The sequence below is a fragment of the Mesorhizobium sp. M1342 genome, assembly GCF_040317955.1.
In the GTDB taxonomy this organism is placed as follows: domain Bacteria; phylum Pseudomonadota; class Alphaproteobacteria; order Rhizobiales; family Rhizobiaceae; genus Mesorhizobium.
In genome coordinates this window covers 56,119-98,092 of sequence record NZ_JAMYLI010000027.1, presented here as the reverse complement: position 1 = coordinate 98,092, position 41,974 = coordinate 56,119, and the positions used below count along the sequence as shown (strand labels likewise).

At 62.8% G+C, this 41,974-nt stretch carries 36 protein-coding genes and 1 tRNA gene (1 of these 37 cut by a window edge); 15 read left to right on the top strand and 22 right to left on the bottom strand.

The annotated features are described in order from the left end of the window. The first annotated feature begins 347 nt into the window (after positions 1-347). The 6 genes from NKH06_RS25245 to NKH06_RS25220 all read left to right on the top strand — a co-directional run bounded on the left by NKH06_RS25245 (position 348) and on the right by NKH06_RS25220 (position 8,034). Positions 348-1,235 (top strand): D-alanyl-D-alanine carboxypeptidase family protein, encoded by an 888-nt coding sequence (locus NKH06_RS25245; RefSeq protein ID WP_352864461.1) that lies wholly within the window; start codon positions 348-350, stop codon positions 1,233-1,235. Between the two features lie 635 nt (positions 1,236-1,870). Then, positions 1,871-2,797, top strand: a complete 927-nt coding sequence (locus tag NKH06_RS25240) for a DUF1003 domain-containing protein (RefSeq protein ID WP_352894461.1) — start codon at positions 1,871-1,873, stop codon at positions 2,795-2,797. A gap of 131 nt (positions 2,798-2,928) precedes the next feature. Further along, positions 2,929-3,005: transfer RNA gene (locus tag NKH06_RS25235), tRNA-Arg, on the top strand. Positions 3,006-3,676: 671 nt separating this feature from the next. Then, entirely contained in the window at positions 3,677-5,497 is a 1,821-nt protein-coding gene (locus NKH06_RS25230) for a site-specific DNA-methyltransferase (RefSeq protein WP_352894459.1), read from the top strand. Then, a complete protein-coding gene (locus NKH06_RS25225; RefSeq protein WP_352894456.1) occupies positions 5,494-6,738 on the top strand; it encodes a DEAD/DEAH box helicase in 1,245 nt (414 codons plus the stop codon). Before NKH06_RS25230 ends, NKH06_RS25225 begins: the two co-directional genes overlap by 4 nt. Before the next feature lie 21 nt (positions 6,739-6,759). Continuing rightward, on the top strand, positions 6,760-8,034 hold the full coding sequence (locus tag NKH06_RS25220) for a hypothetical protein (RefSeq protein WP_352894453.1): 1,275 nt from the start codon (positions 6,760-6,762) through the stop codon (positions 8,032-8,034). Between the two features lie 74 nt (positions 8,035-8,108). Here NKH06_RS25220 and NKH06_RS25215 read toward each other — a convergent pair whose 3' ends face one another. Further along, the gene (locus NKH06_RS25215; RefSeq protein ID WP_352864433.1) at positions 8,109-9,233 is read right to left on the bottom strand and encodes a LacI family DNA-binding transcriptional regulator; all 1,125 of its coding nucleotides are present in this window, start codon (positions 9,231-9,233) and stop codon (positions 8,109-8,111) included. A 557-nt stretch (positions 9,234-9,790) separates the two neighbouring features. On the opposite strand from NKH06_RS25215, the gene NKH06_RS25210 reads away from it, so the two are divergent. From NKH06_RS25210 to NKH06_RS25195, 4 genes are all read left to right on the top strand, one after another. Continuing rightward, complete coding sequence (locus tag NKH06_RS25210) at positions 9,791-10,753, top strand: sugar-binding protein (protein ID WP_352864430.1); 963 nt, start codon at positions 9,791-9,793, stop codon at positions 10,751-10,753. A gap of 115 nt (positions 10,754-10,868) precedes the next feature. Further along, positions 10,869-12,407: a sugar ABC transporter ATP-binding protein gene (locus NKH06_RS25205; RefSeq protein ID WP_352864566.1), complete on the top strand. Its 1,539-nt coding sequence runs from the start codon at positions 10,869-10,871 to the stop codon at positions 12,405-12,407. Between the two features lie 59 nt (positions 12,408-12,466). Beyond that, a complete protein-coding gene (locus tag NKH06_RS25200) occupies positions 12,467-13,462 on the top strand; it encodes an ABC transporter permease (RefSeq protein ID WP_352894449.1) in 996 nt (331 codons plus the stop codon). A 136-nt stretch (positions 13,463-13,598) separates the two neighbouring features. Beyond that, entirely contained in the window at positions 13,599-14,498 is a 900-nt protein-coding gene (locus NKH06_RS25195) for an aldose 1-epimerase (RefSeq protein WP_352894446.1), read from the top strand. Between the two features lies 1 nt (position 14,499). Here NKH06_RS25195 and phnN read toward each other — a convergent pair whose 3' ends face one another. The 9 genes from phnN to NKH06_RS25150 all read right to left on the bottom strand — a co-directional run bounded on the left by phnN (position 14,500) and on the right by NKH06_RS25150 (position 24,425). Then, positions 14,500-15,129 (bottom strand): phosphonate metabolism protein/1,5-bisphosphokinase (PRPP-forming) PhnN, encoded by a 630-nt coding sequence (phnN, locus tag NKH06_RS25190; RefSeq protein ID WP_023810671.1) that lies wholly within the window; start codon positions 15,127-15,129, stop codon positions 14,500-14,502. Then, positions 15,126-16,265, bottom strand: a complete 1,140-nt coding sequence (locus NKH06_RS25185) for an alpha-D-ribose 1-methylphosphonate 5-triphosphate diphosphatase (RefSeq protein ID WP_352894444.1) — start codon at positions 16,263-16,265, stop codon at positions 15,126-15,128. The genes phnN and NKH06_RS25185 overlap by 4 nt, the downstream gene beginning before the upstream one ends. 13 nt (positions 16,266-16,278) lie before the next feature. Then, the gene (locus NKH06_RS25180; protein ID WP_352440537.1) at positions 16,279-16,986 is read right to left on the bottom strand and encodes a DUF1045 domain-containing protein; all 708 of its coding nucleotides are present in this window, start codon (positions 16,984-16,986) and stop codon (positions 16,279-16,281) included. Positions 16,987-17,139: 153 nt separating this feature from the next. Then, on the bottom strand, positions 17,140-17,952 hold the full coding sequence (iolB, locus tag NKH06_RS25175; RefSeq protein WP_352672896.1) for a 5-deoxy-glucuronate isomerase: 813 nt from the start codon (positions 17,950-17,952) through the stop codon (positions 17,140-17,142). Between the two features lie 334 nt (positions 17,953-18,286). Beyond that, entirely contained in the window at positions 18,287-18,499 is a 213-nt protein-coding gene (locus NKH06_RS25170) for a DUF3329 domain-containing protein (RefSeq protein WP_023810667.1), read from the bottom strand. Between the two features lie 58 nt (positions 18,500-18,557). Further along, positions 18,558-19,475 (bottom strand): myo-inosose-2 dehydratase, encoded by a 918-nt coding sequence (gene iolE / locus NKH06_RS25165; RefSeq protein WP_023810666.1) that lies wholly within the window; start codon positions 19,473-19,475, stop codon positions 18,558-18,560. A 143-nt stretch (positions 19,476-19,618) separates the two neighbouring features. Further along, the gene (gene iolD / locus NKH06_RS25160) at positions 19,619-21,469 is read right to left on the bottom strand and encodes a 3D-(3,5/4)-trihydroxycyclohexane-1,2-dione acylhydrolase (decyclizing) (protein ID WP_352894441.1); all 1,851 of its coding nucleotides are present in this window, start codon (positions 21,467-21,469) and stop codon (positions 19,619-19,621) included. 33 nt (positions 21,470-21,502) lie between these two features. Then, positions 21,503-23,437: a bifunctional 5-dehydro-2-deoxygluconokinase/5-dehydro-2-deoxyphosphogluconate aldolase gene (locus NKH06_RS25155; RefSeq protein ID WP_352894438.1), complete on the bottom strand. Its 1,935-nt coding sequence runs from the start codon at positions 23,435-23,437 to the stop codon at positions 21,503-21,505. A gap of 142 nt (positions 23,438-23,579) precedes the next feature. After that, complete coding sequence (locus NKH06_RS25150; protein WP_164748924.1) at positions 23,580-24,425, bottom strand: MurR/RpiR family transcriptional regulator; 846 nt, start codon at positions 24,423-24,425, stop codon at positions 23,580-23,582. Positions 24,426-24,581: 156 nt separating this feature from the next. Here NKH06_RS25150 and NKH06_RS25145 point away from each other — a divergent pair, with 156 nt between their 5' ends. After that, a complete protein-coding gene (locus tag NKH06_RS25145; RefSeq protein ID WP_352894436.1) occupies positions 24,582-25,691 on the top strand; it encodes a Gfo/Idh/MocA family protein in 1,110 nt (369 codons plus the stop codon). Between the two features lie 377 nt (positions 25,692-26,068). Here NKH06_RS25145 and NKH06_RS25140 read toward each other — a convergent pair whose 3' ends face one another. Then, a complete protein-coding gene (locus NKH06_RS25140; protein ID WP_352894433.1) occupies positions 26,069-26,764 on the bottom strand; it encodes a helix-turn-helix transcriptional regulator in 696 nt (231 codons plus the stop codon). 129 nt (positions 26,765-26,893) lie between these two features. On the opposite strand from NKH06_RS25140, the gene NKH06_RS25135 reads away from it, so the two are divergent. Beyond that, the gene (locus tag NKH06_RS25135) at positions 26,894-27,529 is read left to right on the top strand and encodes a LysE family translocator (RefSeq protein WP_023810660.1); all 636 of its coding nucleotides are present in this window, start codon (positions 26,894-26,896) and stop codon (positions 27,527-27,529) included. A gap of 267 nt (positions 27,530-27,796) precedes the next feature. Here NKH06_RS25135 and NKH06_RS25130 read toward each other — a convergent pair whose 3' ends face one another. The 7 genes from NKH06_RS25130 to NKH06_RS25100 all read right to left on the bottom strand — a co-directional run bounded on the left by NKH06_RS25130 (position 27,797) and on the right by NKH06_RS25100 (position 35,583). Then, the gene (locus NKH06_RS25130) at positions 27,797-28,888 is read right to left on the bottom strand and encodes a 3-deoxy-7-phosphoheptulonate synthase (protein ID WP_352440531.1); all 1,092 of its coding nucleotides are present in this window, start codon (positions 28,886-28,888) and stop codon (positions 27,797-27,799) included. A gap of 519 nt (positions 28,889-29,407) precedes the next feature. Next, positions 29,408-30,202, bottom strand: a complete 795-nt coding sequence (locus tag NKH06_RS25125) for an SDR family oxidoreductase (RefSeq protein ID WP_352440530.1) — start codon at positions 30,200-30,202, stop codon at positions 29,408-29,410. A 33-nt stretch (positions 30,203-30,235) separates the two neighbouring features. Further along, a complete protein-coding gene (gene iolG, locus NKH06_RS25120; protein WP_352440529.1) occupies positions 30,236-31,231 on the bottom strand; it encodes an inositol 2-dehydrogenase in 996 nt (331 codons plus the stop codon). A gap of 92 nt (positions 31,232-31,323) precedes the next feature. Continuing rightward, positions 31,324-32,115: an ATP-binding cassette domain-containing protein gene (locus NKH06_RS25115; RefSeq protein WP_352894429.1), complete on the bottom strand. Its 792-nt coding sequence runs from the start codon at positions 32,113-32,115 to the stop codon at positions 31,324-31,326. A 2-nt stretch (positions 32,116-32,117) separates the two neighbouring features. Then, positions 32,118-33,194, bottom strand: a complete 1,077-nt coding sequence (locus tag NKH06_RS25110) for an ABC transporter permease (protein ID WP_352773851.1) — start codon at positions 33,192-33,194, stop codon at positions 32,118-32,120. A gap of 113 nt (positions 33,195-33,307) precedes the next feature. Beyond that, positions 33,308-34,249 carry a sugar ABC transporter substrate-binding protein gene (locus NKH06_RS25105; RefSeq protein ID WP_024502009.1) on the bottom strand — a complete coding sequence of 314 codons (942 nt, stop codon included), beginning with the start codon at positions 34,247-34,249 and terminating at the stop codon, positions 33,308-33,310. 302 nt (positions 34,250-34,551) lie between these two features. Beyond that, the gene (locus NKH06_RS25100; RefSeq protein ID WP_023810652.1) at positions 34,552-35,583 is read right to left on the bottom strand and encodes a LacI family DNA-binding transcriptional regulator; all 1,032 of its coding nucleotides are present in this window, start codon (positions 35,581-35,583) and stop codon (positions 34,552-34,554) included. A 169-nt stretch (positions 35,584-35,752) separates the two neighbouring features. Between NKH06_RS25100 and NKH06_RS25095 the strand changes: the two genes are divergently transcribed. The 3 genes from NKH06_RS25095 (at position 35,753) to NKH06_RS25085 (ending at position 38,490) form a co-directional block, all read left to right on the top strand. Then, complete coding sequence (locus NKH06_RS25095; protein WP_352632011.1) at positions 35,753-36,844, top strand: fatty acid desaturase family protein; 1,092 nt, start codon at positions 35,753-35,755, stop codon at positions 36,842-36,844. A gap of 96 nt (positions 36,845-36,940) precedes the next feature. Further along, positions 36,941-37,255 carry a Rieske (2Fe-2S) protein gene (locus tag NKH06_RS25090; protein ID WP_027161041.1) on the top strand — a complete coding sequence of 105 codons (315 nt, stop codon included), beginning with the start codon at positions 36,941-36,943 and terminating at the stop codon, positions 37,253-37,255. After that, entirely contained in the window at positions 37,252-38,490 is a 1,239-nt protein-coding gene (locus NKH06_RS25085; protein ID WP_352632009.1) for an NAD(P)/FAD-dependent oxidoreductase, read from the top strand. The genes NKH06_RS25090 and NKH06_RS25085 overlap by 4 nt, the downstream gene beginning before the upstream one ends. Positions 38,491-38,775: 285 nt before the next feature. Here NKH06_RS25085 and NKH06_RS25080 read toward each other — a convergent pair whose 3' ends face one another. The 4 genes from NKH06_RS25080 to NKH06_RS25065 form a co-directional block, all read right to left on the bottom strand. Beyond that, positions 38,776-39,735 (bottom strand): DUF1402 family protein, encoded by a 960-nt coding sequence (locus NKH06_RS25080; protein WP_352894423.1) that lies wholly within the window; start codon positions 39,733-39,735, stop codon positions 38,776-38,778. Between the two features lie 232 nt (positions 39,736-39,967). After that, complete coding sequence (gene hslU / locus NKH06_RS25075; protein WP_023810648.1) at positions 39,968-41,281, bottom strand: ATP-dependent protease ATPase subunit HslU; 1,314 nt, start codon at positions 41,279-41,281, stop codon at positions 39,968-39,970. Between the two features lie 4 nt (positions 41,282-41,285). Then, positions 41,286-41,885 carry a DUF2585 domain-containing protein gene (locus NKH06_RS25070; RefSeq protein ID WP_352440524.1) on the bottom strand — a complete coding sequence of 200 codons (600 nt, stop codon included), beginning with the start codon at positions 41,883-41,885 and terminating at the stop codon, positions 41,286-41,288. Positions 41,886-41,937: 52 nt separating this feature from the next. Then, positions 41,938-41,974, bottom strand: the 3' portion of a protein-coding gene (locus tag NKH06_RS25065) for a hypothetical protein (protein WP_352440523.1). Its footprint extends 1,124 nt past the window's final position; 37 of the gene's 1,161 nt are visible here — the last part of the coding sequence; its start codon lies off the right edge, out of view — the gene reads right to left on this strand; it ends in the stop codon at positions 41,938-41,940.

Sequence of the window (41,974 nt, the reverse complement as noted above, 5' to 3'; positions counted from 1 at the left end):
CCAAGCCAAGGTCCGGGCGGCCGCCCGGACCTTGGCTCAATCGCTCTAATCCCACGAAATCTCTCTCGTGTAGATACAAGGTGGCTCGGCGGAGCCGAGACGGAGCGGGGGAACGGCGCCGGCCGTGCCAGGTAAGGTTCCGATACATTTCGTTTGGAGATGGCGCCCGACGAAATCCCCTCTCCGTCCGCTGCGCGGCCACCTCTCCCCACTTCGTGGGACGAGGAACCAGATCGATGCCCTCGACAATCCTGGGACTGTCGGCCATTAACCAAATGGACGCATCACTTGCGTTACGTTAGCTTCGTCTCATCTCAGCAACAGCCGACCCCAGAACAGTCCTGCCCTTGTCCAACCTGCGTCCCCTTCCGCTCATCCAGAGAGTTTTTGCGGCACTCGCCCTGCTGGTGCTGCTTGCCGGCTGCGCCACGACGCCGCCCGACAGCGTGCTGGCCGTACCCGCGCCGGCGCAGAAATATGCGGCCATCGTCGTCGACGCCAGGACCGGCAAGCAGCTGTTCGAGGTCAGCTCGACGGCGCAGCGCTACCCGGCTTCGCTGACCAAGATGATGACGCTCTATCTGCTGTTCGAGGCGCTGGAGTCCGGCCGCGTCAGCAAGCAGACGCAGATCCCGGTGTCGGACCACGCCGCCTCGCAGCCGCCGACCAAGCTGCGCTTCCGGCGCGGCGAAAGCATCGACGTCGATTCGGCGATCCGCGCCATCGTCGTCAAATCGGCTAACGACGTGGCGGTGGCGGTCGGCGAATATCTCGGCGGCTCGGAAGATCAGTTCGCCGCCATGATGACATCCAAAGCCCGCCAGCTCGGCATGACCAGCACCATTTTCCGCAACGCGTCGGGCCTGCCCGACGATGGCCAGATGACGACCGCGCGCGACATGGCGGTGCTCGGCATGGCGCTGCGTCAGCGCTTTCCCCAGCAGTTCCACTATTTCTCCGAAAGCGACTTCATGTTCCGCGGCCGGCTGGTGCGCGGCCACAACGACATGCTCGGCCGCGTGCGCGGCGTCGACGGCATCAAGACCGGCTACATCAGGGCGTCGGGCTTCAACATCGTCACCTCCTACAATGCCGACGGCCGCAATCTGATCGTCGTGGTGATGGGCGCCGACTCAGCCCGCCAGCGCAACGACCATGTCGAAGCGCTGATCCAGCGGAGCCTGTCGCCGACCATGGACGGCGCCAAGACCAGGCTGATGTTCGCCGAGCAGTAGTAGGCCGCGGCGCGATTCGCGTCTGGGCGCACGGTGACGGATAGGAATTTTTTCTTGACTCGGTGAGGGCAGCTAAGCTACTGTTTTGGGTATGGTGCTGAGTCGCGCCAATTGACCACTGGAAACGTGACCCGCCCGCAAGGCGGGTTTTTTGTTGCCCGCCGCCGTGCAGAACCTTGCGCACGTTGGCGGGACGGCACCCCCCTCTGTCCTGCCGGATGTTCGTCGCTCGGAAAGCCAAGCAATTGGCTTTCCGCCCGCTGCGCGGACCGCTCCTCAACCCCCGCAAGGGGGAGATCAGCGGCTTCGGCGCTACGCTCACTCATGTGACGGTGGAAATTGGCGAAAGCCGGGATGACAGCCAATCTCCCTCCTTGCGGGGGAAATGTCCGGCAGGACAGAGGGGGGTGATTGGCGCAAACATCGGGCAAGTTCTTCCCGCTCCGCCTGTGGACGACGAAGTTGGTGAGGCTTCGGCCAATTTCGAACGTCTCCACCCGCCCTGGGGGGCGAGCCGCCGCCAGCCACATCGCCTTCTCCGATCAAAACCACTTGTCCGGCCTGCGAAATCCGTGCCCGGCGCTGGCTATGCGCCGCCACCTCTGTCTATCGTCGCCCAGCATCAGGAGCCCACCATGAGCACCGTCCCCAAAACGCCCGAGCAACCGGCCGACAATCAGAACGACAGTGGCGGCGAGTATTTCGAAGCGCCGATCATCGGCGAGCTGGAGGCCGATCCGGTGTCGGACGAGCACTTCGAGACGCCCGAAGTGCCGGACTCCGAACCATCAGCTCCAGGCCCCCAACGCGGCAAGCCGAAGAAGAAACCGTCGGCGATATCGGGTCGGAAATTCCGCAAGCGCGATCTGGTGCGCATCGACACGCTGCGCCCGAGCCTCGCCGACCGCATCCGCTCGGACCATCCCGACCTGCCGGCCGGCGCCCGCATCAGCCGCGCCGAGCTCGGCCGCTACCGCATGCGTTACATGGAGGAGCTGCTGCAGCAGGAGCACGGCGAATTCTCCGAGCTCGACCGCCAGGTGGTCGAATCGATCGCCAGGCAAGACACGATTTCCGAGAACTCGGAGGAGGAGTTCGAGGAGCACCGGACCTTTGCCGACCGCGTCTCCGACAATATGGCTTCCTTCGGCGGCAGCTGGTGGTTCCTGATCTCGTTCGGCAGCGTGCTGCTGGTGTGGATCGGCATCAACCTGATCGCCGGCATGAGCGCCGCCTTCGATCCCTACCCCTTTATCCTGCTCAACCTGCTGCTCTCCTGCATCGCCGCCATCCAGGCGCCGATCATCATGATGAGCCAGAGGCGCCAGGAATCCAAGGACCGCCTGCGCTCCTTCAACGACTACCGCGTCAACCTCAAGGCCGAGCTCGAAGTGCGCCATCTGCACGAAAAGCTCGACTACCTCATCTCGCGCCAATGGACGCGCCTGGCCGAAATGCAGCAGATGCAGCTGGATGCGATGCACGAACTGACCGGTGCGAAGAAGCCGAAGCGCGCGGTGCGCGGAAGGCGGGCGGTGAAGGTTGGGGCGGGAACCTCATAGGACGTAGCCTGGACGCACCGAGCCAAGTCGCTGCGCCAATCTCCAATTGCCCGTTGAAGCCCGCGCCTGCTTCCGCTAAGAAGCCGTGACTTGCCGGTTCACCGGCTGGTTCGTTTTCCGGATTCCGGAAAGCACCCGTAGCTCAGCTGGATAGAGCGCTGCCCTCCGAAGGCAGAGGTCACAGGTTCGAATCCTGTCGGGTGCGCCACAGACGAGGAGAATCTGCAGCTTGCCTCGATGCAGGATCGCAGCATCTCATGGCTCGCAGCATAAACCCACGTCCCTCTACGTTAACCGTCTGATGGATCTTTGATAAGCGCCAATCGATAGACCGCGAGCGCTGCCGCAATCATTAGAAGAAACGAGTAAATCAGAAGCAGGCAGTGTGCGGGTGCAGTCTTATATTCAAGGCAGATGCTGAAATCTTATGTTTGCGTGGCATTTCGTCCCCCCATTTTAGTTTCTGGCGCAGCGTAGTAGTGGCCGAGCCAAATCAAATACAAAGCTCAGCGCAATGCTTATGTGACGGCCTATTCGCTGCGATAGGAAATCTATCGACACACTTCCACCTAGCCGTACATAGCAGCCGATATGACCACTCCGCCAGAGGCCTTCAGGTCATCGCAAATGCAATATTTCCGCGCCGAAGACCGAGGCCCCCCCCACGGCCGCAGATCCGCGCGCTCCTCAGCGCGAATTTGCTTATTGCGCATTGCAAAAGCGACCACACCGGTTAATTTCCCCCCAAGGATGAGATGCATAGTCAATGTTCGCCTAGACTGGCTACTGCAAGCGGTAACGGTCGGAGTGAGAATTGTCTTATTGTGACGCAGAGGATGATCGGGCAAGGCCCGAGCAGAGAGCAACAAGACGATTCGAATGGCTGGAAAATATGACGACCTGACTCGCGAGCAGCTGGTTCGGATTCTGCAAAAACGTGATCGCGAGCGCCGGTACGGTCTAGTGTGGGAACGCGACGACATCGAAGCCGATCTGGCCGTCGATGAGAACTTCGTCGTCGCGACCTTGGACAAAGAACTGAGCGAACGCCCAGCTCCGTGGGAAAATCTGGTTATCGAGGGTGACAACTACGACGCCTTGCGCTGGCTTCGCATGGCCTATGCCGGCCGCGTGAAGTGCATCTACATCGACCCGCCCTACAATACCGGCAACAAGGACTGGGTCTATAACGACCACTATGTGGATGCCAATGATCGCTACCGGCACTCAACTTGGCTCGAATTCCTATATCGCCGGCTTACGCTAGCGCGCGACCTGCTCACCGAAGATGGTGTGCTGCTCGTGTCGATCAACGACGACAACCGCGCCAAGCTTGAAATGCTGATGGACGAGGCGTTGCCCGGGATGCGGGTGGGGAGTTTTACTTGGCGGACTCGAATTGGTGGGAACGAGGGCGGCGAGCATTTCTTCACTTCTAACCATGAACCCATTTTGGTTTATGCCAACTCGGCTTTCAAATTTGGAGGGACCGAAAAAACCTATGCAATGTACAAGTATTTTGACGAGAAGAAGGATGATTTCTATCGTCTGAGTGATCTTACCGTTGCTGTTTCGTATGATAACCCTAGGGCTGGCTTAGCTTACTATCCGATCAGGGACCCAAACACCGATATATGGTATCCCTGCAATCCAAATCGCGTATGGGCCTTTACCTCTCGTGAGCGAGCAACAACAAAATCAAAAGTAAAAACAAAATATATGGAGGAGTGGATTGCTCTAGGACAAATCTACTTCCCAGATGATCAGCGCGTCGAGCAGTGGAATTCGATAGAGGAACTTAGAAGGGCTATGGAGATTGGCGATGTGCCGATGAGCGGTCGATCCCCTCTGCTACGTCCCGGGCTGCCTGATCTTGAGTTCTGGGTCGGGCGAAAGGTTGGGTTCGGTGTTCCCTCATTTAAGCGCTACAAAAAGGAACTGAAACGAGCATCCCAGCCAATTTCCTCTTGGATTGTGCCTCAAAAGGAAAAGGCGACAGTGACTGAAGAGCTGACCAATCTTATTGTGGGTACTAATAGCGAGGGTGCGAAGGCTGTTAAGGACATATTTGGCCAGAAGATATTTGATTATACTAAGCCCGTATCGCTGATCCGCGAACTGATCCGCCAGTCCACCGGTCCCGCCGATTTGGTGCTAGATTTTTTTGCAGGTTCGGCCACGACCGGCCAGGCGGTGATGGAACTGAACGCCGAGGATGGCGGCGACCGACGTTTCATCCTGGTTTCCTCCACCGAAAAGACTGAGGAAGAGCCCGACAAGAACCTCGCCCGCGACGTAACCTCCGAGCGTATCCGTCGCTTGAACCGACTGGAGGAGGGTAAACATACCGAGCTTTCCGCCGGCTTTGCCTATCTGCGCATGCGCGAGGTTGAATTCGAAGACCTCGACTATGACGTCGAACCGCAGGAAATGTGGTCGGCGGTCGAGGCCATGCACGGCCTGCCGCTGACCGTGTTTGACGCGGACGCACCGTTCAATGCGCATGAAAGCGACGAATCGACGTTGGTTTTTGCCGACAAGCCGGATCAGGCTTTGCGCGTCTTCCTTGAGCTGCAGCCTGCGGGGCGGCCCGTATTTGTTTACGCGTGGACACCTGGCGCCATCCGCGAATGGGATCTTCCTGATACGATCGAGTTGCGCGCGGTGCGCGAAGTTCTAAAACAAAGATTCCAGCAATGAGCGCCGAGCCTGCAAGAAGGGCTGGCGACACGCTGCATACCCTCGCAGGCTACCAGTCGAAGGCGCGCGACGCGCTTCGCGACACGGTCAGGCGCATTGCCGGGTTGCAGGTCGAAAATCCAGTGCAGCGCGAGATAATCGCACGTGAGCTTGGCGTGGTCTTGTTGCAGGCGCCTACCGCCGCCGGCAAGACTTTGATCCTTGGCCGGACCCTGGAAAGCCTGCGCGGCGCGGTGCTTGGCAAATTCGCCTGGTTTTGGTTCACCCCGTTTGTCGGCTTGGTCGAGCAGACCAAGGACGCGTTGTCAGCGCAATGCCCGTCGCTGCGCCTGCGTGAGGTTGCCAAGGATAGGACAGCGGAAAGCACTCGCGACGGCGATGTTTTTGTGCAGACCTGGGCGACCGTCGCTGCCAACAATGCCGACGCGCGAAAGGTGCGCCGACGGGCCGAGGATTCCGGCTCGATTGACGATTTGATCAGCGAACTGCGCGACAAGGGCTTTTCTATCGGCGTGGTTATTGACGAGGCGCATGTGAATTTCGGCACCTCAGCCCACGCCGCAGCCGAATTCTATCTGAATGTGCTGAAACCTGACGCGACAATTCTCGCCACCGCGACGCCGAATGACGAAAAGCTGGAGTCCTTTGAGAAAGAGGCGGGCATACGTGTTGAAAGCCGGGTGGTCGTCGACCGTCAGGCGGTGGTCGACGCGGGACTGAACAAGATCGGCCTTGTGTTGGGCATTGTGACGTTTGGTGAGGAAGACAGCAAGCTGGTCGATCCTGAACAGGCCGCGTTCGCCGCCGGCTGGGCGCGCCACAAGAAGATTAGGAACGAACTGTCCGATCGTGGTATCGCCGTTACGCCCCTGATGCTGGTTCAGGTCGAAGACCAGAAGACGGGCCAGGCTGACCCTGTCGGACGCGTGCGCGAAAAGCTTGTACAGCTTGGCGTGCCTGCCGCCGCGATCAAGTCGCACACGTCAGGCAAGCCGGACCCTGACTTCCATGCCTTCGCCCATGATCCCGATGTAGAGGTGTTGATTTTCAAGGTGGCTGTCGCGACCGGTTTTGACGCGCCGCGCGCCTGGACGCTGGTTTCCGTGCGACCAAACCGCGGCGTTCAATTCGGCTTACAGATAGTAGGGCGCATTATGCGTGTGCATCCTGCAGTGCGGCATTTGCACAAGACGGTTCCCCTGCTTGACAACGGCTTTGTGGTGCTGACCGACCCGGAATAGCAGGGCGGCCTTGATGCGGCGGTGGCTGAATTGAAGGCCGTGCGAGAGTCCATCGACACGATCACCGACCACTTGAACGTCGTGCAGTTCGGCAGCGGCGCGCCGGTATTGCAGGACATCCAGGCGATACGTGGGGAAGGACTGTACTCAAGCGAGGAGCGAACTCAGCGCATCGACCAACTGGTGGAACAGGGTGTGCTGTTTCCCTCGGCGCGCAACGAACCCCCCGAATTTCAGGAGCGGCTGCTCAAAGCTGTCGACGCGGGCGTGGCGGGCGACTTGTTCGGCGATCTGCCGATCCAGCAGCAGCAAGTAAAAAGTGGAGGTAGCCCGGCGCGGAGTCGCGCGACGCTCTATCGACTGCGCATCGACCTGGGTCTGCCCGAAACGATGAAACGAGAAGAATTGCCGGCTATCCAGGCAGCCGGCGCCGACTTCGCTGAGATAGTTGGCCGTGAATTCGTAAAACGTATTCCCATCGCCGACTACCTGCTGGAACGCGGAAAAGCCGGCGAACTGCGACTGCGCGAGTTGTTCCAGAACCGCAGCGAGCTGTCGGAGCGGCTGAATGTGCCGATCTCTGCTGCTCGCGTTGATGATTTGGCTCAGGCAGCCTTCCAGTTTAACGATCAAATCGATCCGCGCGACCTGAAGCGCTCGATCTTGCGGGCGCTGGAGCGCGCTGCGGATGAAAGAGCCGTGCCGACCGACGAGCGCATGCTCAGGCGCGGCGTGGCGCTCGCTGCGCTGGAGCAACAGCAAGCGATGCGTGACGCCGTGCGTGCGGCGCAACGTCTGCGCATGACGGTTGAAGACGGAGATCGGATCCCCTTGAACTTAGTTGACGTTGAGGGATTGCAGCGTGCCGAAAAAGCCGCACATGGCATCTTTCCCTCTGGCATGAATCGCCCGGAAAGCGCATTTGCCCGGCTGCTCGACAAGGACAGCAGCGGCACAATTTTATGGTGGCTGCGCTGCACAGAAAACACCAAATGGGCGCCAAAACTGGTGCTGCCCGACGGCAGCAACTTTTTCCCCGATTTTGCTGTGGGCGTGGCGCGCCGCTCGAAACCCGATGGTATCGCGCTGATCGAAGTCAAGGATGACGGTGAAACGGGACGCTTGCAGTCTGATCGCAACACGATCAAGGCGCGAGTCGACCATTCGACCTATGGCAAGGTGTTCTGGGGAACGGTTCATGGCGAGGATTTGCCGGTACGTCTTTTGTTTGACGACAGGGTGAACCGGTTTGTGTCGACTGGCGCGTTTGATCTGGCCAGCCTAGTTTACGATTAAGCGAGAATGTCAGCGCGCGTTTCGATGGGACTGATGCCAACACGCACAGTTTGGCCGCTTCGGACCAAGGGCGCCTATCCCACTCCCCTCACCCCCCTTACACTCTCCCTTTCCACCAGCGGGCATTCCAGCTTGGTGATCGGATAGCGCCCCCGTCCAGGGGGCGCCGGGGCCTCCAGCTGCTCGATCGCCCATTGGCCCATCGCCATGTGCGGCAGGATCGAGGTGGTCAGCGGCGGGAAGAGGTGGCGGGCGATTTCCTCGTCGTCGTAGCCGACCACGGAAATATCCCCGGGAATGTGCAGGCCGGCTTCCTTCAGCGCTTCGTAGCAGCCGATCGCGGTGCGGTCGTTCTGGCAGAAGATGGCGGTCGGGCGCTCTTTTAGCGCCAAGAGCTTGACGGTCGCGGCGTAGCCGGCGCTGGCCGACCAGTCGCCCTCGACCACCAGCTCCGGGTCGAACGGAATGTCGGCGGTGGCGAGCGCGCGGCGGTAGCCCTTCAGCCGGTCTTGTGCCGCCTGCATCCACGGCTCGCCGGTGATGGTGGCGATGCGGCGGTGGCCGTGGCTGATCAAATGGCGGGTCGAGCTCTGGCCGCCGGCGATCTCGCTCGGCACCACGGCAGGGAAGGCATAGTCCGCCGTGTAGCAATTGAGCAGGATCACCGGGATGTCGAGGCCGTAGAGGTAATCGGGCGCCGTGATCTCGCGGGTGAAGATGGTCATGTAGATCAGCGCCGAAATGCCCCGCTTGGTCAGCGCTGAAATGGCGCGCGGCTCCATGACGGAATCGCCCAGCGTCTGCGCTACCAGAAGCACGTTGCCGGCATTCCATGAGGCCTGCCGCGCGCCCTCGATGGCGACCACGGCTTCCGGGCTGGTGGCGAGCTGGTCGACGGCAAAGCCGATCACCCCGTCGAGTCCTTCGAAGGCGGGCCCCTCGAAGGCAGGCAAAGCCGGGTGAAGTGCCTCGAAAGCGGGCGCGGTGTAGCCAAGCGTCCGCGCGGCCTCGATCACCCGTTCGCGGGTCTGCTGCGACAGCTTGATCCCCGGCGAATTGTTGAGCACGAAGGAAACGGTCGCCTGCGAGCAGCCGGCCGCCCTGGCGATATCGATCATGGTGACGCGGCCCTTGGCGCCCTTGGCCGGCGCCTTGCGCCGCCTCGCCGTGTCGCTGGCCCGATCCGTCGTCTCGCTCATGGCAAATCCCAGTCTGGCGGGCCGGTCAGGCCGGCAAGATGGCTGACGCCGTCGATTTATAGAGATATCGTCAAGGTCGTTTATAACTATTAGTATGCCGGAGGTCCATCCGCCATGGATCTCCATACAAGCCAAGACTCAAATGACAAAAGGGTTGGGCGGCGGGCCAGCGATGGCCACGGCTCGGCGTTTGACACGCCGCGCAACCGCCGGCATTGGCTCGGAACTAATACTGTTTACTAATACAAAAATGCGCTGTACCGTCAATCCGTCGCGTCCGGCCGGTGGGTTCGGGGCGGCGGGAGAGTACGAAAAATGGCCCGGTGGCGAGCGGATACTACCTCCGCGAGCCTTGTCTCGGATATGTGATATGTCAGACAAATCGGACTATTTACGAACGAAGGATGAGTCTCTAAGGTCCATGATCGTGGCTGGAACGACGCCATTCTTCGGTGCCGGGAACCCCTTTGAGGAGGAGGGCGTCCACGCTGCAAACGGCAAATCAGGTCAGTGCAAGATCGGCCGGTCCAACGACTGAGCCAAACGGGAGGTTGAACATGAAATCCTTGATACGCAATGCATCCGTAGCCGCGGCCGCGCTGCTGCTTGGCCTGTCGGCCACGGCAATCGCGCGCGCCCAAGACAAGCCGACGCTGGCCTTCGTCGTCAACGGCGCTTCCGATTTCTGGAAGGCCGCCGAAGCCGGCGTCAAGAAGGCGCAGGGCGAACTGCCCGACTATACGCTCGAGCTCAAATATCCCGAGCAGTCCTCGGTCGCCATCCAGCAGCGGCTGATGGACGATCTGGTCACCGCCGGCGTCAAGGGCATCATGGTCTCGGCCGTCGATCCCAAGACCTCGACCGATGGGTTGAACAAGATCGCTTCGGAAACCGCGCTGTTCACCACCGACTCTGACGCACCGCAGACCAAGCGCGTCGCCTATATCGGCTCGTCCAACGTCGATGCCGGCAAGCAGGCGGCCGAAATCGCCAAGAAGGCGATGCCCAATGGCGGCAAATGCCTCGGCTTCGTCGGCCTGCTCGGCGCCGACAATGCCAAGGAGCGCATCCAGGGCATGAAGGACGGCCTGGCCGGCACCAAGATCGAGCTGATCGACGTGCGCGGCGACGACATCGACCAGGCGCGCGCCAAGAAGAACGTCGAGGACGCGCTGGTCGCCAGCCCCGACGTCACCTGCATGGTCGGCTTCTACTCCTACAACACGCCGCGCATCTATGAAGCGCTGCGCGACGCCGGCAAGCTCGGCTCGATCACCGTCGTCGGCTTCGATGACGATCCGATCACGCTGGGCGGCGTCAAGGAAGGCACCGTTGCCGCAACCGTCGTGCAGCAGCCCTTCGAATGGGCCTATCAGGGCATGAAGCTGATGGCTGCCTATCTCAAGGGCGACAAGTCGGGCATCCCGGAAGGCAACCTCATCATCATCCCGACCAAGATCATCGGCAAGGATGACGTCGACGCCTACGCCGCCAACCTGAAGGCGATGGCCGGAAAATAAGACTTGAAGCAGTTCAGCCGGCTCAACGTCGCTTGGGCCGGCTGCTCGCATTGACGAACCGCACGCGGATCGTCAGTCTGCCAAAAAGTCGGCCCGCCAATCGCTGTCAGGCATGATGAATTATTCCGACACATCCATCGCAGCAACGACGCCGTTCCTCAGCCTCGAGAACGTGCGCAAGACCTATCCGGGCGTCGTCGCGCTCGACGGCTTCTCCATGGAGGTCAGGCCGGGCGAGGTCATCGGCCTCGTCGGTGAAAACGGCGCCGGCAAATCGACCTTGATGAAGATTCTCGGCGGCGTCACCAAGCCGGACAGCGGCACGATCACCGTCGACGGCACCGCGCATGACAGGCTCTCCGTCGAAGGCAGCCTGGGTTCGGGCATCGCCTTCGTCCACCAGGAACTCAACCTGTTCGAAAATCTCGATGTCGCCGCCAACATTTTCTTCGGCCGCGAGCCGTTGCGCGCCGGGCCGCTCAAGCTCGTCGACCGCGCCAAGCTGCGCACCATGGTGGCGCCGCTTTTGAAGCGCGTCGGCGCCAATTTTTCCGCCGACACGCCGGTCGCGACCCTGTCGCTGGCCCAGCAGCAGATGGTCGAGATCGCCAAGGCGCTGTCGATCGAGGCAAGGCTGGTCATCCTCGACGAGCCGACATCGAGCCTGCCGCTCGCCGAAACCGACAAATTGCTCGACGTCATCAAGGCGCTGAAGGCCGACGGCATCAGCGTCATCTTCATTTCGCACCGCCTGCACGAGGTCGAGCGCGTCGCCGACCGCGTCGTCGTGCTGCGCGACGGCATGCTGGCCGGCACCTTGCCGAAAAGCGACATCGGCCACGACCAGATGGTCAAGCTGATGATCGGCCGCATGCTGAAGGAGCGCGAGAAAGCCTCGGAGGCGGCGCGTGCGCCCGGCGCCGTAGCGCTTGCGGCCAAGGCCATCCGTACGCCTGCCTATCCCGGCCGCCCGGTCGATCTCGACGTCAGGCGCGGCGAAATCCTCGGCCTTGCCGGCCTTGTCGGCTCCGGCCGCACCGAACTGGCGCGGGTGTTCTTCGGCATTGACTCGAAGCTCGGCGGCGCGCTCGAGCTCGACGGCAAGCCGCTTGCGCTGGCTTCCGCGGCCGACGCTGTCGCGCATGGCATCTTCCTGGTGCCGGAAGACCGCAAGCTCACCGGCATCCTGCTCGACCTGTCGATCGCGCAGAACATTTCGCTGCCCAATCTGCCTGCGCATGCGCGCCGCTCCCTGGTGTCCTCAAGCGCCGAGACCGCCACCGCCGAGAAGCAAAAGAAAGATCTCGGCATCAAGGCGCCTTCGGTGCAGACGCGCACCGGCACGCTGTCGGGCGGCAACCAGCAGAAGGTCGTGCTCGGCAAATGGCTGGCCATGAACCCCAAGGTGATGATCCTCGACGAGCCGACGCGCGGCATCGACATCGGCGCCAAGGCGGAAATCTACGGGCTGATGCGCGCATTGGCCGACGCCGGCGTCGCCGTGCTGATGATCTCGTCGGACATGGAAGAGGTGATCGGCGTGTCCGACCGCATCGCCGTCATGCATGAGGGCCAGATCTCGGGCATTCTCGACAAGGACCGGTTCAGCCAGGAAAACGTCCTGCTGCTGGCGGTGGGCAAGCAGCCGAAATAGTTTTTGTTGCCACGGGTTCCGGTCCGGAACCTTCTAAGGCGGGCATTGGGGAGAAGACGATGAGCAAGAAAGATCTCGGCCTGCTGATCCTGATCCTGGTGGTCGGGGCGATCGTTGCGATCATCAATCCGCGCTTCCTGCTGCCGATCAACCTTGCCAACACCTCGAACCTGATCGGCTTGTTCGGCATCCTGTCGATCGGCCAGGCCTTCGTCATCATCACCGGCGGCATCGAACTCTCGGTCGGCTCGGTGGTCGCGCTGCTCGGAACGCTGTTCATCGACTTCATCGCCGTGCGTGGCATGGGATGGCCAGTCGCCTTCGTGCTCATCCTGGTGCTTGGCGCCATCATCGGCCTGGCACATGGCTGGCTGATCACAAGACTGAAATTGCAGCCTTTCGTCGTCACCCTGTGCGGCCTTTTGATCTACCGCGGCGTCGCCCGCTTCTACACTGGCGACGGCACGGCGGGTTTTGCGTTCGGCCAGAACTTTCCCGACCTCGAATTCCTGACCGCCGGGCGTTCCTGGGGCGTGCCGAACAGCTTTATCGCGCTGATCGTTATTTCGGTCGTCATGTGGGTGGTGCTGCACCGCTCGGTGTTCGGCCGCTATCTCTACGCCATCGGCAAGAACGAGGAGGCGGCGAAATATTCCGGCATCCGCACCGGCCGCGTCGTCATCGCCGCCTACGTCATCTGCGGCGTGCTGACGGCGCTGTCGGCGATCTATTTCGCCATGTACACGCGCTCGATCTCACCGGCCAGCCACGGCCAGTTCTACGAACTCTACGCCATCGCCGCCGCCGTGCTCGGCGGCTTCTCGCTGCGCGGTGGCGAGGGCTCGCTGATCGGCGTCATCCTCGGCACGGTGCTGCTGCAGGAGCTGCAGAACCTCGTCAACCTGCTCGGCATCCCGTCCTCGCTCAACTTCGCGGTGATGGGCGGCGTCATCCTCATCGGCGTGCTGGTCGACCAGCAATGGGGCGTGTTCCGGGAACGGCGGCTGATGGTCGACGCCACGCGCAAGAGCGCTTCCGGCGCGGCCGCGGAATAATCGCCCTGCCAAGACGCGCCGCGCGTTTGTCGGCGCCTGGCGCCATGAATGAAATGGTTGCGGCCTTGCCGCCCTTCTGCGATTGCGGGACGTCTCCACATCATGCCGGATGTCGGTGGCAGACGAGTGGCAAGCCATGAGAGCGAAACCTGAACTGTTGATGTTGAGGGCAGGGGCGCTTGAAGCCGAACTGGCGCTGCAAATCGGCGGCAGCGTGAGCGCGCTGCGCTGGCGCGGCATCGATCTCCTGCGCCGGCTTTCGGACGAGGATCGCGATACCGGCAATGTGCTTGGCGTGGCCATGTTTCCAATGACGCCCTACGCCAATCGCATCACTGGGAACGCTTTCGACTTCGGGGCGCAGCGCTGGCAGGTCCTGCCCAACAATCCGCCGGAGAAATTCAACGTGCACGGCAGCGGCTGGCAACACGCCTGGACTGTCACCGAGACAGCAGCCGCGAACGCGACGCTGACGCTGGACATTGCCGCCGGAGCCGAGCCCTATTCCTATCGAGCGACGCAGGCTTTCGCGGTCACCGAAGAGGGGCTGAGCGTCACCATTACGCTCACCAACACCGGACCGGTTACCTTGCCGTTCGGTTTTGGCCTGCATCCCTGGTTCGATCGCGATCCGGACGTGACATTGCAATTCGAGGCGAAGCGCTTCTACCTCGAAGAGCCGGATGGCATTTCCGGTGATCCGATCACACTTCCGCCCGAACTCGACTTTGCCGAGGACCGGCCTTTGCCAAACGGCTGGCGCAACAGTGATTACGGCGGCTGGAGGGGCGAGGCGATCATTCGTTTTCCAACCCGCGGTGCCGGCTTGCGGATCAAGGCCGACCCGGTCTTCAAGCATCTGATGCTCTACGCCGATCCGACAAAACCGTATTTCTGCGTCGAGCCGCAAACGAATGCCTCCGGTGCTTTCAACCGGGGCCGGTGGGACGATCCGGAGGAAGGCGTGATCGTGCTGGCCCCTGGCGAAAGTGCTGCCGGCACCGTCTTGTTCATGCCTTTTGCGCTTGAAGGCTAGCCTAGATCAGGCCCGACATGTCGGAAAAAGCCATCGCCTTGCGCAGCACCTCGGCGAAACGGTCGCCGGCCGCCTCGCGTGGGCCGCTGTTGTCGATCGAGGTGACGCCAGGTCCCGACAGGCTCACATTGGCGCTGCGCGCCAGTCGCGCCAGCACCTCGCCGCGTGACTCGCGGCCGCGCATTGCCAGCCGCTCTGCCAGCACCTCCGGCGAGGCGGTGATCTCGACGATGGCCAGATTGGCATAGCGTTCGCGCAAGGAGGGGATGATCGCGCGCGACACATTGGCGACAGCGACACGGCCATTAGCGACGGACCAGTCGACATCGACGGGGATGCCGTAGCGCAAGCCGTGCGCTTCCCAGGAGATGGCGAAGGCGCCATCGGCTTCGGCCTCGACGAAGGCGGCGTCGGCCAGCGTGTCGTGGTCCTCGCTGGCGACATCGCTCGGCCTGGTGATGACGCGGCGGACGAACTCCAGCCTTGTCTCATCGGCAAAGCGGGCGCGGGCGTAGCCGATCACTGTGTCCTTGCCGGCGCCGCTTGGGCCGACGACGGCGACGAAAACGCCATCGCGGATCGGAAACGTCTCGGCCGACAATTCCCGCTCGATCGATGCCGACACCATCATGCGACCCGGCTTCCCTGCCGCCACACGGTGCGCACCACCGGGACATGGTCGTCGACGCGCACGCGCACCAGATCGGCGCGGCGGCCCTGTTCGATGACGCCGCGGTCGGTCAGGCCAATCGCATCGGCCGGGTTCTTCGAGACCATGGCGACGGCCTGCGGCAGGGAAATGCCTTCGACGACATCGCCGAGGAAGAACGCCGACTGGATCAGGCTGAAGGGAATATAGTCGGATGACAAGATGTCGAGCAGGCCGTCGCCGGCCAGCGTGCGGGCCGAGACATTGCCCGAATGCGAGGCGCCGCGCATGACGTTGGGCGCGCCCATCAGCACGCCCATCCCGGCCTCTTTCGAGGCCCTGGCGGCCTCTTCCGTGGTCGGGAATTCGGCGACGCGCACGCCCTGTTCGATCGCCTCGTCGACATGGCCTGATGTGGCGTCGTCGTGGCTGGCCAGCACGATGCCGCGCTCCTGGCAGGCGGCTGATATCACCGCCCGGTTCGGCGCTGAATTGCGCGCCGATTCGGCCATCCGCTTTTCGCAGAACAGCTTGAAATCGCGATCGGTCAGCTTCAGCTTGCGCTGGTAATAGTAGGCATAGGTCTCGAGATTGACGAACTGGCGCTGGCCTGGCGCATGGTCCATCAGCGATGCCAGTCTGACCCGCTCGTCGCCATCGAAATTGGCGAAAGCCCTGAGGCAGTCCGGTGCCGAAACCTCGCAGCGCAGGTGGATGAAATGGTCGGCGCGCAGACGGTCCTGCTTCACACTGTCCTCGATCGCGTCGGCCAGCTTGCGGATGTCGGCCGATGTCAGGTCGGCGTCTTCGTCCATGCCGACGCGCAAGGCGTCGAGCACGGTGGTGATGCCGGCGGTCGCCACCTGCGCGTCATGGGCGAGCACGGCGGCGATCGGATTCCAGCGCACCTTGGGCCGCGGCGCGTAGTGGCCTTCGAGATGGTCGGTGTGCAATTCGACCAGCCCGGGAATGACATAGTCGCCGCCCATATCCTCGCCGATGCGGCTGATGCCGGATTCGATGCCGGCGATAAAGCCGTCGCGCAGCACCAGCGAACCCTCGACGATCTCGTCGGCAAGCACGATGCGGGCATTGTGGAGAACAGTCTCGGCGGTCATTTCAGGCAGTCCTTCAGGCGGTTTTTCTGGCCGGGCGGCGCCCGAGCGCGTGATGCGAGAGCACCATGAACGGTGCACCCGGTTCGGTTTCGACAAACAAGGTCAGCGCATCCACCAGCACCTTCTGTTGCAGCACTTCCGCGAACAGGCTGTCGATCGCTGCGCGCAAACGAGGGCTTTCCTGTGACCCCGCCCGGCCGGACAGCGTCATGTGGAAGCGAAAGGTTTCGAAGACATAGGGGTAACCCCATTGGCAGAGATTGCGGAACTCGGCCGGCTTCAGCGAATCCGGGCTGCGCCGCTCGATTTCCGCCTCGCTCAGCGGTGCGCGAAACCGGTCGAAATCGCGCACCACGTCATCGGCGAACCGGTTGAGCGCAGGCACTGGCCCTTCCGGCACCAGTGCGAAGAAGCCGTCGATCTGGCTCACGACGAGACGCGGGATGGTCACCGCCGGCGTCGCCTCGGCGAATTGGTCGAGTGCGGCGCGCAGCGAGGCTTCCGTCTCGGTGGCAGCCAGGCGGAAGGGGGCTTTCAGCGTTGCGTGAAAGCCATAACGGCGCGCCGAAGCGGTGTGGAAAGCGACTTCCGCCGCCGACAGGTCTGCCACCGCTTCGACCGGCCTCGTCGCGGCGCCAAACGGGTCGCGGCCGAGCCAGTCGGCGGCGATCCGCGCCAGTGGCTCGTCCTGCCGGGGGGTGAAATAGAGGGCGTAGCGCATGGAAAGTCCTTGTCAGCTTCGCTGCCATAGGTGATTTCCATGACGAATTGACGAAGCCTTGCTGGCTTTCAGGTAACAAAACGCTGCGGCGGGGTCATTAGCCGACGATTTTTTCGTGCTGGACCAGGGAGCGAGTGCTCACGCAGCGACCGGTCAGGCCTTCATCAGCCACTCGTGCTCGGGCGCATTGTGGAATTTCCACGTCCGCTTCGGTCCGGCCATGACGTTGAGATAATAGAGGTCATAGCCGTGGCAGGCGGCGCAGGGGTGATAGCCCCCGGGCACCAGCACGACATCGCCATCCTCGATCGCCATCGCTTCGTCGAGCGCGCGGTGGCCGTTCTTGTCGGCATCGGTATAGACGCGCTGGAAGGCAAAACCCTGCGGCGGGTTGAGACGGTGATAGTAGGTTTCCTCGAGATAGGATTCGGCGGGCAGATTGTCCTGATCGTGCTTGTGCGGCGGATAGCTCGACGTATGCCCGCCGGGCGTGATGACCTCGACCACCAGCAGCGAATCGGCCGGCTCGCCCTCCGGCAATATGTTGGTGACGTAGCGCGTGTTGGTGCCCTTGCCGCGCACCTCCTGGCCGAGATCGTCCGGTGCGATCACCCGCACCGGCAGCCCGCCGCCAAGGCCCGGCGCCGAGCAGACGGCGAGTTCCAGTTCGGTGTCCGCTGTCACCGACCAGTCCGAACCCTCAGGCACATACACCGACCACGGCTTGCCCTCGAAGGGCGACATGCGCTCGCCGAGCAGGCCGAGCTCCTTGCCGCCGGCTGACGCCTTGCCCCTGCCGGTGACGAACACCAGGCAGACTTCACGATCCTCGGTCCTTCCCGAGGCGCTTTCGCCAGGCTTCAGCCGATGCAGATCGAAACCGACATAGGTCCAGCCGGCGCTTTTCGGCGTCACATGGGCGACGCGGCCAAGGCCTTTGTCGGCTTTGACGAGCAGCTTCGACATTTTTGTCTCCTATTCCAGTGGCCTGACGGTTGCAGGCCTGTAAAGCCAAGTCGTTTGTTTGAAAGGACCATCGCAAACGTTCGGAAATTGGCCGGCGCCCTTCCAACTTCGTCATCCTAGGGCGAAGCAGGAGCGAAGCTCCGTCGCGGAGACCCTAGGATCCATGCCGTTGCCTCGGCCGAAGGGCACAGCGGAGCGGAATCTGCACCGTCACACCAGCTTCAAAGTCATGGCATGGATCCTAGGGTCTGCGCCGCGTCGCTGCGCTCCTTGCTCCGCCCTAGGATGACGAAGTTAGAAGCACTGCAAGCCAATCGCCAACGCATGCGATCAGTCACTCCTTCGGTTCGGCCTCGGCCTTCGCCTCGTCGGCCGGCTTATAGAGATAAAAAAACTGCCAGACGGCGTAGCCGGCGAAGCCGAGCGCGATCATGCCCCAGAACGGCGTGCCGGTGGCGAACTCGATGATCGACCAGATGACGCAGACCGCGACGATGGCGACGCGCCGCCACAAAGGCCGGAAGAAGGGGTGTTCGGAATCTTTCATCGGGCCAATCTACAGCAATCGGCCTCGCCGGGAACCCGTCGCACCAGCCATTGGGAAACTAGACATTTGGAAAGCCTTGCGTCTCGACCGTATAGCCGGCGGCGGTCATGACGCGCATCAATTCCTTGTAGCCAACCTGCGCCATCCTGAGTGGCGGGTTCTTCTTCGGGTCCTGCTCCGCCTCGACCACGAACCAGCCCTCATAGCCATGGTCGGCGAAGCGCTGCACGATGGCGCCGAAATCCAGCGAACCATCGCCCGGCACGGTGAAGGCGCCCAGCGCCACCGCGTCGAGGAAGGATTGTTTGGTGCGATCGAGCTTTTCGATCACCCCCATGCGAACGTCCTTCACATGCACATGGCTGATCCGGGTATGATGGTTGTCGATAGCGCGCAGCACGTTGCCGCCGGCGAATGCCAGATGTCCAGCATCGAGCAGCAGGGGAATGCCGGCTCCGGAATAGCGCATGAAGGCATCGAGTTCCGGCTCGGTCTCGACCACTGCCGCCATATGGTGGTGGTAGGAGAGCGGCATGCCTTGCTCGGCGCACCATTCGCCAAATTCGGCGAGCCGCCTGGCATAAGCCTTCATCTCGTCATCCGACAGCTTCGGCTTGGTGGCCAGCGGCTTTGAGCGGTCGCCCTGGATCGAGCGGCCGACCTCGCCATAGACGATGCAAGGCGCATTCACCGCCTTGAACAGGTCGATCATCGGCTGGATGCGATCCTTGTTGTCGGCCATCTCCCCATCGACCAGCGTGCCCGAGAACCAGCCGCCGCACAGCGTGACGTCGGCGGCCTTCAGGATCGGCAGCATGATTTCGGGGTCATTGGGAAAACGCCGGCCCATCTCCATGCCGGTGAAGCCGGCCGACCGTGATTGGCGCAGGCATTCTTCCAGCGACACGTCATCGCTGAGTTCCGCAAGATCGTCGTTCCACCACGCAATGGGGGACATGCCCAGTTTGGCTTTCAAGTAGTCACTCCGGTTCTTGTTCACCCTCCCCCTTGTGGGCAGGGTCGCTGCGAAGCAGCGGGGTGGGGGTGGCGCCGGACCCCCAACCCGGACCTTCGGTCCGACCTCCCCACAAGGGGGAGGTAGGGGTGGCAGCGCCTATATCAATCGCCGACGGTCTGCATCTTCCGCTTCTCGTCATACGCCTTGCGCGCCGCGTTGACCTGCGGCCGTACAGACACTTCCGGCACCGCCACGTCCCACCAATGGCCCCCGGCATCGGTGGAAACCAGCGGGTCGGTGTCGATGACCAGCACGGTGGTGCGGTTGTTCTTCTTTGCCTTCTCCAGCGCGTTTTCCAGCCCGGCGATCGACGGCACCTTCTCGGCGATCGCCCCCATGCTCGCCGCATGCGCGGCAAAGTCGATGTCGGGCAGCACCTCGTGGCGCGAGTCCTTGAGGAGGTTGTTGAAGTTGGCGCCGCCGGTCGCCATCTGCAGCCGGTTGATGCAGCCATAGCCGCGGTTGTCGAGCAGCACGATGGTGAGCTTGAGGCCGAGCATCACCGAGGTGGCGATTTCGGAGTTCATCATCAGGTAGGAGCCGTCGCCGATCATGACGACGATCTCCTCGCCGGGCTTCGCCATCTTGGCTCCGAGCCCGCCGGCAATCTCGTAGCCCATGGTCGAGAAGCCATATTCGCCATGATACGATCCGGGCGCGCCCGCCTGCCAAAGTTTGTGCAATTCGCCCGGCAGGCCGCCGGAGGCATTCAGCAGCGTCACACCGGAGCCCATGGCGCGCTGCACGGCGCCGATCACCTGCGCGTCGGACGGGTAGGCGGCATTGGTCGACGCCGTCACCTTGGCCGCCTCGGCCTGCCAGGCCTTCTTGCCGGTGGCCGCATTGTCGGTCCAGGTGGAAGGTGCCTTCCAGCCGTTCAGCGCAGCACTGAGTTCGGCCAGGCCCTCGGCCGCATCGGCCACCAATGGCAGCGCGCGGTGCTTGCCGGCGTCGAAGGGCTGCACGTTGAGCCCGATGATGGTCTTGCCCGAATTCTTGAACAGCGCCCACGAGCCGGTGGTGAAATCCTGAAAGCGCGTGCCGATGGCCAGCACGACATCGGCTTCTTCGGCCAGCCGGTTGGCGGCAGAAGTGCCGGTGACGCCGACCGCCGCCATGTTGAGCGGATGGTCGTCCGGCAGCGAGGATTTGCCGCCTTGCGTCTCGCAGACCGGAATGCCGGCGCCCTCGGCGAACTTGGCCAGTTCGTCCGAAGCCTGCGAATAGAGGACACCGCCGCCGGCGATGATCAACGGTTTTTTCGCGCCCTTGAGCGCGCCGACAGCAGCCGCAAGCTCGTGGCGATCAGCGCGAGGCCGGCGCTGGTGCCAGACCCGCTCGGAAAAGAAACTCTCGGGGTAGTCGTAGGCCTCGGCCTGGACGTCCTGGCACAGCGACAGCGTCACCGGGCCGCATTCGGCCGGATCGGTCAGCACAGCCATGGCGCGGCTGAGCGCCGGGATGATCTGCTCCGGCCGGGTGATGCGGTCGAAATAGCGCGAAACCGGACGGAAGCAGTCGTTGACCGTCGCCGTGCCGTCTGAGAAATCCTCGGCCTGCTGCAGCACCGGATCTGGGATGCGGTTGGCGAAGACGTCGCCCGGCAAAAACAGGACGGGCAACCTGTTTACATGGGCGAGCGCCGCCGCCGTCACCATGTTGAGCGCGCCGGGGCCGATCGAAGAGGTCGCGGCCATGAAGCGGCGGCGGAAATTGGCCTTGGCGTAGGCGATCGTCGCATGCGCCATCGCCTGTTCATTGTGGGCGCGGAAGGTCGGCAATTCGTCGCGCAGCTGATAGAGCGCCTCGCCGATGCCGGCGACATTGCCGTGGCCGAAGATCGCCCATACGCCGCCGAAGATGGGGACTTTGCGACCGTCGATCTCGGTCATCTGGCGCGACAGGAAGCGGGTCAGCGCCTGCGCCATTGTCAGGCGGATTGTCTTGCTCATGGTGTTTTCCTCCGCAGTCCTATTCGCGCCTTCTTATGCCGCCTTGCGGCCGCGCGCGGCAAGCCACGCATCCGTCAACTGTTCGAAGCGTGACGCCATGTCGGCGATCGCCTCGTCATCAGACATTCTGCCGGCCAGCCACTGTTCGGCCGCATGGACGAAGATGGTGCGGCCGACGGCAAAGCCCTTGACGATGGGTGCCTTGGCGGTGGCGGCGAACGCCGCTTCCAGCTCGTCCTGCGGCGCCTCCAGGCCAAGCAGCACGACGCCGCGGCACCACGGGTCGTGCTTCAGGATCACGGCCTCGATCTTCGCCCAGGCGCCGCTCGATGCCTGCGGCTCGAGCTTCCACCAGTCCGGCTTGATGCCGAGCGCATAGAGTTCTTCCAGCGCGCGCGGGATCGTCATGTCGTCGAGCTTGCCATGTTTCCCGGCAATGATCTCGATGAGAAGTTCCCTACCGACCTTCCGCGCGCCTTCGAACAGGGCGCGCAGTTTCTGCTGCTGTTCGTCCTTCAGCGCCGCCGGATCGTCGGGATGGTAGAAGCACAGGCACTTGATGCAGTGATCGACCGGCCACTCCACCAGCTGCGAGCCGATGTCCTGCGAGAATTCGAAGCGCAGCGGCCGCGAACCCGGCAACTCCACCGGCCGCCCGAGCCAGGCGAAGGAATGCCTGGCGAATTCGAACATCGCCTTGCGGCCATGTTTCTCGTCGATCAGCATGCCGTAGCCGTCGCGGCCGGCAGCGACCTTCGCCGCGGCCTTGACCGCCAGCACCTTGAATTCTTCGATCCGCGCCGGATCGGCGCCGGCCTTCGCCGCCACATCCTCCAGCTGCACGCGGTGGTCGCAGGCGAGCGCCATCAGCGAGGCGACGTCGCGCCGGCGCGTCGTCGCCCAATGGATGTGGTTGATCGCCTCGTCCTTGCGCAACGCCAGATGCTTGCTGCCGTTCTTGAGGAAGAACCGCAGTTCCTCGAAGGTCGGATATTCCGGCGCGCAGAGCAGCCGCGACACGGCGAAAGCGCCGCAGGCGTTGGCCCAGGTCGCCGCTGTCGCATGATCTTCGCCACCCAGCCAGCCGCGCAGGAAACCGGACATGAAGGCGTCGCCGGCGCCGAGCACATTGTATATCTCGATCGGAAATCCCTTGCCGACGACACCGTCCTCGAGATCGTCGCTGATCGGTCCGTCATAGACGATGCAGCCCATGGCGCCGCGCTTCAGGACGATAGTGGCGGACGACAGCGAGCGGATCGTCTTCAGGGCGCTCAGGCAATCGTCGGCGCCCGACGCGATCATGATCTCTTCCTCGGTACCGACGATGAGGTCGCAGTCGGGCAGCACCGTCTTCAACTGTGCCGAGACTCGGTCCGATTTCACATAGCGCTCGAACCCTTCGGCATGGCCGGCAAGGCCCCACAGGTTCGGCCGGTAGTCGATGTCGAACACCACCTTGCCGCCCTTGGCCTTCATGATGCGGATCGCCTTGCGCTGCGCGGCATCGCTGTTGGGCCTGGAAAAATGCGTGCCGGTGACGACGATCGAGCGCGCCGAGGCGATGAAGGCCTCGTCGATGTCTTCCGGCGCCAGCGCCATGTCGGCGCAATCGGAGCGGTAGAAGATCATCGGCGAAACGCCTTCGTCCTCGACCGACAGCAGCACCAAAGCGGTCAGCCGCTCCTTGTCGGTCTTCAGGCCGTCGACATTGACGCCTTCACGCGTCAGCTGCTCGCGGATGAAGCGGCCCATCTGCTCGTCGCCGACGCGGGTGAGCAGCGCCGAGCGCAGGCCGAGCCTGGCGGTGCCGACAGAGATATTGGCCGGGCAGCCGCCGACCGATTTGGCGAAGGAGGTGATGTCCTCCAGCCGCGAGCCGATCTGCTGCCCATAAAGGTCTACGGAAGCGCGACCGATGGTGATGACGTCGAGCGGCGCGTATTCAGCGTCCACGGCTTCGCTCATTGGAACCTCCCGTCGGCCTTGTTGTGTTGGGGTACACGCGCGAGCGGCAGCGTGGCGCCGGGAATATGAAATAATAATTCCAATCCATAGTCAATATGGAATGAGCGTTCCCTAAGCGAAAACGTACCTTTTCGGCGGTGGATCAGGCCTTGCGCTTGCGGCCCGTGTCGCGTCGCTTCTCGCCGACGCCGACGGTCAGCGCCATGGCCAGCGCCATTGTCGCCGACAGCGAGCGGAAGCCGGCGAAATCGGCCTCGGCAACCTCGAACCAGACCTTGGCGAACTGGGCGAGCGGGGAAAACGAGCTGTCGGTGATGGCGACGATCGGCACGCCCTGTTCCGAAATACTGCGCGCCTCCTCGATGGTGGCAGGCGCATAGGGCGAGAAGGAGATGGCGATGACGGCATCCGCCGGCGTCGCGAAGCCGATCATCTCCGCATTCAGGCCGGCCGCCGATTCGATCAGCTGGTTGCGGATCTTCAGCTTGCCCAGCGCATAGGCGATGTAGGACGCCACCGGGTAGGAGCGGCGCTTGGCCAGCACGTAGATGGTTTCCGCCTTTGCCAGCAGGGAAATAGCGTCTTCCAGATGCGCATCGTCCAGCGTGCGCGAAATGTCGTTGAGCGAGGTGCTGGCGGCGGCGACGAAGCCGTCGAAGATCGACCGGTGGCCGGCGCCGCCCTCTGCCTTGGCGCGCAACGCCTGCAGCCTTTCGTCATAGGATGAGTTGCGCTCGCGCAGCCGCTCGCGAAACACCTGCTGCAGGCTGGTGAACCCGTCGAAGCCAAGCTGCTGGGCAAAGCGGATCAGGGTTGAAGGCTGCACGCCGGCCGAAGCGGCGATGCTGGCGGCGGTGCCGAAGGCGATATCGTCGGGATTGTCGAGCGCATGGGCGGCGATCTGGGCGATGCGCTTCGGCAGGCTTTCGCGCCGCTCCAGGATGGTGGTGCGCAGCGTCTCGAAATCGCGAGGTACCCGTTCGTCCATCGTCGCTCTGTCCAGGCTCATGCGTGAAGCGTCTTCTGTGCATCATCATAGCGAGCCTGCGCAAGAACACCATAAAAAATGAGGCAGACATTCCATTCCAAGAGAAAATGGACTAATTCATCCACGCAGCGCTTCAAGCAGTGGAGAAACGGAAAAATGGTCGGCGTCGGTCTCATCGGTACGGGTTTCATGGGCAAGTGTCACGCCATCGCATGGAGTGCCGTCAGCGCCGTTTTTCCCGACGTTGCCAAGCCACGGCTGGTCCATCTCGGCGAGGTCAATGAAGAGCTTGCCCGGCGCAAGGCGGGCGAGTTCGGTTTCGCCAAGGCGTCGGGGGACTGGCGCGCTGTCGTCAACGATCCCGAAGTCGATATCGTCTCGCTGACCACGCCCAACCAGTTCCATCCGGAAATGGCCATCGCCATCCTGGAAGCAGGCAAGCATCTATGGTGCGAAAAGCCGATGGCGCCAAGCTTTGCCGAGGCCGAGGCGATGGCGGCGGCGGCGAAAAAGTCCGGCAAGGTCGCGGCGCTCGGCTACAACTACATCCAGAGCCCCGCCATCCGCCACATCGGCGCGCTGCTCGACGAGAAGATCATCGGCGAGGTCAACCATCTGCGCATCGAGATGGACGAGGACTTCATGGCCGACCCGGAAGCGCTGTTCTTCTGGAAGCACGAGGCGGCCTCCGGTTATGGCGCGCTCGACGATTTCGCCGTGCATCCGCTGTCGCTGGTCTCAGCCCTGTTCGGCCGCGTCGCCAGCGTCATCTGCGACATGGCCAAACCCTATGCCGATCGCAAGCTGGCCAGCGGCGGCCGTCGCGCGGTCGAAACCTACGACATCGCCAGCGTGCTGATGCATCTGGAAAATGGCATTGCCGGCACGCTGCTGGTCAACCGCTCGGCCTGGGGCCGCAAGGGCCGCATCGCCGTCCAGATCTTCGGCTCGAAAGGGTCGATCCTGTTCGACCAGGAACGATCGAACGAATTCCAGCTTTACCTCACCGCCGACCGGCCGACCGAGCAGGGCTACCGCACCATCCTGGTGGCGCCGCACCACAAGCCCTATGACCTCTTCGTGCCGGCGCCGGGCCATGGCCTCGGCTTCAACGATCTCAAGATCATCGAATGCCACGAATTGCTGACGCGGCTTGAAGGCAAGCCGGCGCGGCTCATCGAATTCACCGAAGGGCTGGAGATCGAGCGCACCGTGCACGCGATGGCGCGTTCGTTCGAGGAGAAGCGCTGGGTCGATGTGCGATAGAGCCATGTAGTTCGTCGAGACGGGGAAGGTTACCGACTCTCGGCAGACAAGATTTCACCATTCATTTGGTGACCCGTCGCAGACATTCGCGATTGGCCGACGCCTCCCTGACGCTTCGTCATCCTATGGCGGAGCAAGGAGCGAAGCGACGCGGCGCAGACCATAGGATCCATGCCGCGACTCCAACGCATCACAACGGTGCAGAATTCTGCTCCGCTGCATTCCTCGACAAAGGTCGCGGCATGGATCCCGGGGTCTGCGCCGCGTCGCTTCGCTCCTTGCTTCGCCCCAGGATGACGAAGTAACGGGAGTTTCGACCAATCCCCAAGGCGTGCGACCTGCCAAGGTAAGCACCACGCCAAGTATCTGCGGTCACCTCAGCCGCCGGCGGCCGGAGTCTCCCACCCGTTGACCCAGACCTGCCGCAACCGGTCGCCTTCGCCCTTGAACCGCAACCCCGTCGCCTGGCAATCCTCGATCCGGTCGCTGCGGAAATTGCGGATCGCCTGGCGCAGCTCGCACCAGGCGACGATGTTGGCGGTTTCGGCGTAGTAGATGAGCGCGATCGGGCGGATGAGGCGCTCGGAGGCGCGGCCCATTTCGTCTCGATAGGAGAGGTAGAGCTTCTCCTCGTCACGGATGGCGCGTCGCACCAGCGCCAGGTCGATCGCGCCGGTAGAAGGCGCGGCGAAACCCCAGGCATGCAGCGCATTGGCGTCGAATACCTGGCGCAAGGGTGATGGCACCGCGCCGGCGATCTTGACGCTGACGCGCTTGGCCGCTTGCTTGAGCTCGCTGTCGCCCGTGCGCTCCAACAGCGCCAGCGACAAGACGATCGCCTCCATCTCCTCGATCGAGAACATCAGCGGCGGCAGGTCGAAGCCGGGGCGCAGGATATAGCCGATGCCGCGTCCGCCCTCGATCGGCACGCGCATCGCCTGCAGCGCTGCGATGTCGCGATAGATCGAGCGCACCGTCACTTCCAGCCGCTCGGCAATCGTCGCCGCCGTCACCGGCTGCCGCGCCAGCCGCACGATCTGGATGATCTCGAACAGGCGTGACGCCTTGCGCATTTTTCCCCCCGGGTTGCGAGCCCAACTGACACAGCATTGTCAGTTGGGCTGATCTATAGGAGCGCCTATCGAATTGAAAATCAACAGGTTCCGCTGCGGTTTGGCGGAGCGAGGCGGCAGGCAACTGACATGGATTATGCGGAAAATCTCTGGCTTTTCTTTATCCTGCTGTTCGGCATCATCGCCGTTCCAGGCATGGACATGCTCTTCGTGCTCGCCAATGCACTGACAGGCGGACGCGACAGGGGTCTCGCCGCGACTGGCGGCATCATGGTCGGCGGCATGGTGCACACGCTGAACGGCGCCATCGGCGTCGGCCTGCTGATGCATTTCGTGCCGATCCTGTTCAAGCCGCTTCTGCTTGCCGGCGCCGCCTACATGGCCTTTATCGGCATCACGCTGATGCGCAGTTCCATCACTGTCGGTCAGGAGGGGCCTGCCGGCAGCCGTTCCGCATGGAAGGCCTTTCGCCAGGGTTTTGTGACCTGCCTGATCAACCCGAAGGCATACCTGTTCGTGCTTGCCGTCTATCCGCAGTTCCTGAAACCGGACTACGGTCCGATCTGGATGCAGGCGACGATCATGGGACTGCTGACCGTGGCGACCCAGGCTGCGATCTATGGCGGACTGGCGATCACGGCCGGCCGCAGCCGCAATCTTCTGATCGCCAATCCGCGGGCGACGATTTTTGCCGGCCGGGCGGCCGGACTGCTGCTCTTTGCCGTGTCGGTGTTCACGGCATGGGAGGGGTTAAGGGCGGCGTAGGGATTTCTTGCGAAGAGGACCCCCACCCACCCCTAACCCCTCCCCACAAGGGGGAGGGGGACTCCAGTCGGCGCTGACAACGGCAAACTGCCGACGTTTTTCAGGCGTCAAAGGTTCGAGTAGGAGTGCGCGGCAGCGTTCCCTCCCCCTTGTGGGGAGGGTTAGGGTGGGGGTCCTTCTTCGCAAGAATCCATATGCGATTGCCCTCCCTCTTTTGGGCAGGGGTTAGGGTGGGGGTCGTGCCGGGCAAAGGCCGGCATCAGTGGCTCAAGCGGCTCCCTGCCGGTTGTCGATCATGGCGCGGCGTGTCGAGCGGCGCCATTCGACAGCACCCGCAAGGCCGTGCAGCACCGTCTCGGTGGTCGCCCAGTCGATGCAGCCATCGGTGATGCTCTGGCCGTAGACCAAGGGCTTGCCTGCTACCACCTCCTGCCGGCCGGCGACGAGGTTGCTCTCGATCATGAGGCCGATGATGCGCTCGTCGCCTGCCGCGACCTGGCCGGCGACATCGGCCGCGACCTTGGGCTGGTTCTCGGGCTTCTTGGCCGAATTGGCGTGGCTGACATCGATCATCAGCCTGGGCGCGACGCCGATCCGGGCGAGTTCCACAGCGGCGGCTTCGACGCTCGCCGCGTCATGGTTGGGCTGAACGCCGCCGCGCAGGATGACGTGGCAGTCCTCATTGCCCGTGGTCGTGGCGATGCCGCTGCGCCCGCCCTTGGTCACCGCCATGAAATGATGCGGCTGGGCGGCCGATTTCACCGCCTCGGCGGCTATGCGAAGATTGCCGTCGGTGCCGTTCTTGAAGCCGACCGGGCAGGAGAGGCCCGAGGCGAGTTCGCGGTGGATCTGGCTCTCGGTCGTGCGCGCGCCGATCGCGCCCCAGGCAACCAGGTCGGCAATGTATTGCGGCGTGGTCATGTCGAGGAATTCGGTCGCCGCCGGCAGGCCGAGATTGTTGACGGCCGACAGCACGTTGCGTGCCATCCGCAGCCCCTTGTCGATGTTGAAGCTGCCGTCGAGGTCGGGATCGTTGATCAGGCCTTTCCAGCCGACCGTCGTGCGCGGTTTCTCGAAATAGACCCGCATCACGATCTCCAGCCGGTCCGACAGGCTCTCGCGCAGCGCTGCCAGGCGGCTGGCATAGTCGACGGCCGCGACCGGATCGTGGATCGAACACGGGCCGACAATGACGAGCAGCCGGTCGTCGGTGCCGTTCAAGATGGCATGGGTTGCGTTGCGCGATGCGCTGACGGTGCGCGTCGCGGTCAAAGTGCGCGGGATCTCCCGCATCACCTCGTCCGGTGTGCTCAGTTCTCGGATTTCCTTGACCCGAAGGTCGTCTGTGGTGGTCAACACGGCTTTCTGCTCCTGTCGAGAGCATGATGCCGAAAAGTGTGAAGCGGTTTTCGGACGACATCATGCTCCTCTTTGATTTAGAGGGAACCTGCCGGCTGAAAACAAAAAAGCCGCCAGGTATGGCGGCTGTTCGGATCTTGTTGCTGCAATCTTCAGATCGAGCGCAATCCTCCCGCCGCCAGCGAGCTCCTAAAGTACCAATATGTGGCGGTCAGGTTGATCATGAGGCTCATATAGTCGAAGCGGAGGTGCTTGTCACGTGGGTGGTGGCAGCCAAATTCAGGATGGCCGAACCTTCGCGATTTCGTCATCCCAGGGCAAAGCAGGAGCGAAGCTCCGTCGCGGAGACCCTGGGATCCATGCCGGGACGTCAACCAAGAGTGCAGCGGAACAGAATTCTGCACCGTCGCGGCGCATTGGAGTCGCGGCATGGATCCTCGGGTCTGCGCCGCGTCGCTACGCTCCTTGCTCCGCCCGTGGATGACGAAGTGATGGGCGTTCCCGCTAGACTCGCCGATCCTATTCCGGCGAAGCCCCCGCAATGCTCTGGTCATAGTCGACCAGCGATCCGGTCATGACGCCCGACTGCGGGCTGACCATGTAGCTGATCAACCGTGCTAGCTGGTCCGGCTTCACCAACTGGCCCATCGGCTGCGCCGCTTCGGCCTTTGCCAGCCAGTCGTCCGGCGCATCGTGCCATTTCTTCTGCACGATGTCCTCGCCCTCTGTGTCCATCCAGCCGGGCAGCACCGCGTTGCAGCGGATGCGGTTGTGGCGATAGGCATTGGCGACGTTCTTGGTCAGCGTCATCAGCGCCCCCTTGCTGGTCGAATAGGGCGTCAGGAACGACTGGCCGGTATGCGCCGACATCGACAGCACGTTGACGATCGAGCCTGGTGCCTTCTTTTCCAGGAGATGCCCCACCACGCCTTGCATCAGGAAAAACGGCCCGCGCACATTGGTGTCGAAGATGGTGTCGAACAGCTCTTCGCTGGTTTCGACCAGCGAACCGCGCGCCGATGTCGCGGCGGCGTTGACCAGCGCGTTGATGGCGCCGAAATGCGAGATCGCGCTGGCAACGGCGCGCTTGCAGTCGGCCACTTTAGAGACGTCGGCGCTGATGAAGATCGCGTCGACGCCCGCTTTCTTGAAATGGGCGACTGCCTTGTCGCCCTTTTCCTGCGAGCGGCCGATGAGCGCCAGCGCCCGGCAGCCCTCGTCGGCCAGCGCCTCGGCGACGGCAAAGCCGATGCCCTGGGCGCCACCGGTGACGATGGCGCGCGTCTGTGAATTGCGATCGGCTGATACGCTCATCGCTGTGCTCCTGTGGTTTCTTTCCAAGGGTTCTTACTTGTCGAGACGGACGGTCTTGCCGGTCGTTGCTGATTTCAGCGCCGCATCGGCCAGCTTCAGCGCCACCAGCCCATCCGCGCCGCTCGGCGACGCTTTCTTGCCCGAGGTCGCGGCTGTGATGAACGCGGCGATCTCAATGGCGTAGGCGTCGAGGTAGCGGGTCATGAAGAAGTCGTGCAGCGGCGGGCGCGTATAGCCCTTCTCGTTGGCCAGTTCGATCGACACCGGCCGCTGGTTCTCGGCCGCGATCATACCCTTCGAACCATGCACCTCGATGCGCTGGTCGTAGCCATAGGTGGCGCGGCGCGAGTTGGAGATGACGGCCTGCTTGCCGGAAGCGGTTTCCAGGATGACGCTGACGCTATCGAAATCGCCGGCAGCACCGATCTTCTTGTCGACCAGCACCGAGGCATGGGCGCTGACCGCCACGACCTCTTCGCCGAGCAGGAAGCGCGCCATGTCGAAATCATGGATGGTCATGTCGCGAAAAATGCCGCCCGAGCGCTTGATGTAGTCGATCGGCGGCGCGCCGGGATCGCGCGAGGTGATGGTGACCATCTCGACGGTGCCGATGGCGCCGTCGTCGATCGCCTTGCGCACGGCGGCGAAATGCGGATCGAAGCGCCTGTTGAAGCCGACCATCAGCGTCGCCTTGGTCTTCTCGACCACGGCCAGGCACTTCTCGACGCGCTTGACGTTGAGGTCGATCGGCTTCTCGCAGAAGATCGCCTTGCCGGCCCTGGCGAAGCGCTCGATCAGATCGGCATGGGTGTCGGTCGGCGTGCAGATGACGACGGCGTCGATATCCCCGGCTTTCTCGATGTCTTCGATGCTGCGCACCTCGGCGCCATAGGCGCTCGCCAGCTCTTTGGCGGCCTTCTCGAACGCATCGGCAACGGCAACCAGTTTGGCCTGCGGATTGGAGCCGACGGCGCGGGCGTGGACCTTGCCGATGCGGCCGGCACCGAGGAGAGCGAAGCGAACGGTCATGGGTATTTCCTCTGGGGGGATGGGTTAGAGAGAGTTGTGTCCGCACCTTCTCTGAGGAAGGGGCAAGATTGCTTCAAGCACGCATATCGTCCTTAAAACAGGGTGATCGTCCTGTTGTAGGCCGCGAGTTCCGCCTCCCCGGTCTTGGCGCCGGTGATGTAGGAGACGATGTCGTTTCCGTCGGTGTTCTCCTTGCGCAGATTGGCGACGATGCGGCCGCGCCGGAACACGACGATGCGGTCGCAGAGATCGAACACCTGGCGCATATTGTGGCTGATCAGGATCAGCGGCTCGCCATTGTCCTTGAGCGTGCGGACGATGTTTTCGACCTGCGCGGTCTCCTGTACGCCAAGGGCAGCCGTTGGCTCGTCCATGATGATCAGCTTGGAGGCGAAGGTCGCGGTCCGGGCGATCGCCACGCACTGGCGCTGGCCGCCCGACATGTGGCGGATGGTGTTGGACAGATTGGGGATCTTCACCGCCGTGCGGACGAGCGCCGCCTCGGTCGCCTTGCGCATGTATTTGCGGTCGAGGATCGAGAACGGGCCGAGATTGAACAGCACCTTCTCGCGGCCGAGGAACAGGTTCGACGGCACGTCGAGATCGTCGGCCAGCGCCAGGTTCTGGAACACGGTCTCGATGCCCGCCGTGCGAGCCTCGATCGGCCCGGCAAAATTCACTTCCTTGCCGTCGAACCAGATCTGGCCGCTGGTGCGCTGCTCGACGCCGGTGATCTGGCGCACGAAGGTCGACTTGCCGGCGCCGTTGTCGCCCATGATGGCGACATGCTCGCCCTTGCGCAGCTCGAAATTAGCGCCTTCCAGCGCGTGCACGCCGCCATAGCGCTTGGTCAGGTTTTCGGTCTTCAGGACGATGTCTGACATGGTCATGCCCTCATTGCCCGCAGGCGTTGACGCCACTGGTCGAGAACCACCGCACCGACGATGATCACGCCCTTGACCATCTCCTGGTAGTAGGCGTCGAGGCGCAGGAAGGTGAAGCCGGAGATGATGACGCCGAAGATCAGCGAGCCGATCACCGTGCCGATGATCGAGCCGCGGCCGCCCGACAGGGAGACGCCGCCGATGACCGCCATGGCGATGGCGTCGAGCTCGTACATCACGCCCATGCCGGACTGCGCGGTCAGGTTCTTGGAGCTCAGCACCACGGCGGCGAGCGCGGCGAGAATGCCGGCGATGACGTAGACCAGGATCTTGTGGTTGGCGATCTTGATGCCGGACATGCGCGCGGCATCTTCGTTGGAGCCGATCGCGTAACAGTGCTTGCCGTACCTGGTGTAGGTCATGATCAGCTGGAACAGGACGGCCAGCGACAGGAAGATGACGACGGGCATCAGGCCTTTGCCGATGCCGGCGAAACTCTCGGTGGGAAACGAGATTGGCTGGCCCTTGGACCACCATTTGGCGATGCCGCGCGCGGTCACCATCATGCCGAGCGTGGCGATGAACGGCGGAATGCGCGTGTAGGCGATCAGCGCGCCATTGACCAGGCCGGCAAACAGGCCGCAGGCGATCGCCACCAGCAGCGGCACGATGACAGGCAGGTCCGTCCAGCCTTGCGCCAAAAACATCGCCTTGGGATTGGGGTTGCCGTTGACCGTCGCCACCTGGGCGAAGCTCATGGCGATCATGGCGGTCGCGCCGACGATCGAGCCCGAGGACAGGTCGATGCCGCCGGTGATGATCACTTGCGTCACGCCGATGGCGATGATGCCGACGATCGACACCTGCAGGATGATGATCTGCAGGCGCGCTTCGTTGAAGATGCCGCCGACGTCGCTGCGTGTGTTGAACAGGAAGCTGTCGCCGAGAAAGACGCGGCCGATCAGTTCGAAGATGACGACGAGAATGACCAATGCCAGGAAAACATTGAACTCGGCCGGCCATGTGCGCTTCCTCGCATCATAGCCGACGCCGCCGACGCCATGAGATGTCTGTGCCACGTATCCTGTCTCCATCAGCCGCGGTCGCCCTCGCGCCGTGCCGGCGCCGAGGGAGAGAGGGGAGCGGCGCTGTCGCGATCGAGAGCGCCGCTCCGTATCGAACCGTTGGCGGCTCAGTTCTTCTTCAGGAACTTGTCGATGTTGGCCGGCGTCACCAGCTGGAAGGGCACGTAGACCTTGTGCTCGACCTTCTCGCCCTTGGAGAGCTTGAGCGCCGCATCGAGAGCGCCGGCGCCCTGGCCGGCCGCGTCCTGGAACACGGTTACGTCGAGGTCGCCCGCCTGCATTGCCGCCAGCGCGTCCTGGGTGGCATCGACGCCGCCGACGACAACCGCCTTCATGTCGATGTTGCCGGCCTTCATCGCCTGGATGGCGCCGATGGCGCTTTCGTCATTGTTGGCGATGACGCCGTCGAACGGCTTGCCGGTCGACAGCCAGTTGGTCATCAGGTTCTGCGCCTCGTCGCGGTTCCAGTTCGACGTCTGCTTGTCGATGATCTTGATGAAGCTGCAATCCGGCGTCGCGATCACATCGTCGATGTCCTTGGTGCGCTGCACGGCGGCCTGGTTGGAAAGCTCGCCCATGATCACATAGACATTGGCTTCCTTCTTGCCGGCTTCCTTGAACAGGCGGCAGACTTCCTTGGTCTCGAGCGTGCCGGAATCGGCTTCGTTCGAGGCGACGAAGGCCTGGTTGTCGGGCAGCGTGTCGACATTGACCGGCTCGCGGTTGACATAGACCAGCGGGATCTTGGCGGCCGCCGCGGCATCCGACATCGCCTGCGTGGCCGAAGTGTCGACCGGGTTGACGATGATGGCATCGACGCCCGAGGCGGCGAAGTTCTTGATCTGGTCGAGCTGCTTGGCAACGTCGTTCTGCGCGTCCTCGACCTGCAGCTCCACGCCGCTCATGCCCTTGGCCTGCTCGATCATGCCGTTGCGCAGCACGGTCAGGAAGTTGTCGTCGAACTTGGCCATCGACACGCCAACCTTGGCGGCCAAGGCGGATGAGCTCATCAGCGCCGCGAAGGCGACGCCCAAAATCAATTTCTTCATTGTGTTTCTCCTCCACATATTGGTGTCCGGTTTCACCGATTTATCCGGAATCCCCGATCTCCCCGGGGAATCTCTCCCTGATATCTTTTCTATTCCGGATGACGCTTGCCTCCTGGCTGGAACGTCAAGCCCTCTGTTTGAAACAGATGTTCCGGAACGAAAGAACCAAAATACACAGATGATGAAATATTTATTCCATTTCACATCGGGGCGTCAAGGGCGATTCCGCGGCCTGCGGGCCGATTTACGCATCGCTCTGATGGATTCTATCATTTGCCTCGGCGGCCTTGCGCGGCGGCGGGCTAGATGTTTTCCGGCAGGTAGATGTCAAAGGGCAGGAAGGTCTGGCCCGGAGCGTTGGCGGCGCCGGTTTCGATGGCATGCGCCATCAGGTCGACAAGCTCACGGCACAAAGCGGCGAGCGGGGTCGAGATCACCATGGTGAGGATGTTGTCGGCGAGTGCCGCGCGCGATTCGGCGTTGATCTCGTTGCAGACGACCACCGGCATGGTCGCGGGTTTCGCTGCCCGCAGTGCCGAGACCGCGCCTTCCATGCCGCCGCCGGCGACGTAGCAGCCGGCAAGATCCGGATAACGCGCCAGAAGATCGATCATCGCGTCATGGGTCACCTGGTTGGCTTCCAGATTGACCAGCGTTTCAAGCACGCTGAACTCCGGCGCATGCTCGCGGAAGAAGGAGCGAAAGCCGATCTCACGCAGCTCATGGCCGTGGAAGCGGTGGCTGCCGACGAAGAGGGCGACCTTGCCGGGCCGCTTGGCTGCTTTGGAGATCATCCATGCGGCGGTGCGCCCGACCTTGCGGTTGTCGAGGCCGATATAGCCCTCCCGGATGCCGGCGGCAAAGTCGGACAGCACCGAAAAGACCGGCTGCCCTCTCGCCTTCAAGGTTTCCACGACCGCTGTCAGGGTCGGATGGTCCGGACCGACAACGGCGATTGCCCTCGATTTCGCCGCCAGCCTGCGCATCTGGGAGGCGATTTCGTCGGGAGCCAGGGAACTGGCGAAATCGATGGTCGCAACGCCGCGGAAGCGTTGCGATTGCGAGATGGCCAGTTCAAGTTCCCGCGCGAAGTCGCCGTAGAAGGCATCATTGCCCCGCAGCAGCAGGAAGCCCAGCCGGTACTCCGGCAATTCCTGGCGCATGCGCTGCTTGATGAGGCCGGCGGCGTGGTAGCCGATATCGGTAGCGGTCTCGTAGACGCGGCGCGCTGTCTCTTCGCGCACCGGCAGCCGGTTGTTCAGCACGCGGTCGACGGTGGCGACACTGACGCCCGAGATGCGCGCCAGATCTGATATTGTCGGCCGCTTCACCATGCTTGCCTCGTCGGATTTGCTTGAGCCTTCGTACATCATCCTGATGGGAAATGATAGAAACTATCTTTGTGATGTTGAGTCTATCATCGGTCGGCGTTACTTTGATGCTCGAAACCAAGGGATTTCACGGCATCGCTCTGGCGGATGCCTTTGCCGAGGGAGGCAAATCATGTCCACTGCGCCGTCCCGGCGTGACTACAGCCTGATCGGCCGCGACGCCAGGCTCGCCGTCGAGACCGGCCTGTCGGCCGCCGAGTGGTATCACACCGACGTACCGCGCAAGCAGATGAAGGAGCTGATGCAGCGCTCCGACGGGCCGGCGATCCGCGATACGGCAATCTGGTTCGCCGCGCTGATCGTCAGCGGCGCCGGCGGCGCCTGGTTCTGGGGCACATGGTGGTGCGTGCCGTTCTTCTTCGTCTATGGCGTCCTCTACGGTTCGTCGACGGATTCACGCTGGCACGAATGTGGGCACGGCACCGCCTTCCGGACGCAGTGGATGAATGATGTGGTCTATCAGATCGCCTGCTTCATGATCATGCGCAATCCGGTGACCTGGCGCTGGAGCCACACGCGCCACCACACCGACACCGTCATCGTCGGCCGCGACCCGGAAATCTCGGTCATGCGGCCGCCGGACCTGGTTCGCGCCGTCCTGGGCTTCGTCGGCGTGCTCGACGCCTGGCATGCGATGAGCGATATGCTGCGCAACGCCGCCGGCAACATCAGCGCGGCGGAAAAGACCTTCATTCCCGAGCAGGAACAGCCCAAGGCGATCCGGATCGCCCGCATCTGGACGGCGATCTATGCCGCCACCATCGCGCTGGCGTTCTACACCGGTTCGTTTCTGCCGCTGATGCTGGTTGGCCTGCCCAGGCTCTATGGCGCCTGGCATCACGTCATGGTCGGGCTGCTGCAGCATGGCGGCCTGGCCGATAACGTCACCGACCACAGGCTGAACAGCCGCACCGTCTACATGAACCCGATCAGCCGCTTCATCTACTGGAACATGAACTACCATGTCGAGCATCACATGTTCCCGATGGTGCCCTATCATGCGCTGCCGAGGCTGCACGAACTGATCAAGCACGATCTGCCGGAACCGACACCGTCGATCCTGGCCGGCTATCGCGAGATGATCCCGGTCTTCCTGCGCCAGCTGCGCAACGAGGACTATTTCCTCAAACGCGAGCTGCCGCCGACCGCACGGCCATATCGCGAAGAATTCCACAACGACACTATCGTCGCCGCGGCGGAATGATCGTGCTTCCATCCGATCTGGACTGTTTATTTTAACGCAATTCCGGGCGGAAAACCGCTGCGCACTTTTTCTGGATTGCTTTTAGGGAGGACTTGAATGAGCGACTGGGTCGAGGCCTGCGCCACCGGCGACATAGACGAGGAGGATGTGATGCGCTTCGACCATGGCGGCCGCACCTTCGCCATCTATCGCAGCCCCGACGACGAGTTCTTCGCCACCGACGGCCTTTGTACGCATGAAAAGGTGCACCTGGCCGACGGGCTGGTGATGGATGACATCATCGAATGCCCCAAGCACAATGGCCGCTTCAACTACAAGACGGGTGACGCCCGCGGCGCCCCGGTCTGCGTCAATCTCAAGACCTATCCGGTCAAGGTCGATGCCGGCAAAGTCCTGATCCAGATCGGATGACTGACATGGCGGGGGGGATGCTCATCATCGGCGCCGGCGAATGCGGCGGGCGGGCGGCATTGGCGCTGCGCGACCTCGATTATCGGGGGCCGGTGACGCTGGTCGGCGACGAGCCGCATCTGCCCTACGAGCGCCCGCCTCTGTCCAAGGAGGCGATGGCCAGCGATGCGCCCGAGATCAAGGCGATCGCCAGCGACGCCATTCTGGCCGAGAAATCGATCCGGCATATCCATTCCGTCCAGGCCGTGGCGATCGATCGCGCGGCGCATGCGGTGCGCCTGTCGGACGGATCGGTCCTGCCTTACGACAAGCTCCTGCTGGCAACCGGTTCGACCCCGCGCAAGCTGCCGATGCCGGGGCTGGGTCCGCGCTGCGTCTATCTCAGAACCTTCACTGACGCGCTCGCCATTCGCGCGCATCTCAACCGTGGTAACCGTATCGCCATCATCGGCGGCGGTTTCATCGGTCTCGAACTCGCGGCCGCGGCCCGCAAGCTAGGCGCTGCGGTCACCGTTATCGAGGCGCAGCCGCGCATCCTGATGCGCGGCGTGCCGGCCGAGATCGCCGAAATTATCCACGATGCACACATCGCCGAGGGCGTTGATATTCTGTGCGGGGACGGCATCGCGTCCATCGCCGACGACGGCAACAAGGTGCGCATAGCGCTTGCCGGCGGCCGGGAAATCGTCGCCGACCTCGCGATCATCGGCATCGGCGCCGTGCCGGTGACCGGGCTTGCGGCCGAAGCTGGGCTGGCGATCGACAACGGCATTGCCGTCGATGCCGAGCTGCGCAGCAGCGATCCCGACATCTTTGCCGCCGGCGATTGCTGCTCGTTTCCGCTCGCCGTCTATGGCGGCCGCCGCGTACGGCTGGAAGCCTGGCGCAACGCCCAGGAGCAGGGCGCGCTGGCGGCGAGGAATATGCTGGGTGCCGGCGAGGCGCATGCGGCGGTGCCATGGTTCTGGTCGGATCAATATGGTCTGTCCCTGCAGATTGCCGGGCTGTCCGACGAAGGCAGCAGCACCGTGCGCCGCGACCTCGGCGACGGCGCTTTCATCCTCTTCCATCTGGCCCAGGACGGCAGGCTGGTGGCGGCCAGCGGCATCGGCCCCGGCAACGCGGTCGCCCGCGACATCAGGCTGGCTGAAATGCTGATCGGCAAGCGCGCGAAGCCGGCGCCGGAAGCACTGGGATCGCAGGACGTCAAGCTGAAGTCGCTGCTGGCGGCTTGAGCCTGCTCTGCCCCTTGTGGGAAGGGTAATCGCATATGGAATTCCTGAGATGTCTGCCCGGCACCGACCCCCACCCCTAACCCCTCCCCACAAGGGGGAGGGAGACTTCCGTCGGCGCCGACCTAGGCTAGTCGCCTGACTTTTCGGCGCCAAAGAAGAATAAAAGGCACGCGACAGCGTTCCCTCCCCCTTGTGGGGAGGGTTAGGGTGGGGGTCCTTCTTCGCAAGAGTCCATATGCGATACCCTCCCCACAAGCGGGAGGTAGAGGCCTGAGCTCAAACCCGCTAAAACAGCGCCTTCAGCTCCGCCAATTTGTCATTCACCAGCCAGCCATAGTAATTCTCTTCCGGCAGCTTTTCCGGCTCGCCGGCGGCGCGGCGCCTGTCGTTCTCAGCTTTCAAGGCATCGGCGCGCTGCTCCGGATTGCCGACATTGTAGAGCGTGGCGGTCAGCCCGGGATTGCCCGAAATGTCGAAGCCGGCAATGCTTTTGTAGGCATCGATCGATTTCCTGATCGTCGCGGCGACGTAAGGCAGCGTCAGGTCGGGATCCATGATGGTCTTGTAGACCGAATTGGGATCGCCGACGTCGAGCCTGGGCAGGCCCGAAACCTTGTGCACCAGATCGCTCATCTGCAGGGCGGTCAGCGGATTGAGCTGACCCAGGCCGAAGGTCTGGCCGGCATAATAGGGCTGGAAGAAGGTGGCGCCGAAACGGTCGTCGGGAAAGTTCGTCCCGCCGACCGACTTGCCGCGAAACGAACGGTTCCACACCTGTTCGCGGCATTCCCACAGATCGTAGCTGTCGGACATTGCGGCGCATTTCTTGAATTCCGGCCGCTGCACGAAATCGGTGATGTCCTCGCCGTCATAGGCGAAGGACAGCTTGCTGGAGAGATAGGAGATCGCCTTGACGTAGTAGGTCTGCAGCCGGTCATAGGCATCGACATTGTAGGTGTGCTCGCCGACGATGGCGCCGACGATGTGCAAGGGATCGATGCCGTAGGTGGCGGCTGCCTCCTTGATTTTGCCGCGCAGATCGGCGTCGTTCTGCAGCAGGGCGTAGACCTTGCGGTACTTCGCCTGGAAGCTGGTGTTGGTCGCTTGCGTGCGCCGGCTGGAGGCGCCGGGAATGTCGGGCTGCACGGCATTGCGATTTCCCGGCGCCACCAATGTCGCTGCCTCGGCGGCGAACAGCGTCGCCGCCAGCGTCAAGCCGAGAATAACCAGGATCAGTTTTTTCATGCACCCGCCGCCCAAGCAATTCCAGGAAAAGTGTGAAACGGTTTTCCGGAATTGCGTCAAACCAAGAGATCGAGAATTGCCGCGCAAACTAGGTAAAGCTCTTGGTCGAGTCGAGAGCGCCCCTTCACCCGGCACTACGAAAGCTGGCCAGATGATACCATCTGGCCACACATGATTTTGCTGGCCGGAAAATGTTGCCTGGACCGGCGCCGGAACGTTCCGGCGCCGTCGTTCAAAGGATGAACCGCGACAGGTCGGTATTCCTGGACAGGTCGCCGACATGCTTTTCCACATAGGCGGCGTCGATGGTGACGCTGGTTCCGTTGCGGTCGGGCGCGTCGTAGGAGATTTCGTCCAGCACCCGTTCCATCACTGTCTGCAGTCGTCTTGCGCCGATGTTCTCGACGCTGGCGTTGAGGTCGACGGCGATGCCGGCCAGCGAATCGATGGCGTCGTCGGTGAAGGTCAGGTCGACGCCCTCGGTCTTCATCAGCGCGATATACTGCTTGATCAGACTGGCCTCGGTCTCGGTCAGGATGCGCACGAAATCGTCCTTCTCCAGCGCCCGCAACTCGACTCGGATCGGCAGGCGACCCTGCAATTCCGGCAACAGGTCTGACGGCTTCGAGACGTGGAAGGCGCCGGAGGCGATGAACAGGATGTGGTCGGTCTTCAGCGGCCCGTATTTGGTCGCCACCGTGGTGCCTTCGATCAGCGGCAGCAGGTCGCGCTGCACGCCTTCGCGGGAAACGCCGGCGCCCATGCCGCCTTCACGCGAGGCGATCTTGTCGATCTCGTCGAGGAAGACGATGCCGTCATTCTCCGTCGCATCGAGCGCCCGGCGCACCACCTCGTCCTGGTCGAGCAGCTTGTCGGACTCGTCGTTGACCAGCAGGTCGTAGGATTCCTTCACCGTCGTCTTGCGCATCTTGGTCTTCTTGCCGCCCATCGCCTTCGACAGCATGTCGTTGATGTTCAGCACGCCGATATTGGCGCCCGGCATGCCGGGGATCTCGAAACCCGGCATGCCGCCAGCGCCGGTATCGGCGACCTCGACCTCGATCTCCTTGTCATCGAGTTCGCCGTCGCGCAGCTTCTTGCGGAACGAGTCGCGGGTGGCCGGGCTCGCCGTCTTGCCGACCAATGCTTCCAGTACGCGTTCCTCGGCGTTGACGTGGGCGCGCGCCTTGACGTCCTCGCGCATCTTCTCGCGCACCAGGCCGATGGCGATCTCGACCAGATCACGGATGATCTGTTCGACATCGCGGCCGACATAGCCGACCTCGGTGAACTTGGTCGCCTCGACCTTGACGAAAGGCGCACCGGCGAGCCGCGCCAGGCGGCGCGAGATTTCCGTCTTGCCGACGCCGGTCGGCCCGATCATCAGGATGTTCTTCGGCATCACCTCTTCGCGCATCTGGCCTTCCAGCTGCTGGCGGCGCCAGCGGTTGCGCAAGGCGATAGCCACGGCGCGCTTGGCGTCCTTCTGGCCGATGATGAAACGGTCGAGTTCCGAAACGATTTCGCGGGGAGAAAATGTGCTCATATCACTAGATTCCACTTTGCCACTGCTTGATGGCCTCGAACGGATGCAGCAGCATGATCACGTTGAGTGTCAGATTGTCCCGGATGAGATAGCCGGTACCGAGTTCGAAGATGATGGCAAGGCTGACGATCACCCATATAGGTAGCCTTCGCGCCATCACAAATCCCAGCACCATGGCCAGTGTGTCGGACACCGAATTGATGATGCTGTCGCCGTAATAGTCGAGCGAGATGGTGCCGGCGCGGTAGCGCTCGATGATGAACGGGCTGTTTTCGAGCAGCTCCCAGCCGCCTTCGATGAAGACGGCGAACGCCAGCCTCAAGCCGATCGGCGAACGCGGGAACAGGAATCTTGCCAGCGCATAGAACAGGAAGCCGTGGATGATGTGCGAGAACGTATACCAGTCCGAAATGTGCTGGGAATTCTCCGAACTCTGCACGACGCCATGCCAGAGCTTGACGTAGCCGCAGGTGCAGATCGGCGTTCGCCCCATGCCGTAGAGCGCCCCGGCCTGGAAGATGATCAGGGCGAGGACGAGCAGAAGCCCCATCCGCCAGCTGTCTTCATAGGCCGAATAGCTGCTCTCCGTGGCCGGTGTCGTCATCGGTTCATTCCCCCTCGTTTCGCGTCGCCGTGTCGATCATCACAAAGCCTTGTCACGCCTTCAGCGGCGGTAGCCGGCGGATCACGGCA

Bases quoted from the DNA above. Each gene is read 5' to 3' on its own strand.
- NKH06_RS25200 (WP_352894449.1), top strand. From the start codon at position 12,467: ATGAGCAAGAAAGATCTCGGCCTGCTGATCCTGATCCTGGTGGTCGGG.
- NKH06_RS25195 (WP_352894446.1), top strand. From the start codon at position 13,599: ATGAGAGCGAAACCTGAACTGTTGATGTTGAGGGCAGGGGCGCTTGAA.
- NKH06_RS25215 (WP_352864433.1), bottom strand. From the start codon at position 9,233: ATGAGCGAGACGACGGATCGGGCCAGCGACACGGCGAGGCGGCGCAAG.
- NKH06_RS25125 (WP_352440530.1), bottom strand. From the start codon at position 30,202: ATGAGCGTATCAGCCGATCGCAATTCACAGACGCGCGCCATCGTCACC.
- iolD (WP_352894441.1), bottom strand. From the start codon at position 21,469: ATGAGCAAGACAATCCGCCTGACAATGGCGCAGGCGCTGACCCGCTTC.
- NKH06_RS25205 (WP_352864566.1), top strand. From the start codon at position 10,869: ATGAATTATTCCGACACATCCATCGCAGCAACGACGCCGTTCCTCAGC.
- NKH06_RS25155 (WP_352894438.1), bottom strand. From the start codon at position 23,437: ATGAGCGAAGCCGTGGACGCTGAATACGCGCCGCTCGACGTCATCACC.
- NKH06_RS25210 (WP_352864430.1), top strand. From the start codon at position 9,791: ATGAAATCCTTGATACGCAATGCATCCGTAGCCGCGGCCGCGCTGCTG.
- hslU (WP_023810648.1), bottom strand. From the start codon at position 41,281: ATGAGCACATTTTCTCCCCGCGAAATCGTTTCGGAACTCGACCGTTTC.
- NKH06_RS25095 (WP_352632011.1), top strand. From the start codon at position 35,753: ATGTCCACTGCGCCGTCCCGGCGTGACTACAGCCTGATCGGCCGCGAC.
- iolG (WP_352440529.1), bottom strand. From the start codon at position 31,231: ATGACCGTTCGCTTCGCTCTCCTCGGTGCCGGCCGCATCGGCAAGGTC.
- NKH06_RS25135 (WP_023810660.1), top strand. From the start codon at position 26,894: ATGGATTATGCGGAAAATCTCTGGCTTTTCTTTATCCTGCTGTTCGGC.
- phnN (WP_023810671.1), bottom strand. From the start codon at position 15,129: ATGATGGTGTCGGCATCGATCGAGCGGGAATTGTCGGCCGAGACGTTT.
- NKH06_RS25170 (WP_023810667.1), bottom strand. From the start codon at position 18,499: ATGAAAGATTCCGAACACCCCTTCTTCCGGCCTTTGTGGCGGCGCGTC.
- NKH06_RS25070 (WP_352440524.1), bottom strand. From the start codon at position 41,885: ATGACGACACCGGCCACGGAGAGCAGCTATTCGGCCTATGAAGACAGC.
- NKH06_RS25225 (WP_352894456.1), top strand. From the start codon at position 5,494: ATGAGCGCCGAGCCTGCAAGAAGGGCTGGCGACACGCTGCATACCCTC.
- NKH06_RS25240 (WP_352894461.1), top strand. From the start codon at position 1,871: ATGAGCACCGTCCCCAAAACGCCCGAGCAACCGGCCGACAATCAGAAC.
- NKH06_RS25080 (WP_352894423.1), bottom strand. From the start codon at position 39,735: ATGAAAAAACTGATCCTGGTTATTCTCGGCTTGACGCTGGCGGCGACG.
- NKH06_RS25115 (WP_352894429.1), bottom strand. From the start codon at position 32,115: ATGTCAGACATCGTCCTGAAGACCGAAAACCTGACCAAGCGCTATGGC.
- iolB (WP_352672896.1), bottom strand. From the start codon at position 17,952: ATGTCGAAGCTGCTCGTCAAAGCCGACAAAGGCCTTGGCCGCGTCGCC.
- NKH06_RS25100 (WP_023810652.1), bottom strand. From the start codon at position 35,583: ATGGTGAAGCGGCCGACAATATCAGATCTGGCGCGCATCTCGGGCGTC.
- NKH06_RS25105 (WP_024502009.1), bottom strand. From the start codon at position 34,249: ATGAAGAAATTGATTTTGGGCGTCGCCTTCGCGGCGCTGATGAGCTCA.
- NKH06_RS25145 (WP_352894436.1), top strand. From the start codon at position 24,582: ATGGTCGGCGTCGGTCTCATCGGTACGGGTTTCATGGGCAAGTGTCAC.
- NKH06_RS25150 (WP_164748924.1), bottom strand. From the start codon at position 24,425: ATGGACGAACGGGTACCTCGCGATTTCGAGACGCTGCGCACCACCATC.
- NKH06_RS25185 (WP_352894444.1), bottom strand. From the start codon at position 16,265: ATGACCGCCGAGACTGTTCTCCACAATGCCCGCATCGTGCTTGCCGAC.
- NKH06_RS25090 (WP_027161041.1), top strand. From the start codon at position 36,941: ATGAGCGACTGGGTCGAGGCCTGCGCCACCGGCGACATAGACGAGGAG.
- NKH06_RS25180 (WP_352440537.1), bottom strand. From the start codon at position 16,986: ATGCGCTACGCCCTCTATTTCACCCCCCGGCAGGACGAGCCACTGGCG.
- NKH06_RS25140 (WP_352894433.1), bottom strand. From the start codon at position 26,764: ATGCGCAAGGCGTCACGCCTGTTCGAGATCATCCAGATCGTGCGGCTG.
- NKH06_RS25230 (WP_352894459.1), top strand. From the start codon at position 3,677: ATGGCTGGAAAATATGACGACCTGACTCGCGAGCAGCTGGTTCGGATT.
- NKH06_RS25085 (WP_352632009.1), top strand. From the start codon at position 37,252: ATGACTGACATGGCGGGGGGGATGCTCATCATCGGCGCCGGCGAATGC.